Here is a 57,671-nt window from a genome sequence, read left to right as displayed (position 1 = left end):
CGGGCCTACTACGGCGGCCCGTTGGTGGGCCAGCAACTGCGCCAGATCCGCGCGCACATGCCCAACGTCGATACCCGCGTGGCGGCGATCTTCCGTCGCGACCGGCCGATCACGCCCCAGGGCGACACGGTGATCGAGGCCGACGACGAGGTGTTCTTCATCGCCGCGAAGAAGGACATCCGCGCGGTGATGGGCGAGCTGCGGCGCATCGACGAGACCAACAAGCGCGTGGTCATCGCCGGCGGCGGGCAGATCGGCGAACGTCTGGCCGAGGCCATCGAGAGCCGCTACCAGGTGAAGATCATCGAAATGAACCCGGCCCGTTGCCGCCAGCTCTCCGACACCCTGGAAAGCACCGTGGTACTGCAGGGCAGCGCCTCGGACAAGGACCTGATGCTCGAGGAGAACATCGCTGACGCCGATATCTTCCTGGCCCTGACCAACGACGACGAGGCCAACATCATGTCGTCGCTGCTGGCCAAGCGCCTGGGCGCGCGCAAGGTGATGACCATCATCAACAACCCGGCCTACGTCGACCTGGTGCAAGGCGGTGATATCGATATCGCCATTAGCCCGCAGCTGGCCACCATCGGCACCCTGCTGGCCCACGTGCGTCGGGGCGATATCGTCAGCGTGCACTCGCTGCGCCGCGGCGCCGCCGAGGCCATCGAGGCGGTGGCCCATGGCGATTCGAAGTCGAGCAAGGTAGTGGGCAAGGCCATCGAGGACATTTCGTTGCCGCCGGGCACCACCATCGGCGCGATCATTCGCGACGAAGAGGTGCTGATCGCCCACGACGACACGGTGATCGAGTCGGGCGACCATGTGATCCTGTTCGTTGTGGATAAAAAGCATATTCGGGACGTGGAGAAGCTGTTCCACGTGGGCCTGAGTTTCTTCTAGAAGAGAAAGCCAACCCTGTGGGAGCGGGTTCACCCGCGAATACGATTGTCGATTCACCGACGCATTCGCGGGTGAACCCGCTCCCACAGGCGCCCGCAACATCATGGATTCGGGAGAGAAACCTATGCGCGAATCGCTGGAGAAGATGCTGGCCAAGGGTGTGGATAACCCGCTGCTGAGGTTCGGGCTGGGCAAGGCCTGGCTGGACGAGGGCAACGGGGCTGAAGCGGCGGTGCACCTGGCGGCCTGTGTGAGGCAGGATCCTAAGTACTCGGCGGCGTGGAAGCTGTTGGGGAAGGCGTATCAGTTGAGCGGGGATCTGGACGGAGCGCGCAAGGCCTGGGAAGAGGGGATCGTCGCGGCGCAGGCCCATGGCGACAAGCAGGCCGAGAAAGAGATGACCGTTTTTCTCAAGAAGCTGAACAAGGCTTGAGATCGCCGGGGCTGCTTTGCAGCCCATCGCGACACAAGGCCGCTCCTACAGGGGATTGCGGTCACCTGTAGGAGCGGCCTTGTGTCGCGAAAGGGGCGCAAAGCGCCCCCAGCAATCTCAATACCAGCGCGCTTCGCCCGCCGGACGCTTCTTGAAGCGCTTCATGCTCCACATGTACTGGCTCGGGTACTCGCGCACATAACGCTCGACCACCTTGCTCATGGCCGCCGCCGATTCAGTTACATCGGTGCTGTACATCGCTTCCGGCGCCGCCTCCAGGAACACCTTGAAGCCCGAGCCATCCGGCAGCCGCAGGGCATGCAGGAACACCCCGACCGCCTTGCCGCCGGCCAGCATGTTCGGCACGAACTTGCTGGTCAGCGCCTGGGTCCCGAGGAACGGCACGAACACGCCCGCCGACTCCGCTGGCTCCGGATCGGCCGGAATCCCCACCTGACCACCCCGACGCACTTCCTTGATCACGCTGAGAATGCCTTCCTTGGTCGAAGGCGCCACGCGGTTGCCCATCTGCACGCGCTGCTCGCGCAGCAGGTCATCCACCGCCTTCAGCTTGGGCGGGCGGTAGAAGATGATCGGTTTGCACTGGTTGCAATAGAAGTGGTTGAGCACTTCCCAGTTGCCCAGGTGGCTGGTGATGCCGACCACGCCCTTGCCCGAGGCCAGGGCCTGCTCCAGCACTTCCAGGCCATGCACTTCCTTGACCAGATCGAGCGAGCGCTGCGGCGGCCAGATCCAGGCACAGGCGCTCTCGACGAACGACTTGCCGATGTCCTTCAATGCGCGGCCAACCAGCTGCTCGCGCTCGACCGGGTCCATCTCCGGGAAACACTTGGCCAGGTTGATGCGCACGACATTGCGCGAGCCATTGGGGATTTTCCACATCAGCCAGCCGATACCGGCGCCGACACGCTGCACAGCGCCCCAGGGCAGCTTGGCAAACAGGCGCAGCACCCCGACCATCAGGGCGCCCTTGAACTTTTCCACAGGCCAATTCCTTATTTCAGCAAGGCGCGCATTGTACCCCGTCAGCGCACCAGCGCGGCGTAGCGATCGCAGTCGGTGGTGTGATCCATGACCATGCCGGTGGCCTGCATGAAGGCGTAACAGATGGTCGGCCCGACAAAGGTGAAACCGGCCTTCTGCAGGGCCTTGCTCATGGCCTTGGCCTCGTCGGTGACCGCCGGCACGTCGCCGCGCCCCTGGAAATGGTTGATCTTCGGCTCACCGCCGACGAACGACCACAGCCACTCGGCGGGGTTATCCACAGCCAGCCAGGCCAGGGCATTGCGGCGCACGGCCTTGAGCTTGAGGCGGTTGCGGATGATGCCAGGGTCCAGCATCAGCTCCTCGATGCGCTCGTCGCTCAGGCGTGCCAGTTTCACCGGATCGAAACCGTCCAGCACCTGGCGATAGCGCTCGCGTTTCTTCAATACCGTGATCCACGACAGCCCCGCCTGGAACCCTTCGAGCAAAAGCATCTCGAAGAGCAACGCCGGATCGCGCTGCGGCGTTCCCCACTCATGGTCGTGATAGGCCTGGTACAACGGATCGTCGGAACACCAAAAGCAGCGTGGCATAAGGCTCCAATAACGTAGAGGGCGAGGCGAATCGGGTTATACTCCCGCTCTTTACATCCGCATCCCCAGATACAGGTGAATTTCGTGAGCCAGCCTACGCCAGCCGTGCGTACCTTCCAAGACCTGATCCTCGCCCTGCAGAACTACTGGGCCGAGCAAGGTTGTGTGGTGCTTCAGCCCTACGATATGGAAGTAGGCGCCGGCACTTTCCACACCGCTACCTTCCTGCGCGCCGTCGGCCCGGAGACCTGGAACGCCGCCTACGTGCAGCCCAGCCGTCGCCCTGCCGACGGGCGGTATGGCGAAAACCCCAACCGCCTGCAGCACTACTACCAGTTCCAGGTGGTGCTCAAGCCGAACCCGGCCAACTTCCAGGAGCTGTATCTCGGCTCGCTGAAAGCCATCGGCCTGGACCCGCTGGTTCACGACATCCGCTTCGTCGAAGACAACTGGGAATCGCCGACCCTCGGCGCCTGGGGCCTGGGTTGGGAAATCTGGCTGAACGGCATGGAAGTGACCCAGTTCACCTACTTCCAGCAAGTCGGCGGCATCGAGTGCTACCCGGTCACCGGTGAAATCACCTACGGCCTGGAGCGCCTGGCCATGTACCTGCAGGGCGTGGACTCGGTCTACGACCTGGTGTGGGCCGACGGTCCGTTCGGCAAGGTCACCTACGGCGACGTGTTCCACCAGAACGAAGTGGAGCAGTCGACCTACAACTTCGAGCACGCCAACGTCGAGAAGCTGTTCGAGCTGTTCGACTTCTACGAAAGCGAAGCGAACCGCCTGATCAAGCTGGACCTGCCGCTGCCGACCTACGAAATGGTCCTGAAGGCCTCGCACACCTTCAACCTGCTGGACGCCCGCCGCGCCATCTCGGTGACCGAGCGCCAGCGCTACATCCTGCGTGTGCGTACCCTGGCCCGGGACGTGGCGCAAAGCTATCTGCAAGCCCGCGCACGCCTGGGCTTCCCGATGGCCTCTCCTGAACTGCGTGATGAAGTGTTGGCTAAGCTGGAGGCTGCACAATGAGTGCTCAAGATTTCCTGGTTGAACTGGGCACCGAAGAGCTGCCACCGAAGGCCCTCGCCACCCTGGGCGACGCCTTCCTCGCTGGCATCGAGAAAGGCCTGCAGGCCGCCGGCCTGAACTACACCGGCAAGCAGGTCTACGCCGCGCCGCGCCGCCTGGCCGTGCTGATCCGCCAGCTGGACGTGCAGCAGCCGGACCGCAGCATCAACATCGACGGCCCGCCCGTGCAGGCCGCGTTCAACGCCGAAGGCCAGCCGACCCAGGCCGCCCTGGGCTTCGCCAAGAAGTGCGGCGTGGAGCTGTCGGACATCGACCAGAGCGGCCCCAAGCTGCGCTTCTCCCAGCACATTCCGGGCAAGGCCACCGCCAGCCTGCTGCCGACCATCGTCGAGGATTCGCTCAACGACCTGCCGATCCCCAAGCGCATGCACTGGGGCGCCAGCCGTGAAGAGTTCGTGCGCCCGACCCAGTGGCTGGTGATGCTGCTGGGCGACCAGGTGGTCGACTGCACCATCCTGGCCCAGAAGGCCGGCCGTGAATCCCGTGGCCACCGCTTCCACCACCCGGAAAACGTGCTCATCACCACCCCGGCCAACTACGTCGAGGACCTGCGCAAGGCCCACGTGCTGGCCGACTTCGCCGAGCGTCGCGAGCTGATCAGCAAGCGCACCGCGGAGCTGGCCATGCAGCAGGAAGGCACGGCCATCGTGCCGCCGGCGCTGCTGGACGAAGTGACCGCCCTGGTCGAGTGGCCGGTGCCGCTGGTGTGCTCGTTCGAGGAGCGTTTCCTCGAGGTGCCGCAGGAAGCCCTGATCACCACCATGCAGGACAACCAGAAGTACTTCTGCCTGCTGGACAGCGAAGGCAAGCTGCTGCCGCGCTTCATCACCGTGGCCAACGTCGAGAGCCGCGATCCGAAGCAGATCGTCGAAGGCAACGAGAAGGTCGTGCGCCCGCGCCTGACCGACGCCGAGTTCTTCTTCAAGCAGGACAAGAAGCAGCCGCTGGAAAGCTTCAACGAGCGCCTGAAGAACGTGGTGTTCCAGGCTCAGCTGGGCACCGTGTTCGACAAGGCCGAGCGCGTTTCCAAGCTCGCCGCCTTCATTGCTCCGTACATCGGCGGCAGCGCCGCCAACGCCGGCCGTGCCGGCCTGCTGTCCAAGTGCGACCTGGCCTCGGAAATGGTCGGCGAATTCCCTGAAATGCAGGGCATCGCCGGCTACTACTACGCGCTCAACGACGGCGAGCCGGAAGACGTCGCCCTGGCGCTGAACGAGCAGTACATGCCGCGCGGCGCTGGCGCCGAGCTGCCGCAGACCCTCACCGGTGCCGCCGTGGCCATCGCCGACAAGCTCGACACCCTGGTCGGCATCTTCGGCATCGGCATGCTGCCCACCGGCAGCAAGGACCCGTACGCCCTGCGTCGTGCCGCCCTGGGCGTGCTGCGCATCCTGATCGAGAAGCAGCTGGACCTGGACCTGGCCGTCGCGGTCGAGTTCGCGGTCAAGCAGTTCGGTGCCAAGGTCAAGGCCGCCGGCCTGTCCGAGCAGGTGTTGGAGTTCGTCTTCGACCGTCTGCGCGCACGCTACGAGGACGAAGGCATCGACGTCTCCACCTACCTGTCGGTGCGTGCCCTGAAGCCGGGCTCGGCGCTGGACTTCGACCAGCGCGTTCAGGCCGTGCAGGCCTTCCGCAAGCTGCCCGAAGCCGAAGCCCTGGCCGCGGCGAACAAGCGCGTGTCGAACCTGCTGGGCAAGGCCGAAGGCGCCATCGCCGAGCAGGTCGAGCCGAAGTACTTCGACAACGCCAACGAGTTCTCCCTGTACTCGGCCATCCAGCAGGCCGACCAGGCCGTGCAACCGATGGCCGCCGCGCGTCAGTACAGCGAGGCCCTGGCTCGCCTGGCCGCCCTGCGTGACCCGGTCGACGCCTTCTTCGAGGCGGTGATGGTCAACGCCGAGGACGCCAAGGTGCGCGCCAACCGTTATGCCCTGCTCAGCCGCCTGCGCGGACTGTTCCTGGGCGTGGCCGATATCTCGCTGCTGGGGTGAGTCGTTGAAACTGCTGATTCTTGATCGAGACGGAGTGATCAACCACGACTCCGACGCCTACATCAAGTCGCTGGAGGAGTGGGTCCCCATTCCCGGCTCGATCGAGGCCATCGCGCAGTTGAGCAAGGCGGGCTGGACGGTGGCGGTTGCCACCAACCAGTCCGGCATTGCCCGCGGCTACTACCCGCTGGAGACCCTCGAGGCCATGCATGCGCGCCTGCGTGCGCTGGTGGCCGAGCAGGGCGGCGAAGTCGGCCTGATCGTGCATTGCCCGCACGGCCCGGATGAAGGCTGCGACTGCCGCAAGCCCAAACCCGGCATGCTGCGGACCATTGCCGAGCATTACCAGGTGCCACTGACCGGTGTATGGTTCGTCGGCGACAGCAAAGGTGACCTGGAGGCGGCCCTGGCCGTCGATGCACAACCCGTGTTGGTAAAAACCGGCAAGGGCGAGAGGACCCTGGAAAAGGGTGTCCCGGAAAAAACGCTGATTTTCGACGATCTGGCAGCCATCGCCAGAGAAATTATTTAAATGAGTGCGCCAGGACTGGCGCACTTTTCATTAGGCGGGCACGCCCGCAACGGTACATGCCACTATGTCGATCCTGCAGGCGATCAGAATCTTTCTTTTTTACCTGCTGTTGGGCACCAGTTCGCTGCTGTGGTGCTCGCTGAGCTTTTTCGTCGCGCCTTTCCTGCCGTTTCCCAAGCGCTACAGGTTCATCAACGTGTACTGGTGCCGCTGCGCACTGTTCCTGGTGCGGACGATCCTGCGGATCGACTACAAGGTCACCGGCGCCGAGAACGTGCCTGACGTACCTTGCGTGATCCTGTCCAACCACCAGAGCACCTGGGAGACGTTCTTCCTGTCGGCGTACTTCTCGCCGCTGAGCCAGGTGCTCAAGCGCGAGCTGCTGTACGTGCCGTTCTTCGGCTGGGCCATGGCCATGCTGCGGCCTATCGCCATCGACCGGAAAAACCCGAAGGAGGCCCTGCGCCAGGTTGCCAGCCAGGGCGACGAGCTGCTCAAGCAGGGCACCTGGGTGTTGATCTTCCCCGAAGGCACTCGCGTGCCGCATGGGCAGATGGGCAAGTTCTCCCGCGGCGGTACCGCGCTGGCGGTGAACGCCGGCTTGCCGGTACTGCCGATCGCCCACAACGCCGGCAAGTTCTGGCCGCGCGAAGGTTGGGGCAAACGCCCGGGCACCATCGAGGTGGTGATTGGCGAGCCGATGTATCCGGAGGGGACTGGCCCGCGTGCCATCGCCGAGCTCAACGACCGTGCCCAGGCATGGAACGAGGCAGCCCAACGTGCCATGGGTTCGCTGCCGCCAGCGGCGGAAAAACCCGAGCAACAGTCTGCCTGACGATCTGTGGATAACTTGTTAGCAATTTTTGGATTAAGCGACTTAAAACATAGCTAAGTGATTGAATTAGCTATTTATTTCCATGTATGACGTTTTTTCGAAAATCGTGCATAAGTTTTTTCCCGCGATAAAAAAACCGGCTTTTACGCCGGTTTTTTTGTGGGCTGAAATCGCTGCAGGCTTCTTCGCGGGTAAATCGCATCGGCGCACCGCCGCTCCCACAGGGTATTGCGCGAGCCCGCGAAGGCCCCAGCGAAAATCTCAGACCTTGTCGATATCCACATCCCGGGTCTCTTTCAGGCAGAAGATCCCCACCACCAGGCTCACCCCGGTGATCAGTACCGGGTACCACAGCCCATAGAAGATATCCCCGGTGTACACCACCAACGCGAACGACACCGTCGGCAGGAAGCCGCCGAACCAGCCGTTGCCGATATGGTAGGGCAGGGACATCGAGGTATAGCGGATGCGAGTCGGGAACAGCTCGACCATCACCGCCGCCAGCGGCCCGTAGGTCATGGTGGCGATCAGGATCATGGCAACGATCAGCACCACCACCATCACCTGGTTCACATGCGCCGGGTCCGCCTTGGCTGGATAGCCGGCAGCCTCGATGGCGCTGCGCATGGCCACTTCGTCGAAGCCGTTGATGACCTTGTCGCCAATGCTCACGCTGACATCGCTGCCGCTGGCGCTCACCGAGCTGTACGGCAGGCCTTGCTTGACCAGGAAGGTCTTGACCTTGTCGCAGGGGCTGTCGAAGCGCGCCTTGCCCACCGGGTCGAACTGGAAGGTGCAGCCCTTGGGGTCGGCGCTGACGACGATCGGAGCCTGACGGCTGGCGGCGTCGATCTGCGGGTTGGCGTAGTGGCTCAGGGCCTTGAACATCGGGAAGTAGCACACGGTGGCCAGCAACAGCCCGATCATCAGGATCGGCTTGCGCCCGACCCGGTCCGACAGCCAGCCGAAGAAGACGAAGAACGGCGCACCGATCACCACGCTGATGATCAGCAGGGTGTTGGCTTGGGCCGGATCCATCTTGAGCATCTGGGTCATGAAGAACAGCACGTAGAACTGCGCGGTGTAGAAAGTCACCGCTTGGCCTGCGTTGATGCTGAACAGCGCCGTGAGCACCACCTTGAGGTTGGGCCAGGAGGTGAACGACTCGCGAATCGGCGATTTGCTGATCTTGCCCTGAGCCTTCATTTTCACGAAGGCCGGCGACTCGTGCATGCTCATGCGGATCCAGGTGGAGATCGCCAGCAGCACGATCGACAGCAGGAACGGCAGGCGCCAGCCCCAGGTCTCGAACTGGTCGCCGCTGATGTAGCGGCTGGCCAGGACCACGATCAGCGACAACAGCAGGCCAAGGGTCGCGGTGGACTGGATGAAGCCGGTATGGAAACCACGCTTGCCGGGCGGCGCGTGTTCGGCGACATAGGTCGCCGCGCCACCGTATTCACCGCCCAGCGCCAGGCCCTGGAGCATGCGCAGCACCACCAGGATGATCGGCGCGGCGATGCCGATGCTGGCGTAGGTCGGCAGCAGGCCCACGGCGAAAGTCGACAGGCCCATCAGCACGATGGTCACCAGGAAGGTGTACTTGCGCCCGATCATGTCGCCCAGCCGACCGAACACCAGCGCGCCGAACGGGCGCACCAGGAAGCCGGCGGCGAAGGCCATCAAGGCGAAGATGAAGGCGGTGGTGTCGTTGACACCAGCGAAGAACTGCTTGCTGATGACCGCGGCCAGCGCGCCATAGAGAAAAAAGTCATACCACTCGAACACCGTCCCGAGGGATGACGCGAAAATGATCTTGCGCTCTTCACGACGGCTTGGGCTGCTCGTCGCCGCCCCCTGTTCCTGGATGTAATCCGACATCGTTGCTGTCCTCGGCCCTCGGGCCACAGTGATTATTCTTGTTGTTCCACTGCCGGCGACTTGCGAACACAAGCCACCGCTGTTGCAAACACCCGGGTCAGGGCGTCGGTATCGCGCTGGCGTCGCTGAGGTTGGTCTGGGTATTGGCCCCCTTGAGGATCAGTTGTGCCGCCTTTTCGGCAATCATCAACGTGGGTGAACAGGTATTGCCGGAGACGATCTGCGGCATGATCGAGGCGTCGGCCACGCGCAGGCCAGGAATGCCATGCACGCGCAGCTGGTTATCCACGACGTCCAGCGCGCCGCTGCCCATGCGGCAGGTGCCCACCGGGTGGAAGATGGTGGTGCCGATCTGGCCGGCGGCCTGGTGCAGGTCGTCCTCGCTCTGCAGCGCGGGGCCTGGCAAATACTCACGAGGATCGAAGGCCGCCAGGGCAGGGGCCTGGACGATGCGCCGGGTAAGACGGATGGCATCGGCGGCAACGCGCAGGTCCTCGGGGTCGCTCAGGTAGTTGGGGTCGATCACCGGCGCGGCATTCATGTCCGCCGAGCGGATATCGATGCGTCCACGGCTCGCCGGGCGCAGGTTGCACACCGAGGCGGTGAAGGCCGGAAAGCGATGCAGCGGTTCGCCGAAGCGGTCCAGCGACAACGGCTGCACGTGGTATTGCAGGTTGGCCGTTGCCTGCTCGGGGCTTGAACGGGCGAAGGCGCCCAACTGACTAGGCGCCATGGCCAACGGGCCGCTGCGGTCATAGGCATAGCGCAAGCCCATGCCCAGCTTGCCCCACAGGCTGTTGGCCATCTGGTTGAGGGTGCGGGTGTTGCGGACCTGATAGATCAGGCGCAGTTGCAGGTGGTCCTGCAGGTTGCCGCCGACCCCCGGCATCTCATGGCGAACCCCGATACCCAAGCCTTCGAGCAGCTTGCGCGGGCCGATGCCGGAGCGTTGCAGAATGCCGGGCGAGCCCACGGAGCCCGCGCACAGGATGATCTCGCGGCGAGCGGCGAACTCGTGCCAGGCGCCTTGCCACAAGGCCTTCACCGCCCGGGCGCGGGTGTTGTCGAGCAGCACCTGGTCGACCTGCACGCCCGTCAACACTGTCAGGTTGGGGCGCTTGAGAATGGGCCTGAGAAACGCCTTGGCCGAGTTCCAGCGCACACCACTGCGCTGGTTAACCTGAAAGTATCCACAGCCGGCGTTGTCGCCCGCGTTGAAGTCGTCGACCTTGGCTATACCGCTCTGCTCGGCGGCGTCACGGAAGGCATCGAGGATCGGCCAGCTGTAGCGCTGCTGCTCGACCCGCCATTCCCCCTCGGCGCCGTGGCTGTCGCTGGCGCCGGCGAAGTGGTTCTCGCTGGCCTTGAACAAGGGCAGCACATCCTTCCACGCCCAGCCGTCGTTGCCTTGCTCGGCCCAGCGGTCATAGTCGGCGGCCTGGCCACGCATGTAGATCATGCCGTTGATCGACGAGCAGCCCCCCAGCACCTTGCCCCGTGGATAACCCAGGCTGCGACCGTTCAGGCCGGGCTGGGCCTCGGTCTTGAGGCACCAGTCGGTGCGCGGATTGCCGATGCAGTAGAGGTAACCGACGGGGATGTGAATCCAGGGATAGTTGTCGCGGCCACCCGCCTCGAGCAGCAATACACGGCACGAAGGGTCGGCGGACAAGCGGTTGGCCAGCAGGCAACCGGCGGGACCGGCGCCCACGACCACGTAGTCGTAGACAGAATCGGCTGATGGCATGTGCAACCTCGCGCCTGATTATTATTCTTGTCCCGGTCCATCTTATTGATTAATTTCGCTGAGGAAACACGAGATTTCGCGCAGCCGTTGTGCGTTTTAGCACAGCGTCATACCTGAGCAGGCCCATTCGCGGGTAAACCCGCTCCCACAGGTTCACTGCCGATCCTGAGTTTGGCATTGACCCTGTGGGAGCGGGTTTACCCGCGAATGGGCCAACGCGAACAGCCAAAAGGATCAGCATGTTCGACTGGAACGATCTGCGGTTTTTCCTCGAGTTGCAGCGCAGCGGCCGCCTGCTTACCGCCGCCAAGCGCCTCAACACCACCCACAGCACCGTGGCCCGGCACATCGAGAGCATCGAAAAGCACCTGGGCACCGCGCTGTTCGTCCAGCACGCCCAGGGCTACGAACTCACGCCTTCCGGCCAGGCCCTGCTCAAGCACGCCGAAGCCATGGAGAACGTCGCCCTGCTGGCGCAGGAAGAAATCACCCAGGCCATCACGCCATTGGGCAAGATCCGCCTGGGGGTGACCGAAGGCATCGGCATCATGTTCTTCACCCCGCGCATGAAAGCGCTGTTCCAGCGCTACCCGGGGCTCGAAGTGGAACTGGTGGCGGTGCCGCGGTTCGTCAGCATCCTCAACCGTGAAGCCGAGATCAGCATCCACCTGGAACGCCCCAACGCCGACCTGCTGATCACCCGCAAGCTCACCGACTACCGCCTGGCCCTGTACGCCAGCCAGGAGTACCTGGACCGCGCACCGCCGCTGCACAGCCGCGAGGACCTGGCCCGGCACAGCTGGATCGGCTATGTCGACGACCTGCTGTTCAGCCAGGAGCTGCTGTTCCTCAACAGCTTCTGCCGGGCACCCAACGTGGTATTCCGCAGCACCAGCGTGATCGCCCAGCAGCATGCCGCGCAAGCCGGGCTGGGCATCGCCGTGCTGCCCAACTACATGGCCCGCCACGATCCGAAGCTGGTGCGCGTGCTGCCCAGCGAGACCATCCAGCGCAGCTACTGGATCTGCACCCGCCGCGAGCTGCATAAGTCGGTACGCCTGCGGGTGGTGTGGGACTATCTGCTGGCGCTGTGCGCCGCCGAGCAGGACGAGTTGCTAGCCGAGTAGCGCCTTGCCGGCCAGCAGCAGTGCGGCGCCACAACCCACCACGGCGAACAGCTGCTGCAGGCGCGGGCCGGCCAGCTTGCTCGCCAATGGCCGCGCCAGCAGCAGGCCCAGCACCGCCCCCACGGCGAACGGCGCCCCGACCCACCAGTGCATTACACCCGCCACGCTGGCGCTGACCACGCTGCCGGTGGACACCAGGGCGATCACCGCCAGCGAGGTGGCGACGATGCTTTTCATGTTCAGGTTGGTATAGCGGTTCAGCGCCGGGATGATCACGAATCCACCACCGACGCCCAACAGGCCTGACAGCAATCCCGACAGCATCCCGGTGAACGCCAGTGCCCGGGCGCAGGGCAGGGTCCAGCGCAAACGCCCCTGCAGCGGGTTGAGCACGCAGGGCATGATCTCCCGCTCGCCACAGGGCGACTCGCCACGCAGTTCACGCGCCGCCTTGCGCCAGATCCGCAGGCAGGCGTACACCAGCACCCCGGCGAACACCAAGGCCAACGGCGTGTTGGGCAAACGGTGAGCGAGCATCAGGCCGAACGGCGCGCAGGCAATCCCGATCGCCGCGATGAACAAAGCTGCCCGGTAGCGCACCAGGCCCTGGCGCAAGCCAAGCACCGCGCCGACCGCAGCCGCGAGCCCCACGGCCAGCAGGCCGATCGGCGCTGCCTCGACCATGCTCAGCCCCAGGCCGAACACCAGCAACGGCACTGCCAGGATGCCACCGCCGGCGCCGGTCAGGGCCAGCACCGCGCCAATGATCGCGCCGAGCCCGGCGCCCAGCAGTTGCTGTTCGATCACTGCTGAGCCTCGACCACCAGAGGTTGCGGCCGGGCCAGCCATTCGCGGCCCTTGAGCATGGCCTTCCAGTACAGCGGCGGCAGGATCCGCGCCTTGAGCAACCAGGCCAGGCGGGTTGGCTTGGGGCCGTCGAGCAGCCAGCGCGGGAAGCTCGGCGCCACCTTGCCGCCATAGGTGAACTCGGCCAGGACGATCTTGCCGCGCTCGACCGTCAACGGGCAGGAGCCGTAGCCATCGTACTGGGCCAGGGTCGCCAGGCGACCGAGTGCCACCAGCACATTGTTGGCCACCACCGGCGCCTGCTTGCGGGCGGCGGCGGCGGTCTTGGCGTTGCTGGTATTGGCCACGTCACCCAGCGCATGAACATTGCCGAACTGGCGGTGACGCAGTGTGTGGGGATCGACATCCACCCAGCCCGACGCGTCGGCCAGCGGGCTCTGGCGGATGAAGTCAGGCGCCACCTGGGGCGGCACCACATGCAACATGTCGAAGGTCTCGACCCGAGTCTCGGTGCTGCCGTCGGCGAGGGTACGGACGAACGTGGCACGCTTGTTCGGACCATCCACCGCCGTCAGGCGATGCTGGTAGTTCAGGTCCACGCCGTACTTGTCGATGTAGCTCATCAGCGCCGGCACATAGTCCGGCACACCGAACAGCACTGCCCCGGCATTGAAGAAGCTGGCCCTGACATTGCCCAGGTGCCCGTTGCGCAACCAGTGATCACAGGACAGGTACAGCGCCTTCTGCGGCGCCCCGGCGCATTTGATCGGCATCGGCGGCTGGGTGAAGAGGGCACGCCCCTGCTTGAGATTCTGCACCAGTTGCCAGGTGTAGGGCGCCAGGTCGTAGCGGTAGTTGGAGGTGACACCGTTGCGCCCGAGCGTCTCGCTCAAGCCCTCGATAGCGTTCCAATCGAGTTTCAATCCCGGGCAGACCACCAGCTGTTCATAGCTGACCGCGCGCCCGTCCTCGAGCCTCACCAGTTGCCCCTGAGGGTCGAAGCCCTCCACCCGCGCCTTGATCCAGCGCACGCCACGGGGCAGGGTGGCCGCCATGGTCTGGGCGGTGCTCGGCGCCTTGAACACACCGGCACCGACCATGGTCCAGCCGGGCTGGTAGTAGTGCACGTCGGCGGGGTCGATCAGGGCAATGTCCAGCGACGGATCACGGGCAATCAAGCTGGAGGCAGTGGCGATGCCAGCGGCACCGGCGCCGACGATCACCACCTTGTGGTGGTCGGCACGGGAGGAATCGGCAGGGGACAGCAAGGCAGGCATGGCGGTATTCCTTGGAAATCTCGTTATGGGTACGGCGTGGCTTACAGCTTGTTCAGCGGGATCTTCAGGTAGCTCACACCGTTCGCTTCAGGTTCGGGGAATTGTCCGCTGCGCATGTTGATCTGCACCGACGGCAGGATCAGCACGGGCATGTCGAGGGTCTTGTCACGGGCTTCGCGCATCTGCACGAAGCTGTCTTCGCTGACCCCTTCATGGATATGGATGTTGTAGGCACGTTGCTCGGCCACGGTGGTGACATAACGCAGTTCACGGCCACCGGGCAGGTAGTCGTGGCACATGAACAGCCGGGTCTGATCGGGGAAGGCGAGCAGGCGACGGATCGACTGGTACAGGGTTCTCGCGCTGGCGCCCGGGAAGTCGCAACGGGCGGTGCCATAGTCGGGAGTGAACAAGGTGTCGCCGACGAACACAGCGATCTCGCCCGCGTCCTCGATCATGTAGCTCATGCACGCCGGGGTATGCCCAGGGGTGTGCAGGGCACGGGCGTGCAGGTTGCCGATGCGAAATCCCTCTTCATCTTCGAACAGCACGTCGAACTGGCTGCCGTCGCGGGCAAAACCCGGCTCGGCGTTGAACAGGGTGCCGAAGACTTTCTGCACCTGGGTGATCTGCGCACCGATCGCGATGCTGCCGCCAAGCCGCTCCTTGAGATAGGCCGCCGCGGAAAGATGGTCAGCGTGCACATGGGTATCCAGGATCCATTGCACCTTGGCGTCCAGCGCTTCGACACGGGCGATCAACTTGTCCGCCGAATCGCTGCAGGTGCGCCCGGACTTCGGGTCATAGTCCAGCACGCTGTCGATCAGCGCACATTGGCGCGTCTCGCCATCCATGACCAGGTAGCTGATGGTCCAGGTCGCCTTGTCGAAGAATGCTTCGACGTGAAGGTTGTTGCCGATGATCATTGCACTCTCCAGTTATCCACCGAGCCTCCTTGAAGGCATAGGCAGTGAAGGGGGCTTTATCAAGATGCATGCCAGCCTTTCAGATAGCACGCCATCCCTTGCAGGAGCGGCCTCGTGCCGCGATGGACTGCGCAGCAGCCCCATTGCTGCCAAGCAAAGGTGACAGTTCCTGGCAGTCGACTGTCAGCCAATGGCAGTGTTTGGCAGTCCTTGCTACCCTCGCCAGGTCCTTCATCTGGTGCTGTCATGCTAGCCGCTTCCCATCCCGCGATCCTCGCGCTGGTGTCCTACCTCGAACACGATGTGCTGCCCAGCATCGTGCTGGACACCGACTACAACATCCTGGCTGCCAACGCGGCGTACCGTCGCCAGTTCGGCAACGAGGAGCACGCGCCTATCGGCGAAAAGTGCCATCGGGTCTCGCACCACTATGCCGTGCCTTGCGACCAGGCCGGGGAACATTGCCCGCTGCGCAAGTCGCTGGACAGCAAGGTGCCCGAGCGCGTGCTGCACATCCATCACACTCCGCGAGGGCCGGAACATGTGGATGTGGAGCTGCGCCCGATCCTCGATGACGAGGGCAGGGTGGTAGCCTTCGTCGAACGCCTGACCAGCATCACCCTGGCATCGGCACAGCCTCAACAGCAGGGGTTGGTTGGCCGGGCGCCAGCCTTCAAGACTGCGTTGGCCAGTCTGCAGCGAGCGGCCCCCGCACAGATCCCGGTATTGCTCCAGGGTGAATCCGGTACCGGCAAGGAGCTGTTCGCCCGCGCCCTGCACCTGGGCAGCCCCCGAGCCAATGGTCCCCTGGTGGTGGTGGACTGCACCGGGCTGACCGAGTCGCTGTTCGAGAGTGAACTGTTCGGCTATGAGAAAGGTGCCTTCACCGGCGCGACTCAACGCAAGATCGGCCTGGCCGAAGCCGCTCACGGTGGCACCCTGTTCCTCGATGAGATCGGTGAGGTACCGCTGGCCATGCAGGTGAAACTGCTGCGCCTGATCGAGTCCGGTAGCTTCCGCCCGGTCGGCAGCACACGCACGGTCCATTCGGACTTTCGCCTGGTCTCGGCCACGCACAAGCCATTGAAAGAGATGGCCGCCGAAGGGACGTTCCGCGAAGACCTGTATTACCGCATCAGCGGGTTCCCGATTCGCCTGCCGTCACTACGTGAGCGAGTCGAGGATTTACCGTTGCTCTGTGAGAGCCTGCTGCAACGCATGGCCGGCAAGCACGCGCCCAAGGTTACCGCCGAAGCACTCGAGTGCCTCAACCTGCATACCTTCCCAGGCAACATTCGCGAACTCAGGAACATCCTGGAGCGCGCGCGATTGTTTGCTGATGATGGGCTGATCCGTCCCGAGCATCTTCCGGAAGATATCTACCCGACTATAAGGCAGCCAGGTGTTCGGGGACGTAAGAACGAAATGGCCGATCTGGCCCACGCCTTGGAAACCTTCAGCGGTTCCCGAAGTGAATTGGCCGATCACCTCGGGATGAGCGAACGCACGTTGTACCGCCGACTTAAAACATTGGGAATTTCGTAGTTCCACGTGGAACATTCGTGAAGGCAAAAAAAAGCCAATCCCATGGATTGGCTTTTTTGGTACTGCCAGCTAATCAGAAGTCCAGGTTGGACACCGACAACGCGTTGCTTTCGATGAAGTCGCGACGCGGCTCGACCGCATCCCCCATCAGGGTGTTGAACAGCTGGTCGGCAGCAATGGCGTCCTCGATGGTCACCTTGAGCATGCGGCGCACAGTCGGGTCCATGGTGGTTTCCCACAGCTGGTCCGGGTTCATCTCACCCAGCCCTTTGTATCGCTGGATGGTGTGGCGCTTGGTGCTCTCGTTCATCAGCCAGTCCAGGCCTTCCTTGAACTCGATAACCGCCTTGCGACGCTCACCACGCTGAACGTAGGCGCCTTCACCGAGCAGGGTGCCGAGCTTGGCGCCCAGGTTGACCACCGAGCGGTAGTCGTTGCTGCCGAAGAACTCGCGGTTGAAGGTGACATAGCTGGCCAGGCCGTGGGAGGTGACTTCCACTTCCGGCAGCCAGATATTGCGTTCCTTGTCTTCGCGCAGGCTGGCGACGTAGCTCAGGCCCGACTTCTGGCTGTTGTTCAGACGCTCCTGGAACTTGCCCAGCCAGGTCTGCATGGCAGCATGGTTGGCCAGTTGCTCCTGGGTGACTTCCGGCAGGTAGATGAAGTGCTCGGTCAGCTCTTCCGGATACAGGCGCGACAGACGCTTGAGGGTCTTCATCACGGCGCGGAATTCGTTGACCAGCGCTTCGAGCTGCACACCGGAAACGGCAGGCGCGGACTCGTCCAGGTGCAGGCTGGCATCTTCCAGGGCCGACTGGGTCATGTATTCTTCCATGGCCTCGTCGTCCTTGATGTACTGCTCCTGCTTGCCCTTCTTCACCTTGTACAGCGGCGGCTGAGCGATATAGATGTAGCCACGCTCGACCAGCTCCGGCAGCTGACGGAAGAAGAAGGTCAGCAGCAGGGTACGGATGTGCGAACCGTCGACGTCAGCATCGGTCATGATGATGATGTTGTGATAACGCAACTTGTCGATGTTGTACTCTTCGCGACCGATGCCACAGCCCAGTGCGGTGATCAGCGTGCCGACCTCCTGGGAAGAGATCATCTTGTCGAAGCGCGCTTTCTCGACGTTGAGGATCTTGCCCTTGAGCGGCAGGATCGCCTGGGTGCGACGGTTGCGGCCTTGCTTGGCCGAACCACCCGCGGAGTCACCCTCCACCAGGTACAGTTCGGACAGGGCAGGGTCCTTCTCCTGGCAGTCGGCCAGTTTGCCCGGCAAGCCAGCGATGTCCAGCGCACCTTTACGGCGGGTCATCTCACGGGCCTTGCGCGCCGCTTCACGGGCGCGGGCGGCGTCGATCATCTTGCCGACCACGGCCTTGGCTTCGTTGGGGTTCTCCAACAGGAAGTCGGCGAAGTACTTGTTCATCTCCTGTTCCACGGCGGTCTTCACCTCCGAGGAAACCAGCTTGTCCTTGGTCTGCGAGCTGAACTTCGGATCCGGTACCTTGACCGAGATGATCGCGGTCAGGCCTTCGCGGGCGTCATCACCCGTGGTGGCAACCTTGTTCTTCTTCGCCAGGCCTTCCTGCTCGATGTAGCTGTTCAGGCTACGAGTCAGCGAGGAACGGAAGCCGACCAGGTGGGTACCACCGTCACGCTGGGGAATGTTGTTGGTGAAGCACAGCAGGTTTTCGTTGAAGCTGTCGTTCCACTGCAGGGCGATTTCCACACCCACGCCATCGTCACGCTGAACGTTGAAGTGGAAGACCTGGGAGTTGACCGGGGTCTTGTTGGTGTTCAGGTATTCAACGAATGCGCGCAGGCCACCTTCGTACTTGAAGAACTCTTCCTTGCCGCTGCGCTCGTCCTTCAGCAGGATGCCAACGCCGGAGTTCAGGAACGACAGCTCGCGGATACGCTTGGCGAGAATGTCCCAGCTGAAGTGGATGTTCTTGAAGGTTTCAGCGGAAGGCTTGAAGTGGATGTGGGTACCGGTGGTTTCGCTGTCACCGACGACCGCCATCGGCGCCTGCGGCACACCATGGACGTAGGTCTGCTCCCAGATCTTGCCGCTACGACGAACGGTGAGCACCAGCTGCTCGGACAGGGCGTTCACCACCGACACGCCTACACCGTGCAGACCGCCGGATACCTTGTAGGAGTTGTCGTCGAACTTACCGCCAGCGTGCAGCACGGTCATGATGACCTCGGCTGCGGAAACGCCTTCTTCTTTATGCACATCGACCGGAATGCCACGGCCGTTATCACGGACACTGATGGATTCGTCCGGGTGAATGATGACGGTGATGTCATCGCAATGCCCGGCCAGGGCTTCGTCGATCGAGTTGTCGACCACCTCGAACACCATGTGGTGCAGGCCGCTGCCGTCATCGGTGTCGCCAATGTACATGCCGGGACGTTTGCGTACGGCATCCAGCCCTTTCAGCACCTTGATGCTGGAGGAGTCGTACGTTTGATTTTCGCTCATGCCTTCACTCCCGATGGTCGTGGGTCTGGGTGATACGGCCTTGTTCCACGTGGAACAAGGCGACTGGCGTTTCCGTCTGCCAGCCTTCCCTCAGAAATTCGTGGTCTACACAGGTGATGAACACCTGGCAGTTCAATTCTTCAAGCAAGCGGCACAGGGCGCGGCGGTGCTGCTCGTCCAGCTCGGACGGCAAGTCATCCACCAGATAAATACACTGACCGCGACGAACCTGGCTGACCAGATGCCCCTGGGCGATGCGCAGGGCACAGACCACCAGCTTCTGCTGCCCTCGCGAAAGGATGTCGGCCGCATTGTTCGCGCCCAATCGCAGGCGCAGATCAGCACGCTGTGGCCCGGCCTGGGTGTGTCCCATCTGCTGATCGCGAAGGAGGGAGGTTGCGAGGACTTCGTTGAGTTCCCGGTCCTTGTCCCAGCCTCGGTAATAGCTCAGGGTCAGCCCGTCCAGTTCGACCAGTTCGCTCAGGGTTCGCTCGAAGACAGGCTTCAAGGCCTTGATATAGTTGCGACGGTATTCATCTATCTCCGCACTGGCGAGGCATAACTCCCGATCCCAGGCGGCTTGCGAAACGGCGTCCAGTGTACCATGCCGCAGCCATGAGTTCCGCTGCCGCAGGGCCTTCTGCAGGCGCTGCCAGGTCGCCATGAAACGGGGTTCCACGTGGAACACGCCCCAATCGAGGAACTGCCGACGCACCTTGGGCGCCCCCTCGAGCAAGCGGAAGCTGTCCGGGTTGATCAACTGCAGCGGTAGCATCTCGGCCAATTGCGCAGCGCTACGCGCATTCTGTCCGTCGATGCGAATGGTGAAGTCGCCTTGTCGTTCACGTGAAACGCCCAGGTTGCTGGTACCACCTTCGGCCAGTTCAACCTGGCCGAACACGGTGCAGGTTGGCTGCTCGTACTGAATGACTGGATTCAACCGTGTGCTGCGGAACGAACGTGCAAGCCCAAGCAGATGCACGGCTTCGAGCACGCTGGTCTTGCCGCTGCCGTTGGCGCCATAAAGGATGTTGATGCGGGGGGAGGGTGAGAGGGTCACCGGGTGCAGGTTGCGCACCGCGGTGACCGAGAGACGTCGAAGGGACATGTCGCCTGCTATGGGTTACAGGCGCATCGGCATGACAACGTAGGACGAGTCGTCATTGCCGGCTTCCTGCAGCAGGGCGCTGCTGTTGGAGTCCGACAGAATCAGGCGAACCTGTTCAGTGGTCATGACGCCCAGCACGTCCAGCAAGTAGCTGACGTTGAAACCGATCTCCAGCGAGCTGCCGTTGTAGTCGACGCTGATTTCTTCTTCCGCTTCTTCCTGCTCCGGGTTGTTGGCCTGGATCTTCAACTGACCGGCAGCCAGTTGCAGACGGATACCGCGGTACTTCTCGTTGGACAGGATCGCAGTACGGCTAAACGCCTCACGCAGCGCCTGACGATCGCCGATTACCAGCTTGTCGCCGCCCTTGGGCAGTACGCGCTCGTAGTCCGGGAACTTGCCATCGACCAGCTTGGAGGTGAAGGTGAACTCACCAGTGGTAGCACGAATGTGGTGCTGGCCCAGGACGATGCTGACCGTGCCTTCCGGATCGGTCAGCAAGCGCGCCAGCTCGAGGATACCTTTGCGTGGCACGATGACCTGGTGACGATCAGCTTGGTCGATAGGTGCCTGCATGGCACACAGCGCCAAGCGGTGGCCGTCGGTGGCCACGGCACGCAGGGTGCCGGGGGACACTTCCAGCAACATACCGTTGAGGTAGTAGCGCACATCTTGCTGGGCCATGGCGAAGCTGGTGCGCTCGATCAGGCGGCGCAGCTTGCTCTGTTCCAGGTTGCAGGTCAGCGAGCCTGGACCTTCTTCCACGGTCGGGAAGTCATTGGCCGGCAGGGTGGACAGGGTGAAACGGCTGCGGCCGGCCTTGACCAGCAGCTTCTGCTCGTCGACCTTGATGTCGATCAGCACATCGCTGGGCAGGCTCTTGCAGATGTCCATCAGCTTGCGCGCCGGCACGGTGATCTCGCCCGGTTCGGCGGGCTCTTCCAGCTGGACGCGGCCAACCAGTTCGACTTCCAGGTCGGTACCGGTCAACGACAGCTGCTGGCCTTGCACGACCAGCAGGACGTTGGACAGGACCGGCAAGGTCTGGCGGCGCTCGACGACGCCTGCGACCAGTTGCAGGGGTTTCAACAGGGCTTCGCGTTGAATGGTGAAATGCATGGTCTAGTCCCTTGCCTTCAATTAGCTGCGCAGACGGCCATCAGGTCGTCAGCGTGCGCAGCAGGTTCTTGTAGTCCTCGCGGATGTCCGCGTCGGATTCCTTCAATTCGTTGATCTTGCGGCAGGCGTGCAGCACGGTGGTGTGGTCGCGGCCGCCGAACATGTCGCCAATCTCCGGCAGACTGTGGTTGGTCAGCTCTTTCGACAACGCCATGGCCACCTGCCGAGGACGCGCCACGGAGCGCGACCGTCGCTTGGACAGCAGATCGGAGATCTTGATCTTGTAGTACTCGGCCACGGTGCGCTGGATGTTATCCACACTGACCAGCTTGTCCTGCAGCGCCAGCAGATCCTTGAGCGACTCACGGATCAGCTCGATGGTGATGTCGCGGCCCATGAAGTGCGAGTGAGCAATCACCCGCTTCAGAGCACCTTCGAGCTCACGCACGTTGGAGCGGATACGCTGGGCGATGAAGAACGCGGCGTCGTGCGGCAGCTCGACCTTGGCCTGGTCGGCCTTCTTCATCAGGATCGCCACGCGGGTTTCCAGTTCCGGTGGCTCGACGGCCACCGTCAGGCCCCAACCGAAGCGCGACTTCAGACGCTCCTCCAGGCCTTCGATCTCCTTCGGGTAACGGTCACTGGTGAGGATCACCTGCTGACCGCCTTCGAGCAAGGCGTTGAAGGTATGGAAAAACTCTTCCTGGGATCGCTCCTTGCGGGCGAAGAACTGGATGTCGTCGATCAGCAACGCATCGACCGAACGGTAGAAACGTTTGAATTCATTGATGGCGTTAAGCTGGAGCGCCTTGACCATGTCCGCGACGAAGCGCTCGGAATGCAGGTAGACCACCTTGGCATTCGGGTTCTTCTTCAACAGATGGTTACCCACCGCATGCATCAAGTGCGTCTTACCCAGGCCAACACCGCCATAAAGGAAGAGCGGGTTGTAGCCATGCTTGGGGTTGTCGGCGACCTGCCAGGCCGCAGCACGGGCCAGCTGGTTGGACTTACCCTCGACGAACGTCTCGAAGGTGAAGGTGCGGTTGAGGTAGCTGGTGTGCTTGAGCGCGCCTTCGACCTGCACCGTACGTTGCTCGGTGCGCCCAGTAGTCGCAGGCATCGCGGCAGGTTCAGCCATGCTGTCGAAGCTGTCACGGGAAGTCGGTTCTTCGACCTCGGCGTTCGGCGCAGGCTCGATCACCGAGGCACTGACAGGCTCGGCCGGCTGTTCGACTTTTGCCGACTGCTGCAACTGAGCTTGTTGCGCCATGTTGGCTGCGACTGCGGCACTGACGGGGGCATTGGGTGCCGCGCGCGCCGCGGAGCTGCGACGACTGCCTATTAATAAGGAAAGGACGGGCGCGATACCGCTGCCCTGTTCGCCGAGCAATTCGAGCAGGCGGCCAAGATACTTCTCATTGACCCAATCGAGCACAAAGCGGTTGGGCGCATAGACGCGCAACTCGTCGCCTTCGGCTTCGACCTGTAGCGGACGGATCCAGGTGTTGAATTGCTGGGCAGGCAGTTCATCGCGCAGAAGCTCCACGCACTGCTGCCAAAGTTCCACTGACACGGATATCCCCTGAGTTGAAAGCCGGCTGAGGCAAAAACAAACCGCCATTGTACCGGTCGGGCGACCAGTTATCCACACGTGGCGGGCGTCTCGGGCACAGTAAAAGCGCCAAAAATTGACTTTTTTACCACCCCAAGCGGTAGATAAGCCCTGTGGATAACGCTAGCTGAGGTCTATGCACAACCCTGGGTTTTGATCTGTGGATAATCGTCCTGTGGATAAACTCATCTTCGGTACACAGCTTTTACGCAAGCCCGCCACAGAGAGAACACCTGTTACCGACAAGGTTGTGAATTGCTGTACAGCAGGTGATTTCTGGGCTCAAAGCAGTTATCCACAGAAGGTTATCCACTTAAGCTCTATAAGTTCTTCAGAAAAGCTTTCTATATGCCTCTTTGTTTTTTTATCTCACGCGGCTGTCTCGGGAATCGACGGACAACCCGGCTAACCGCTGATCACCCACTTCACCGGCTGAAGGAAAGGCTGGTTGGAAATTGACCTATCCGCTTGCTTTCTCTAGAATCGCCGATCTCTTAAAAAGGGGGCCCTTCCGGCCCGTTGTCGACCAACCCAGGTAACACGCCATGAAACGTACTTTCCAACCAAGCACCATCAAGCGCGCCCGCACCCACGGTTTCCGTGCCCGTATGGCCACCAAGAACGGCCGTGCTGTTCTGTCGCGTCGTCGCGCCAAAGGCCGTAAGCGTCTGGCCATTTGATTTTCCGGCACAGGTGGTGAGTCAGGACTTCAGTCGGGAAAAGCGACTGCTTACACCCCGACACTTCAAAGCGGTCTTCGACTCCCCAACCGGCAAGGTTCCAGGGAAAAACCTGCTTATCCTTGCCCGCGAGAACGGTCTCGATCACCCACGCCTCGGCCTGGTGATCGGCAAGAAGAGCGTCAAGCTCGCCGTTCAACGCAATCGCCTGAAACGCCTGATGCGCGACTCGTTTCGCCTGAACCAGCAGCTGTTGGCTGGTCTGGATATCGTGATCGTTGCGCGCAAGGGGTTGGGCGAAGTGGAAAACCCAGAATTGCACCAACACTTTGGCAAGCTCTGGAAGCGACTGGTTCGCAGTCGACCCTCTCCAGCGGTCAATGCCGATCCCGCAGGGGTAGACAGTAACAATGCGTAAACTGGCCCTCGTTCCGATCCAGTTCTACCGTTACGCCATCAGTCCACTGATGGCCAGTCACTGTCGTTTCTATCCCAGCTGTTCCTGTTACGCATACGAAGCCATCGAAAACCATGGCCTGTTGCGTGGTGGGTGGCTGGCCGTTCGTCGCCTGGGGCGCTGTCATCCGTGGAACGACGGCGGTTTCGATCCCGTTCCACCTGCTCCTTCCTCCCGAACTTCTTCGATAGCCGAGTAATCATGGATATTAAACGCACGATCCTGATCGTCGCCCTGGCAATCGTGTCCTACGTACTGGTCCTCAAGTGGAACCAGGACTACGGCCAGGCTGCCTTGCCGACTCAGCATGCTGCTGCCAGCAACGCTGCTCCGTCCCTGCCGGATACCGTGCCGGCCGGCAACTCCGGTGCCAGCGCCGATGTGCCGAGCGCCAATGCTGAATCCAGCCCTGCGGAGCTGGCGCCGGTCGCGGTCAGCAAGGACCTGATCCGGATCAAGACCGATGTCCTGGACCTGGCTATCGACCCGGTCGGTGGCGACATCGTCCAACTGAACCTGCCGAAATACCCACGTCGTCAGGACCATCCGGACATTCCGTTCCAGCTGTTCGATAACGGTGGCGAACGTGTGTACCTTGCCCAGAGCGGCCTGACCGGTACCAACGGCCCGGATGCGCGCGCCACCGGTCGCCCGCTTTACGCTGCGGACCAGAAGAGCTTCCAGCTGGCCGACGGCCAGGACCAATTGGTCGTGGACCTGAAGTTCAGCGAAAACGGCGTCAATTACATCAAGCGCTTCAGCGTCAAGCGTGGCGAGTACGACCTGACCGTCAGCTACCTGATCGACAACCAGAGTGGCCAGGCCTGGACCGGCAACATGTTTGCCCAGCTCAAGCGTGACGCCAGCTCCGATCCGTCGTCGAGCACCGCCACCGGCACCGCCACCTACCTGGGTGCGGCCCTGTGGACAGCTTCGGAGCCGTACAAGAAAGTGTCGATGAAAGACATCGACAAAGGCAGTTTGAAAGAAAATGTAACCGGCGGCTGGGTCGCCTGGTTGCAGCACTACTTCGTGACCGCCTGGATTCCAAGCCACTCGGACAACAATGCGGTCCAGACCCGCAAGGACAGCCAGGGCAACTACATCATCGGCTACACCGGTCCGGCCCTGAACGTGCCTGCCGGCGGCAAGGTCGAGACCAGCGCCATGCTGTACGCCGGTCCCAAGATCCAGTCCAAGCTCAAGGAGTTGTCCCCAGGCCTGGAACTCACCGTCGACTACGGCTTCCTGTGGTTCATCGCCCAGCCGATCTTCTGGCTGCTGCAACATATCCACAGCCTGCTCGGCAACTGGGGCTGGTCGATCATCGTCCTGACCATGCTGATCAAGGGCCTGTTCTTCCCGCTCTCGGCCGCCAGCTACCGCTCGATGGCGCGCATGCGTGCCGTGGCGCCGAAACTGGCCCAGCTCAAGGAACGCTTCGGTGACGATCGCCAGAAGATGTCCCAGGCGATGATGGAGCTGTACAAGAAAGAGAAGATCAACCCGCTGGGCGGCTGCCTGCCGATCCTGGTGCAGATGCCGGTGTTCCTGGCCCTGTACTGGGTACTGCTGGAAAGCGTCGAGATGCGCCAGGCCCCGTGGATGCTGTGGATCACCGACTTGTCGATCAAGGATCCGTTCTTCATCCTGCCGATCATCATGGGCGCCACCATGTTCATCCAGCAGCGCCTGAACCCGACGCCACCGGATCCGATGCAAGCGAAGGTCATGAAAATGATGCCGATCATCTTCACCTTCTTCTTCCTGTGGTTCCCGGCCGGTCTGGTGCTGTACTGGGTTGTGAACAACTGCCTGTCGATCGCACAGCAGTGGTACATCACTCGCGGCATCGAGGCAGCGGCCAAGAAAGCTGCTGCTTGACGGGCACTTCTGTTTGCCTGTGAATAAAAACGCCCCCTAGTGGGGCGTTTTTGCTATCCGTCGAATTCGTTGTAGAGGCTTTCGAGCATGAACACTGTGCGTGAAACCATCGCCGCCATCGCTACCGCCCAGGGCCGTGGCGGTGTTGGCATCGTCCGCTTGTCCGGGCCGCTGGCCAGCCAGGCCGGGCAGGCCATCACCGGCCGCACGCTGACCCCGCGCCATGCCCACTACGGCCCGTTCCGCGATGCCGAAGGCCTGGTCCTGGACGAAGGCATAGCGCTGTTCTTCCCCGGACCGAACTCGTTCACCGGCGAAGACGTGCTGGAGCTGCAGGGCCACGGTGGGCCGGTGGTCATGGACATGCTGCTGCAGCGTTGCCTGCAGTTGGGTTGCCGGTTGGCGCGCCCGGGCGAGTTCAGCGAGCGAGCGTTCCTCAACGACAAGCTCGACCTGGCCCAGGCCGAAGCCATCGCTGACCTGATCGAAGCCAGCTCCACCCAAGCTGCCCGTAATGCCCTGCGTTCTCTGCAGGGGGCGTTCTCCAAGCGTGTGCACGGGCTGACCGAGGCGCTGATTGCCTTGCGCATCTACGTCGAGGCGGCAATCGACTTCCCCGAGGAAGAAATCGACTTTCTCGCCGACGGCCATGTGTTGCGCATGCTCGATGACGTGCGCAGCGAGTTGTCCACAGTGCAGCGTGAAGCCGGGCAGGGCGCCTTGTTGCGCGATGGCATGACCGTGGTCATCGCCGGCCGGCCGAACGCCGGCAAATCGAGCCTGCTCAACCAGTTGGCCGGACGCGAGGCGGCGATCGTCACCGATATTGCCGGCACCACCCGGGACATCCTGCGCGAACATATCCACATCGATGGCATGCCGTTGCATGTGGTCGATACCGCCGGCCTGCGCGATACCGATGACCATGTGGAAAAGATCGGCGTGGAAAGGGCGCTCAAGGCCATCGGCGAAGCCGATCGGGTGCTGCTGGTCGTCGACTCGACCGCACCGGAAGCCAGTGATCCCTTCGCCTTGTGGCCAGAATTTCTCGATCAGCGTCCGGACGTGGCCAAGGTCACCCTCATCCGCAACAAGGCCGACCTCAGTGGTGAAGCCGTTGGCATGGAACAAAGCGACGACGGCCATGTGACCATCACCCTGAGTGCCCGTGAGAGCGATATGGGCCTGGACCTGCTGCGTAACCACCTCAAGGCCTGCATGGGTTATGAACAGACCGCGGAAAGCAGCTTCAGCGCCCGTCGTCGGCACCTGGAGGCGCTACGCCAGGCTAGCGAGCACCTGGAACATGGTCGGGCGCAGTTGACCCTGGCTGGCGCCGGAGAGCTGTTGGCGGAGGATCTGCGCCAGGCACAGCAGGCGTTGGGGGAAATCACCGGGGCGTTCAGTTCGGATGACCTGCTCGGCAGGATCTTCTCGAGCTTCTGCATCGGTAAGTAGTCCACAACCCTGCGATATCGAAGCCGCTCCTACCTGGAGCGGCTTTTTTTTGCCTGTGATTCAGGATTGTGGGAGCGGACTTGACCCGCGAACACCGGTGCAGCCGGTGCCATATCTGCAAGCCTGCTTCGCGAGACAAGCTCGCTCCCACGACTTCATCCACAGATTAAGGCCCTGACTCAGGAGCTCTGTGGAAAACTCGCCTTCAGCTCCGTTGATAACCAGGCTTTTTTTCTGAGGAAAAACCCGCCTGTGGGTAACAGGCACATTCATCCACAGGTTAAACAGCAGTATCCAGAGCCCCCAGGCCCATTTCGACACAGGGTTATGATTCTCTGTACACACCGTAATATATGGCCTAGAAGTACTTATGCACAGGCATAGCAGTGCCTAAACATAAACATAAAAACAAAGCTTTTTTAAATTTTTCCTCTTTGTTTTCTTTTGCCTGCCACTCATCCACAGCCTGCTCATTTTTTGCTCAGAAGGTTTCTTTGAAGGGCGGGAAGTCCCTATACTTGTCCGCTTACCTTCTCTATTCGCAAAAACAGGCACGAGGTGCGTGGTGGATTTCCCTTCCCGTTTTGAAGTGATCGTCATCGGCGGCGGCCATGCCGGTACCGAGGCTGCGCTTGCGTCCGCACGCATGGGTGTGAAGACCCTGCTGTTGACTCATAACGTGGAAACCCTCGGTCACATGAGCTGCAACCCGGCCATCGGTGGCATCGGCAAGAGCCACCTGGTCAAGGAAATCGATGCGCTCGGCGGCGCCATGGCGTTGGCCACCGACAAGAGCGGCATCCAGTTCCGCATCCTGAACAACCGCAAGGGCCCGGCCGTGCGCGCCACCCGTGCGCAGGCCGACCGCGCCATCTACAAGGCGGTGGTGCGCGAGATCCTGGAAAACCAGCCGAACCTGTGGATATTCCAGCAGTCTTGCGATGACCTGATCGTCGAGCAGGACCAGGTCAAGGGCGTGGTCACGCAAATGGGCCTGCGCTTCTTCGCCGATTCCGTGGTCCTGACCAGCGGCACCTTCCTCGGCGGACTTATCCACATTGGTTTGCAGAACTACTCCGGTGGCCGCGCCGGCGATCCGCCCGCCAATGCCCTGGCCAACCGCATGCGCGAACTGCCGCTGCGCGTCGGTCGGTTGAAGACCGGCACCCCGCCGCGCATCGACGGCCGTTCCGTGGACTTCTCGGTGATGACCGAGCAACCGGGCGACACGCCGATCCCGGTGATGTCGTTCATGGGCAATGCCCAGATGCATCCGCGCCAGGTGAGCTGCTGGATCACCCACACCAACGCCCGCACCCACGAGATCATCGCTTCGAACCTCGACCGTTCGCCGATGTACTCCGGCGTGATCGAAGGCATCGGCCCGCGCTACTGCCCGTCGATCGAAGACAAGATTCACCGTTTCGCCGACAAGGAAAGCCACCAGGTGTTCATCGAGCCGGAAGGCCTGACCACCCATGAGCTGTACCCCAACGGCATCTCCACTTCGCTGCCGTTCGATGTGCAGCTGGAGATCGTGCGCTCGATCCGCGGCATGGAAAACGCCCATATCGTGCGTCCGGGCTATGCCATCGAGTACGACTACTTCGACCCGCGCGACCTGAAGTACAGCCTCGAGACCAAGGTCATCGGCGGCCTGTTCTTCGCCGGCCAGATCAACGGCACTACCGGTTACGAAGAAGCCGGTGCCCAGGGCCTGCTGGCCGGGACCAACGCCGCGCTGCGCGCCCAGGGCCGTGAAAGCTGGTGCCCACGTCGCGACGAAGCCTACATTGGCGTTCTGGTCGATGACCTGATCACCCTCGGCACCCAGGAGCCGTACCGCATGTTCACTTCGCGTGCCGAGTACCGGCTGATCCTGCGCGAAGACAACGCCGACCTGCGCCTGACCGAAAAAGGTCGCGAACTGGGTCTGATCGACGACGTCCGTTGGGCCGCATTCTGCGCCAAGCGCGAAGGCATCGAGCGCGAGGAACAGCGGCTGAAGAGCACCTGGGTTCGCCCGGGCACGCCGCAGGGCCAGGCCATTGTGGATAAGTTCGGCACGCCGTTGGCCCACGAATACAGCCTGCTCAACCTGCTGGCGCGTCCGGAAGTCGACTACGCTGGGCTGATCGAGGCCACCGGCGGTGAAGTGATCGATCCACAGGTCGCCGAACAGGTCGAGATCAAGACCAAGTACGCCGGCTACATCGACCGCCAGCAGGAAGAGATCGCCCGGCTGCGCGCCAGCGAAGATACGCGCCTGCCTGTGGATATCGACTACACCACGATTTCCGGCCTGTCCAAGGAAATCCAGGGCAAGCTCGAGCAGACCCGGCCCGAAACCCTTGGCCAGGCATCGCGCATCCCGGGTGTGACCCCGGCGGCGATTTCCCTGTTGCTGATTCACTTGAAGAAACGCGGCGCAGGCCGCGAATTGGAGCAAAGCGCTTGAGTTCCCCGGTCACCCCGCAACATGCCGAAGAGTTGTCCACAGGTGCGCGCCAGCTCGGTGTCGAGCTGAGCGCGCAGCAGCACGAGCTGCTGTTGGGCTACCTGGCCCTGCTGATCAAATGGAACAAGGCCTACAACCTCACCGCCGTGCGCGACCCGGACGAGATGGTTTCGCGGCATCTGCTCGACAGCCTGAGTGTCATGCCGTTTATCCACAATGACGCCCAGCGCTGGCTGGATGTCGGTAGCGGCGGCGGCATGCCCGGCATCCCGCTGGCCATCCTGCACCCGCACAAGCAAGTGACGGTGCTGGACAGCAACGGCAAGAAGACCCGCTTCCTGACCCAGGTGAAGATGGAACTGAAACTGGACAACCTTACGGTTATCCACAGCCGGGTCGAAGAGGTGCAGCCCGAGCAGCCGTTCTGCGGGATCATCTCCCGCGCGTTCAGCAGCATGGAGAATTTCACCAACTGGACCCGCCACCTGGGTGACGCTCGCACGCAATGGCTTGCAATGAAGGGGCTGCATCCTGCCGACGAACTGGTAGCATTGCCCGCAGACTTCACAGTGGAAAGCGAGCAGGCCCTGACCGTTCCGGGTTGCCAGGGCCAGCGCCATCTGCTGATACTGCGCCGCAAGGCATGACTGGGAACACACGCAACAATGGCTAAGGTATTCGCAATCGCGAACCAGAAGGGTGGTGTGGGCAAGACCACCACCTGCATCAATCTCGCCGCATCGCTGGCCGCGACCAAGCGTCGCGTGCTGCTGATCGACCTCGATCCACAGGGCAACGCCACCATGGGCAGCGGTGTGGATAAGCACGAGCTCGAGCACTCGGTGTACGACCTGCTCATCGGGGAATGCGACCTGGCCCAGGCCATGCACTACTCCGAGCACGGTAATTTCCAGCTGCTGCCGGCCAACCGCGACCTGACCGCCGCCGAGGTGGTGCTGCTCGAGATGCAGATGAAGGAGAGCCGCCTGCGCAACGCGCTGGCGCCGATCCGCGAGAACTACGACTACATCCTCATCGACTGCCCGCCGTCGCTGTCGATGCTGACACTCAATGCCCTGGTCGCCTCCGATGGCGTGATCATCCCCATGCAGTGCGAGTACTACGCGCTGGAGGGGCTCAGCGACCTTGTGGATAACATCAAGCGCATCGCCGCGCGGTTGAACCCTGAGCTGAAGATCGAAGGCCTGCTGCGGACCATGTACGACCCGCGCCTGAGCCTGAACAACGATGTTTCGGCACAGCTCAAGGAACACTTCGGCGACCAGCTGTACGACACGGTGATTCCGCGCAACATCCGCCTGGCCGAGGCGCCGAGCTTCGGCATGCCGGCCCTGGCCTACGACAAGCAATCCCGAGGCGCGCTCGCCTATCTGGCGCTGGCCGGGGAACTGGTTCGCCGTCAGCGCCGTCCATCACGCACTGCACAAACAACTTAAGGAATCCGCATGGCCATCAAGAAACGCGGTCTCGGACGTGGGTTGGATGCACTGCTCAGTGGTCCTTCCGTCAGCGCGCTCGAAGAGCAGGCTGTCAAGGTCGACCGGAAGGAACTGCAACAACTGCCGGTCGAGCTGATCCAGCGCGGCAAGTACCAGCCGCGTCGCGACATGGACCCCGAGGCGCTGGAAGAGCTGGCGCACTCCATCCGCACCCACGGCGTCATGCAGCCGATCGTGGTGCGCCCGATCGGCGACAACCGCTACGAGATCATCGCCGGCGAGCGCCGCTGGCGCGCCACCCAGCAGGCCGGCCTGGACACCGTTCCGGCCATGGTCCGCGAGGTGCCCGACGAAGCCGCCATCGCGATGGCGCTGATCGAGAACATCCAGCGTGAGGACCTGAACCCGCTGGAAGAGGCATTGGCCTTGCAGCGTCTGCAGCAGGAGTTCGAGCTGACCCAGCAGCAGGTGGCCGATGCCGTCGGCAAGTCGCGGGTCACTGTCGCCAACCTGCTGCGCCTGATCTCGCTGCCCGAGGCGATCAAGACCATGCTCGCCCATGGCGATCTGGAGATGGGCCACGCCCGTGCCTTGCTCGGCCTCGAGGAAGAGCGTCAGGAAGAGGGGGCGCGTCATGTTGTCGCACGTGGCCTGACCGTGCGCCAGACCGAGGCACTGGTGCGCCAGTGGCTCAATGGCAAACCTGAGCCGGTCGAATCGAGCAAACCTGATCCGGATATCGCTCGCCTCGAGCAGCGTCTGGCAGAGCGCCTGGGCTCGGCGGTGCAAATTCGCCATGGCAACAAGGGCAAGGGCCAGTTGGTTATTCGCTACAACTCGCTTGACGAGTTGCAAGGCGTGCTTGCTCACATCCGCTGAAACAATTCCCGTTGTAGCGCGCAGTCGGAAATCACTACCGAAGAGTTGAATAGGGGTTAATCCACCCCTATACTCTGCGCGCATTTTGTCGGCACAAATTATGCCAAGTCATAGCTGACTAGGCGGTCGACTTCCGAGGAGCAGTTGAGATGGAAATCCGCACGCCAAACCGCCTGCCTTTCCATCGCTGGGCAGTTTTCCCGGTTCTGTTGGCTCAATTTGCCGTACTGCTGCTGGCAACCCTGGTGTTGTGGCAGTGGAAAGGGGCGGTCAGTGGATATTCAGGTCTCTGCGGAGGCTTGATTGCCTGGCTGCCCAATGTGTATTTCGCCTGGAAGGCATTCCGCTTCAGTGGAGCCCGGGCGGCGCAGGCCATCGTCAAGTCGTTCTACGCGGGCGAGGCAGGCAAGATGATTTTGACGGCAGTGCTGTTCGCACTGACCTTCGCAGGAGTGAAGCCATTGGCGCCGTTGGCAGTATTCGGCGTCTTCGTGCTGACCCTTTTGGTCAGCTGGTTCGCGCCCCTGCTGATGAATAAAAGACTTTCGAGACCTTAGGGCGTTTGAGGCAACCATGGCAGCAGAAACCGCTTCGGGCTATATCCAGCACCACTTGCAGAACCTGACCTACGGTCAACTACCAGACGGCAGCTGGGGCTTCGCCCATTCGGCTGCAGAAGCCAAGGCAATGGGCTTCTGGGCGTTCCACGTGGACACCCTCGGCTGGTCCGTTGCGCTGGGTCTGATCTTCCTGTTCATCTTCCGCATGGCAGCCAAGAAGGCGACTTCCGGCCAACCGAGCGGCCTGCAGAACTTCGTGGAAGTGCTGGTGGACTTCGTCAACGGCAGCGTGAAGGATTCCTTCCACGGCCGTAGCCCGGTGATCGCCCCGCTGGCGCTGACCATCTTCGTCTGGGTCTTCCTGATGAACGCCATCGACCTGGTACCGGTCGACTGGATTCCTCAGCTGGCCATCCTGATCTCCGGTGATCCGCACATTCCGTTCCGCGCCGTGTCGACCACCGACCCGAACGCGACCCTGGCCATGGCCTTCTGCGTGTTCGCCCTGATCATCTTCTACAGCATCAAGGTCAAGGGCCTGGGCGGCTTCCTCGGCGAGCTGACCCTGCACCCGTTCGGCAGCAAGAACATCTTCGTGCAGATCCTGCTGATTCCGGTGAACTTCCTGCTCGAATTCGTCACCCTGATCGCCAAGCCGATCTCGCTGGCCCTGCGTCTGTTCGGCAACATGTACGCCGGCGAGCTGGTGTTCATCCTGATCGCGGTGATGTTCGGCGCCGGCATCCTCTGGCTCAGCGGCCTGGGTATCGTGCTGCAATGGGCGTGGGCTGTGTTCCACATCCTGATCATCACCCTGCAAGCCTTCATCTTCATGATGCTTACCATCGTCTACCTGTCGATGGCTCACGAAGATAACCATTAAGACCGCCTGGCGTGTCTGATAGCCTTCCCCGCCCGTTCGGGGGGAGGGCTTAAAAAGTCCGCAAGGGCATGCTGTAACAAACGATTTGTTTTACCGCTTCAAACTAAAAACCTAACCAATACGACGTAAAAGTCGGGAGGAAAGATGGAAACTGTAGTTGGTCTGACCGCTATCGCTGTTGCTCTGCTGATCGGCCTGGGTGCTCTGGGTACCGCCATTGGTTTCGGCCTGCTGGGCGGCAAGTTCCTGGAAGGCGCTGCTCGCCAGCCAGAAATGGTTCCGATGCTGCAGGTCAAAATGTTCATCGTTGCCGGTCTGCTCGACGCCGTAACCATGATCGGTGTTGGTATCGCTCTGTTCTTCACCTTCGCGAACCCCTTCGTTGGTCAGATCGCCGGCTAATCACTCGTTTCTTACGAGTTGATTGGTGTGATGGACAAAGACCGAGCGAGGTGTTGGCGTGAACATTAATGCAACCCTGATTGGCCAATCCGTTGCTTTTCTGATTTTTGTACTCTTCTGCATGAAGTACGTATGGCCTCCGGTCATCACTGCCCTGCAAGAGCGCCAAAAGAAGATTGCAGACGGCTTGGACGCTGCCAACCGCGCAGCTCGCGACCTGGAGCTGGCCCAAGAGAAAGCGGGTCAGCAACTGCGTGAAGCGAAGGCACAGGCAGCCGAAATCATTGAGCAAAGCAAGAAGCGCGCTGCTCAGCTTGTCGAGGAAGCCCGTGAACAGGCTCGCGTCGAAGCTGACCGTGTGAAGGCTCAGGCTCAAGCCGAGATCGAACAGGAAATTAACAGCGTCAAAGACGCCCTGCGTGCCCAAGTGGGTGCCCTGGCCGTTGGCGGTGCTGAAAAGATCCTTGGCGCCACAATCGATCAAAACGCGCATGCGGAGCTGGTTAACAAACTGGCCGCTGAAATTTAAGCGAGGGCGATCATGGCAGAACTGACCACGTTGGCCCGACCTTACGCTAAGGCTGCCTTCGAGCATGCCCAGGCCCATCAGCAACTGGCCAATTGGTCAGCCATGCTCGGCCTGGCTGCTGCGGTGTCGCAAGACGACACCATGCAGCGCCTGCTCAAGGCCCCGCAACTGACTAGCGCAGAAAAGGCCGCCGCATTCGTTGAAGTGTGCGGTGACAAGTTTGACGCCCAGGCACAGAATTTCATTCATGTTGCCGCGGAAAACGAACGTCTCCTGCTTCTGCCGGAGATTTCGACTCTGTTCGATCTGTACAAGGCCGAGCAAGAGAAATCCGTGGACGTGGAAGTCACCAGTGCTTTTGCGTTGAACCAAGAACAGCAAGACAAACTCGCCAAGGTTCTCAGTGCACGGTTAGGCCAGGAAGTGCGCCTGCACGCGTCGGAGGATGCCAGCCTGATCGGCGGCGTCGTCATCCGCGCCGGCGACCTGGTAATCGACGGTTCGGTTCGCGGCAAGATCGCGAAACTGGCCGAAGCCTTGAAATCTTGAGTTTGAAGGGGCAGCAGAGCAATGCAGCAACTCAATCCTTCCGAAATTAGTGAAATCATCAAGGGCCGCATCGAGAAACTCGATGTCAGCTCCCAAGCCCGTAACGAAGGTACTGTCGTAAGCGTTTCCGACGGTATCGTACGGATCCACGGTCTGGCCGACGTCATGTACGGCGAAATGATCGAGTTCCCGGGCAGCGTCTTCGGTATGGCACTGAACCTGGAGCAAGACTCCGTAGGTGCAGTTGTCCTGGGCGACTACACCTCGCTCGCCGAAGGCATGTCGGCCAAGTGCACCGGCCGCATCCTGGAAGTTCCGGTTGGTAAGGAACTGCTGGGTCGCGTCGTCGACGCACTGGGCAACCCGATCGACGGCAAAGGTCCGCTGAACAATACCGAGACCGACGCGGTCGAGAAAGTTGCTCCAGGCGTGATCTGGCGTAAGTCGGTAGACCAGCCTGTACAGACTGGCTACAAGTCGGTCGATGCCATGATCCCGGTTGGCCGTGGCCAGCGTGAGCTGATCATTGGTGACCGTCAGATCGGCAAGACCGCCATGGCGGTCGACGCGATCATCAACCAGAAAAACAGCGGCATCTTCTGCGTCTACGTGGCCGTCGGCCAGAAGCAGTCGACCATCGCCAACGTTGTTCGCAAGCTGGAAGAAGCCGGCGCCCTGGCCAACACCATCGTTGTTGCCGCCAGCGCCTCGGAATCCGCCGCGCTGCAGTTCCTGGCACCGTACGCCGGCTGCACCATGGGCGAGTTCTTCCGCGACCGTGGTGAAGACGCCCTGATCGTTTACGATGACCTGTCCAAGCAGGCCGTTGCCTACCGTCAGATCTCCCTGCTGCTGCGCCGTCCACCAGGACGTGAAGCGTACCCAGGCGACGTGTTCTATCTCCACTCCCGTCTGCTGGAGCGTGCATCGCGCGTTTCCGAAGAGTACGTCGAGAAGTTCACCAACGGTGCCGTAACTGGCAAGACTGGCTCGCTGACCGCCCTGCCGATCATCGAAACCCAGGCTGGCGACGTTTCCGCGTTCGTTCCGACCAACGTGATCTCGATCACCGACGGTCAGATCTTCCTGGAATCGGCCATGTTCAACGCAGGCATCCGTCCTGCCGTTAACGCCGGTGTGTCGGTATCCCGTGTTGGTGGTGCCGCCCAGACCAAGATCATCAAGAAGCTGTCCGGTGGTATCCGTACCGCTCTGGCTCAGTACCGTGAGCTGGCGGCATTCGCCCAGTTCGCTTCTGACCTGGACGAGGCTACCCGCAAGCAGCTGGAGCATGGTCAGCGCGTTACCGAGCTGATGAAGCAGAAGCAGTACGCGCCAATGTCGATCGCCGACATGGCCCTGTCGCTGTACGCCGCTGAGCGTGGTTTCCTGACCGACGTAGAAGTCGCCAAGGTCGGTAGCTTCGAGCAAGCGCTGATCGCCTACTTCAACCGTGATCACGCCGAACTGATGGCGAAGATCAACGTGAAGGGTGACTTCAACGACGAAATCGACGCTGGCATGAAAGCCGGTATCGAGAAGTTCAAGGCCACCCAGACCTGGTAAGCCGCAGCGGGGGCTCCGGCCCCCGCTTGCTAACCTGATAGGTGATACATGGCAGGCGCAAAAGAGATTCGCAGTAAGATTGCGAGCATCAAAAGCACGCAAAAAATTACCAGCGCCATGGAGAAAGTGGCGGTCAGCAAAATGCGCAAGGCACAAATGCGCATGGCTGCTAGCCGTCCTTACGCGGAGCGTATCCGCCAGGTGATCGGTCATCTGGCCAACGCCAACCCGGAATACCGCCACCCGTTCATGATCGAGCGCCCTGTAAAGCGCGCCGGTTATATCGTGGTGAGCAGTGACCGTGGTCTGTGCGGTGGCTTGAACACCAACCTGTTCAAGGCCCTGGTCAAGGACATGAACGAAAACCGCGAACAGGGCGTGGAAATCGACCTGTGCGTGATCGGCAGCAAGGGTGCGACTTTCTTCCGCATCTTTGGCGGCAACGTCGTAGCCGCGATCAGCCATCTGGGCGAAGAGCCATCGATCAACGATCTGATCGGCTCCGTCAAGGTGATGCTGGACGCCTACCTGGACGGCCGCATCGATCGCCTCTCGGTGGTTTCGAACAAGTTCATCAACACCATGACCCAAAAACCGACGGTAGAGCAGTTGGTACCGTTGGTGGCAACCCCGGATCAGGAACTCAAGCACCACTGGGACTACCTGTACGAACCCGACGCAAAAGAGCTGCTGGACGGCTTGATGGTGCGTTACGTGGAGTCGCAGGTGTACCAGGCGGTGGTCGAGAACAACGCTGCTGAACAAGCGGCCCGGATGATCGCCATGAAGAACGCCACAGACAACGCCGGTGATTTGATCAGCGAACTCCAGCTGATCTACAACAAGGCGCGTCAGGCTGCGATCACCCAGGAGATCTCGGAAATCGTCGGCGGCGCTGCCGCGGTTTAACGGTTCAAATATTCAGAGGATCCAGCTATGAGTAGCGGACGTATCGTTCAAATCATCGGCGCCGTCATCGACGTGGAATTCCCACGTGATGCCGTGCCGAGTGTTTACAACGCGCTGAAAGTACAAGGCGCGGAAACCACCCTGGAAGTTCAGCAGCAGCTGGGCGACGGCGTGGTTCGTACCATTGCGATGGGCTCGACCGAAGGTCTGAAGCGCGGTCTGGACGTCGTCGATACCGGCGCGGCCATCTCCGTTCCTGTTGGTAAGGCCACTCTGGGCCGTATCATGGACGTTCTGGGCAACCCAATCGACGAAGCCGGCCCGATCGGCGAAGAAGAGCGTCGTGGCATCCACCAGAAGGCACCTTCGTTCGCTGACCAGGCAGGCGGCAACGACCTGCTGGAAACCGGCATCAAGGTTATCGACCTGGTTTGCCCGTTCGCCAAGGGTGGTAAGGTTGGTCTGTTCGGTGGTGCCGGCGTCGGCAAGACCGTGAACATGATGGAACTGATCCGTAACATCGCCATCGAGCACAGCGGTTACTCCGTGTTCGCCGGTGTGGGTGAGCGTACTCGTGAGGGTAACGACTTCTACCACGAGATGAAGGACTCCAACGTTCTCGACAAGGTAGCGCTGGTCTACGGCCAGATGAACGAGCCACCAGGAAACCGTCTGCGCGTAGCGCTGACCGGCCTGACCATGGCTGAGAAGTTCCGTGACGAAGGTAACGACGTTCTGCTGTTCGTCGATAACATCTACCGTTACACCCTGGCCGGTACCGAAGTATCCGCACTGCTGGGCCGTATGCCTTCGGCAGTAGGTTACCAGCCGACCCTGGCTGAAGAGATGGGCGTTCTGCAAGAGCGCATCACTTCGACCAAGGAAGGTTCGATCACCTCGATCCAGGCCGTATACGTACCTGCGGACGACCTGACCGACCCGTCGCCAGCCACCACCTTCGCCCACCTCGACGCCACCGTCGTACTGTCCCGTGACATCGCCTCCCTGGGTATCTACCCAGCGGTCGACCCACTGGACTCGACTTCGCGTCAGCTGGACCCGAACGTGATCGGTACCGAGCACTACGAAACTGCCCGTCAGGTCCAGTATGTTCTGCAGCGCTACAAAGAGCTGAAGGACATCATCGCGATCCTGGGCATGGACGAACTGTCCGAAGCCGACAAGCAACTGGTTGCCCGTGCTCGTAAGATCCAGCGCTTCCTGTCGCAGCCGTTCTTCGTGGCCGAAGTCTTCACCGGCTCGCCAGGCAAGTACGTTTCGCTCAAGGACACCATCGCTGGCTTCAGCGGCATCCTCAAAGGTGACTACGACCACCTGCCAGAACAAGCGTTCTACATGGTCGGCAGCATCGACGAAGCGATCGAGAAAGCCAAGAAACTGTAATCCCGGCGCCCCGCAAGGGGCGCTAATCAGGTTGAGGCAAGCAGATGGCTATGACAGTCCATTGCGATATCGTCAGCGCGGAAGGAGAGATCTTCTCCGGCCTGGTCGAGATGGTAGTAGCGCACGGCAACCTGGGCGATCTGGGTATCGCTCCAGGCCACGCGCCGCTGATCACCAATCTCAAGCCTGGTCCGATCACGCTGACCAAGCAAGGTGGCGATCGTGAGGTGTTCTACATCTCCGGTGGTTTCCTCGAAGTGCAGCCGAACATGGTCAAGGTTCTTGCCGACACCGTGCAGCGCGCTGCCGACCTGGACGAAGCTCAGGCTCAGGAAGCCCTCAAGGCTGCTGAGAACGCACTGAACGCGAAAAGCTCGGACTTCGACTACGGCGCCGCCGCCGCACGTCTGGCCGAGGCTGCAGCTCAGCTGCGTACTGTCCAGCAATTGCGCAAAGGCAAGTAACCTGGCTTTGGCCGGTCACTGCCGTTGCAATTGAGTTAAAGGGTAGCCTCGGCTACCCTTTTTCTTTTTCTGAAATTCCCCTTTGGTCACGTCCCTGACCGCCCAGGATTGGTAGCCAGTCAATGTCCCTCGATATCGTCATTCTCGCCGCAGGCCAAGGCACCCGCATGCGCTCCGCGCTGCCGAAGGTACTGCACCCGGTCGCCGGCAATTCCATGCTCGGCCACGTTATCCACAGCGCGCGTCAGTTGCAGCCCACCGGTATTCACGTGGTTATCGGCCATGGTGCGGAGCTGGTACGTGAGCGCCTGGCCGCCGACGATCTCAATTTCGTCATGCAGGACAAGCAACTGGGCACAGGCCATGCCGTGGCACAGGCGCTGCCTGCCATCACCGCCGACACCGTACTGGTGTTGTACGGCGATGTGCCGTTGATCGAGGTGGAAACCCTGCAGCGTCTGCTGGCCAAGGTCAGCGAGCAGCAGCTGGGTCTGCTCACCGTGACCTTGCAGGACCCGACCGGCTACGGCCGCATCGTGCGTGACGCGGCGGGCAACGTGACCGCGATCGTCGAGCACAAGGATGCCAGCGAAGCGCAGAAGGCAATCAAGGAAGGCAACACCGGCATCCTCGCCATGCCTGCCGCACGCCTGGCCGACTGGATGGGCCGGTTGTCCAACAACAATGCCCAGGGCGAGTACTACCTCACCGACGTAATCGCCATGGCCGTGGCCGATGGCCTGGTGGTCGCCACCGAGCAGCCCCACGACCCGATGGAAGTGCAGGGCGCCAACGACCGCCGCCAGCTGGCGGAGCTCGAGCGTCACTATCAGCTGCGCGAAGGTCGCCGCCTGATGGCCCAGGGCGTCACGTTGCGTGATCCGGCGCGCTTCGATGTGCGTGGCGAGGTAACGGTAGGCCGCGATGTGCTGATCGACATCAACGTCATTCTCGAAGGCAAGGTGGTGATCGAGGACGACGTGCAGATCGGCCCCAACTGCGTGATCAAGGACAGCACCCTGCGCAAGGGCGTGGTGGTCAAGGCCAACAGCCATATCGAAGGCGCGGTGATGGGCGAGGGCAGCGATGCCGGCCCGTTCGCCCGTCTGCGTCCAGGCAGCATCCTGGAAGCCCGCGCCCATGTGGGTAACTTCGTCGAGCTGAAGAACGCACACCTGGGCGAAGGTGCCAAGGCCGGTCACCTGACCTACCTGGGCGATGCCGAGGTCGGTGCCCGCACCAATATCGGTGCCGGCACCATCACCTGCAACTACGACGGTGCCAACAAGTTCCGCACGGTGATGGGCGAGGACGTGTTCATCGGCTCCAACAACTCGCTGGTCGCGCCTGTGGAAATCCAGGCCGGGGCCACTACCGCGGCGGGCTCGACCATCACTCAGACGGTTGAAGCTGGGCAGTTGGGCGTGGCGCGAGCGCGCCAGCGCAACATCGAAGGCTGGAAGCGGCCGGAGAAGATCAAGAAGAGCTGAGTTATCCACAGCACTTTCGATCGAAAGCCGGCTTATGTGAATAAGCCGGCTTTTTATTGGGTGCCGTATCGCGGTCCCTGTAGGAGCGGCCTTGTGTCGCGATGGGCCGCAAAGCGGCCCTAGCTATTTCTGCCTTGGCGCTGAGATCCTGGGGCTGCTATGCAGCCCATCGCGACACAAGGCCGCTCCTACAGGGACCGCGTCAGGGCAGAGAAAAACTATCCACAGCGCAGCGGCAACTTGACGAATCCTCCATCTTAGGTTTTGATTGCACCACTTATCTTTCGAATCGAAACTTAAAACCGACATGTCGAAACGAAACACCCCCCAGCGCCGCCACAATATCCTGGCCTTGCTCAACGAGCAGGGCGAGGTGAGCGTCGACGCCCTGGCCAAGCGTTTCGAGACTTCCGAAGTGACCATCCGCAAGGACCTCGCCGCCCTGGAGGCCAATGGCCTGCTGCTGCGTCGCTACGGCGGCGCGGTGACCATGCCCCAGGAACTGCTGGGCGACGCGGTCCAACCGGTTTCGCTCTACAAGCAGGCGATCGCCCGCGCGGCGGTGGAGCGCATCCGCGAGCACGCGCGCATCATCATCGACAGCGGCAGCACCACGGCGGCGATGATCCCGCAGCTTGGGCGCCAGCCAGGCCTGGTGGTGATGACCAACTCGCTCAATGTGGCCCGCGCCATCAGCGAGCAGGAGCACGAGCCCGTCCTGCTGATGACCGGCGGTACCTGGGACCCGCATTCAGAGTCGTTCCAGGGCCAGGTGGCCGAGCAGGTACTACGCTCTTACGACTTCGACCAGCTGTTCATCGGTGCCGACGGCATCGACCTGGAGCGTGGCACCACCACCTTCAACGAGCTGCTGGGGTTGAGCCGGGTCATGGCCGAGGTGGCGCGCGAGGTGATCGTCATGGTCGAGTCGGACAAGGTCGGTCGCAAGATCCCCAACCTCGAGCTGCCCTGGGGCAGCGTCAACACCCTGATTACTGATGATCGCCTGTCCGCCGAGGCACGCGACCGGATTCAAGCCCGCGGCGTCACCCTGATCTGCGCCGCTATCAGCTAGGAGCAACATATATGTGTGGAATCGTTGGTGCCGTTGCCGAGCGCAATATCACAGCCATCCTCATCGAAGGTCTCAAGCGCCTGGAATACCGTGGTTACGACAGCGCCGGCCTTGCGGTCTTCACCCAGCAGGGCGAGCTGCAGCGCCGCCGTCGCATCGGCAAGGTCAGCGAGCTGGAGGCAGCGGTTGCCGCCGATCCTCTGGCTGGCCAGCTGGGCATCGCCCACACTCGCTGGGCAACCCACGGTGCGCCAACCGAGCACAACGCTCACCCGCATTTTTCCGGCCATGAAGTGGCGGTGGTGCATAACGGCATCATCGAGAACCACGAAGCCCTGCGCGAAGAGCTGAAGGACCTGGGTTACGTGTTCGTGTCGCAGACCGATACCGAGGTGATCGTTCACCTGCTCCATCACCTGCTCAAGAGCATTCCCGACCTGACCGACGCCCTCAAGGCCGCGGTTAAGCGCCTGCACGGCGCCTATGGCCTGGCGGTGATCAGCGCCAGCCAGCCGGATCGTCTGGTGGCGGCCCGCAGCGGCAGCCCATTGGTGATTGGCCTGGGCCACGGCGAGAACTTCCTGGCGTCGGACCAACTGGCCCTGCGTCAGGTCACCGACCGTTTCATGTACCTCGAAGAAGGCGACATCGCCGAGATCCGCCGCGACCAGGTGCAGATCTGGGACCAGGCCGGCCATTCGGTCCAGCGTGAAACGGTGCAGTACCACGAAGGCGCCGAAGCCGCCGAGAAGGGTAACTATCGCCACTTCATGCTCAAGGAAATCCACGAGCAACCCAGCGTCGTGCAGCGTACCCTCGAAGGGCGCCTGGGCAAGGACCATGTGATGGTGCAGGCCTTCGGTCCACAGGCCGCCGAGCTGTTCGCCAAGGTGCGCAACGTGCAGATCGTCGCCTGTGGCACCAGCTACCATGCCGGCATGGTCGCCCGCTACTGGCTGGAAAGCCTGGCCGGTATCCCCTGCCAGGTGGAAGTGGCCAGCGAGTTCCGCTACCGCAAGGTGGTGGTGCAGCCGGACACGCTGTTCGTCTCGATTTCGCAGTCCGGCGAGACCGCCGACACCCTGGCGGCACTGCGCAACGCCAAGGAGCTGGGCTTCCTTGGCAGCCTGGCCATCTGCAACAAGGGCATCAGCTCGCTGGTGCGCGAATCCGACCTCACCTTGCTGACCCTGGCCGGTCCGGAAATCGGCGTTGCCTCGACCAAGGCGTTCACCACCCAGCTGGTGTCGCTGATGCTGCTGACCCTGGCCCTGGGCCAGGTGCGTGGCACGCTGGAAGCAGGCGTCGAAGCCGAGCTGGTCGACGAGCTGCGTCGCCTGCCGGCGCGCCTGAGCGAAGCGCTGGCAATGGATGGCGTGGTCGAGAAGATCGCCGAACTGTTCGCCGACAAGCACCACACCCTGTTCCTCGGCCGTGGTGCCCAGTACCCGGTGGCAATGGAAGGCGCGCTCAAGCTCAAGGAGATCTCCTACATCCACGCCGAAGCCTACCCGGCCGGCGAGCTCAAGCACGGCCCGCTGGCGCTGGTGGACAGCGACATGCCGGTGGTCACCGTGGCGCCGAACAACGAGCTGCTGGAAAAGCTCAAGTCGAACCTGCAGGAAGTCCGCGCCCGTGGCGGCGAGCTGGTGGTGTTCGCCGACGAGCAGGCCGGCATGAGCAACGGCGAGGGCACCCATGTGATCAACGTGCCACACATCAACGATGCACTGGCGCCGATCCTCTACACCATTCCGCTGCAACTGCTGTCGTACTACGTCGCCGTGCTCAAGGGCACCGACGTCGACCAGCCGCGCAACCTGGCCAAGTCGGTGACGGTGGAGTAATCAGCGCCAGCGTTGGCTTCGAGTTGATCTCCAAGATTTAAAACTGTCGCAGAGGGGGAGCCGCGCCTGGCTCCCTCTCTCAAGATGGCTTTCCAATCTCCCGCTTCATGCGTGCGGCGTAACTTGCACCTCAACTGGCACATGGGTCTGACATGGGATCACCTGAGACTTGTGAGCGATTCCCTGCGTTTCAATGCGCAGTGAGCGTCCAAGGCATGGCGCCCGGTCTGACGGTCGGGAAGGGGCGCAGGCCCGCCTTACGAAGCAGCCTGAAGGCCGAAGGACTCTGCAATACGACCGATAATGGTCGGAAGGTCGCCCGGGATCTTCAGTGATTTGAGGTCGATGTTCTCAGCTGCCAAAAGCCCAAGGAACTGCGCCATGTCTGCGGTAAGGCTTTCGGACAACTCAATCACTTCACCGGTCAGTAGGCCGGAAAGGCGCAGGACGTCGTTACGGTGCTTTCTGATGTCCCCGCTGTCGACCCCACTCTCGCCGTTTGCTTTGCGCTGAGACAGGTCGAGCCAGGCTTTGACCTTGAAGGGGATGAGCCGATCAGCGCTGATGTAGGTCAGCTCCTCGCTCTGCTGGCGACCCGCTAGAAGGAACTGGTAGTAGTCCTCATTCAGGAGGATGGCACTCAAACTCGAAACCGATTCACCTGTGGGGATCGGGGTCAGCGTTGCGTTTTCCTTATGCTCCAGTCCTTCAGGTACACGCGAAAAGAGTTCAATCATGGCCGGGTACGCTTCGTCTTTCGGGCCTTGGAACCGATAGAAGATGGGATCAGGACGCTCGCCGCCTCTCTGCCTGATCTCATACCCACCCGCGTTGATAAAGTCCCAGAAATGCGCGACGAACCCAGCATCCAAGGCTTCGATCACCAAGACGATGTCCAGGTCCTTGGTGGTCCTGAAACGTTCACCCGCTTCGTCCATTGCCAGTGCGCAGGCAACGCCACCGATCAGGACGTAGCGATCGCGGAAATCCCGGAAATGCTGGCCGAATACGTCCAGACCTTTCACGCTAACCATTTCACCTGTTCCTTGAGTTCATTCAATGCAATCTGAATGCGTTCGTCGGGGGCGTCGTCCAAGCTCAGAAACAGCGACGCTGCGTCTGCTATGCATGTGCTTTCGGTGAGCGACGGATACGCCCAGATCTCCACCCATTCCTCGATCGCATCCACCGACTCAACGACCTCGAACGCTCGGTGCGCCAGCATGTCGTTGAACACTTTCTTGGTCATTCCCCACACTGCTTGCTCAGGCTCCGCCAGCATCGTGTATTTGGCCAGAGCAGTTTCCCCAGCGAGATATACACCAGGTGCCATAGGGATGGTGTTGCGCGTAATGCCAACCGTTTTTCTGACGGGTGACCGTAGGTATTGCCTGGCTTTTCGGAACACCTCAGCGGGTGATCCTTCGAATGCGTAGGTCTTCCAGGGAAGATCGCTTTTGGCTGGGGTAATCACCTCCAGCGATGTCAGTTGTTCCACGGCCTTCGAGAGCGTTACACGGCTGTAATTGAGATCGCCCAGCAGAGCGTTCGTGGTGAAATAGGCTTCGTCGGTTTTGCCGGCATACAGGCATGAGAGAAGCATGGCCTGCGCTGCGGGGAGGAGGGCGGCAATCTCACCTTGCTCACGCCGCTGGCGGAAGCTTTCGCGCAGGTCCAGCGCGATCTCCGGTATGAACATCTGGAAGCCGGGCTGGATAAAGTTGACCTGATGCGTGATCAGGCTTCGGCGGTCCGGAATCGACATGGATCTGCAGACGTAAGCGATCACTTGGTTGGTGGCTTTACGTACCAACTCGATGTGCTTCTGCAGCTTCACGATGCCTGGGTAATCGACCTCATCCCGGGCGACCAGCAGCATGATCTTGAGCGCGGAGTTCTTCCCCGTCGGGATGCTCAATTCATAAGTCTTGTAGCTGTCCTGGACAGTGTAGGGGACCCTGATTTGCATCGGCTCCAGGTGCGCGGTTACCCCAAGAACAGACTCGATGTAGGTCTTGGCTTCGTCTTGTAAATTTGACATGTCCGAGCTTCGTGTAAACCAATTTTTTAAACTGTAAACCACAGTAGTTTACAGGTCAAAAAAGTGGTTTACAGTCCAGTCTTTACAAGCTCGAACAGGATAAATGCCATCCAGAGTGCATACGGGGTGGTTAAAGCGGACCGTGCTAGCCTGCTGGGGGCAGGTTTTGCACGAATATTTGACGTGGTAGCAATATTTGCAACCGAAGGCTACCGTCTCGGCCTGAGGCCGAAGTAACCTGCCCAGGGCCGAGCGCCCCTCCGGCTCGATCGGGCCGCGAGCTTGTGGCCAAGCGATGCAGCGACACATTGGTCGTCCAGGAACGGACGATCCGACAACAAGAACAAGGAAGTCATCGACATGGATGTGAGATGTGATCAGCTCAAGGCGCTGATGGGCACCCTGTGCCTGGCGTTCGCCACCGGACTGCCGCTGTCGGCCGCGGCGGCCTATCAAGAGACTGGCCGCCCGGGCGACCCCGCCAGCTGGCGGTCGGCCGAATACCAGCAGGACTGGGGCCTGGAGCGCATGCAGGCGAGCCAGGCCTATGCCGCCGGGATCACCGGCGCCGGGGTGCGCATCGGCGCCCTGGACTCAGGGTTCGATGCCGCCCATCCTGAGGCCAGTCCCGAACGTTTTCACGCGGTTACCGCCACCGGCCAGTACCTGGACGGCACCCCGTTCAGCGTGTCCGGGGTGCTCAACGGCGCCAACGACAGCCATGGCACCCATGTCACCGGCACCATGGGCGCTGCCCGTGATGGCATCGGCATGCATGGCGTGGCATTCAATGCCCAGGTCTACGTGGGCAACACCAACAAGAACGACAAATTCCTGTTCGGCACCGACCCCGATCCGCGGTATTTCAAGGCGGTCTACGGTGCCCTGGTGGATGCCGGGGCACGGGCCATCAACAACAGCTGGGGCAGCCAGCCCAAGGATGTCAGCTATCAGACCCTGGGCGACCTGCGCGCGGCCTACGCCCAGCACTTCCAGCAGGGCACCTGGCTCGACGCCGCCGGCGACGTGGCGCGTCGTGGCGTGATCAACGTGTTCAGCGCCGGCAACAGCGGTTATGCCAATGCCAGCGTGCGTTCGGCGCTGCCGTACTTCCAGCCGGAGCTGGAAGGCCACTGGCTGGCGGTGTCGGGCCTGGACAAGAACAACCAGCAGAAATACAACCAGTGCGGCATCGCCAAGTACTGGTGCCTGGCGACCCCGGGTGCGGCGATCACCAGTACCGTGCCCGGTGGCGGCTACGCCACCTACAACGGCACCTCGATGGCCGCGCCCCATGCTACCGGGGCCTTGGCCCTGGTCATGGAGCGTTACCCCTATCTGAACAACCAGCAGGCCCTGCAAGTGCTGCTGACCACCTCGCGCCAGCTGGACGGCTGGCCAACCCAAGGGCCCAGCGACCGGGTGGGCTGGGGCGTCCCGGACCTGGGCCGGGCGTTGCACGGCCCAGGGCAGTTGCTGGGTGAGTTCGACGTCAACCTGGGGCGCGGGCAGGGCGATACCTGGAGCAACGGTATCTCCGATCAGGCACTGGTGCAGCGGCAGGCCGAGGACGCAGCTGAACGCCAGGCCTGGCAGCAGACCCTCAAGGATCGCGGCTGGGAGCATGGCCTGGCAGAGGGCGCCAGCCAGCAGGATCGCAGCGACTATGCCCTGGGCATGGCCCGCGACGCGGCCGCCGCGCAGCGGGTCTACCAGGGCAGCCTGGTCAAGTCCGGGGCTGGCTGGCTGGCGCTCACCGGTGACAGCAGCTACCGCGGCCCGACCCGGATCGATGGCGGGTTGCTGGTGGTCAACGGTAGCTTGCAATCAGCGGTGACGGTCAACGCAGGCGGTAGCCTGGGCGGCAATGGCCGAATCGGCGCCCTGACTGCCGGCGCCGGTGGGGTGGTGGCTCCGGGTAACTCCATCGGCACCTTGAGTGTCGCCGGCAACCTGGACTTGCAGCCGGGCTCGACCTACCAGGTGGAGCTGTCGCCCACGGCCAGCGACCGGCTCGTCGTCGGCGGCCAGGCCAGTGTCGCTGGCGCCAATCTCAGCCTGGAGCCCCAGGCGCGACCGAACCTGTTGGCCGGTGGCCCGGTAGCCAGCCTGGTAGGGCGCCAGTTCGACATCCTGCAGGCCGCGGGTGGCGTCGACGGGCGCTTCGCCCAGGTCCAACCCGCCTACCTGTTCCTGGGGACCATGCTCGATTATTCGGCCAACGGCGTGCAACTGGACGTGACGCGCAGCGCCACGACGTTCGCCAGTGTCGGCGCCACACCCAACCAGCGTGCCAGCGGCGGTGCTGTGGAGCAGCTGGGGCCGGGCAATCCCGTGTATGAAAGCCTGCTGCTTTCGACCTCGGTGGACCAGGCCCGGGACGGCCTGCGGCAGCTGTCCGGGGAGATCTACCCGGCGCTGGACTCGATGCTGCTCAGCCAGGGCTCGGTCTTGCGCGATGCCTTCGGTGAGCGCGTGCAAGGTGGCGACGGGCCTGCAACGACTGCCCGCGAGCCAGGTTCGACCCAGCTCTGGCTCAAGGGCCTGGGTAGTTGGGGACGTATCGAGGGCGTGCAGGGCAGCGAGTCCTATACCACCTCCCTGGGCGGCATGCTGCTGGGCCTGGACCGTGACTTTGACGAGCAGACCCGGGCCGGCCTGGCCGCAGGCTACAGCGACAGTTCCCTGGGCATGGGGGGCAGTCACTCCCGGGCCACGGTCGACAGCTATCACCTGGGCGCCTATGCCCGCCACGACCTGGACCAGCTGCGCTTGAGCCTGGGCGCCAGCTACAGCTGGCACCGTGCCGAGGTCCGGCGCGACCTGGCCTATGGCGAGGTGTCCGGTCGCCAGCGCGCACGGATCGATGCCCGCAGCCAGCAGCTGTTCGCCGAGGCGGCCTATCGCCTGACGTTGCCGGCGGTGCAGTTGGAGCCCTTCTTCAACCTGACCTATCAGCACCTGGATCGTGACGGCTTCCACGAGAAAGGCGATGCCGCGGCGTTGCATGCCGGTGATGAGCAGCGTGACGCCTGGCTCAGCACCCTGGGCCTGCGTGGGCGCCAGCAATGGCAACTGGGCCCGCGGCAGGACCTGCAGCTGGCGGCAAGCCTGGGCTGGCAGCATCGCCTGAGCGGGACCCAGGATCGCGAACACCTGGCCTTCGCCGGCAGCGACCTGCCGTTCCGGGTGGAGACTGCACCGGCCTTGCGCGATGCCGCGCTGGTTGGACTGCAGGCACGGATTGGGTTGACCCGCGACCTGGACCTGAGCCTGGACTACCAGGGGCGCCTGGCCAGTCGCGAGCAACAGCATGGCGCGGGGCTCAACCTGCAATGGCGGTTCTGAAGCGCCCTGGTGCGGGTTGGGCCAGGCGTTGCAACACGGAGTGTGACCAACGCGGTATTCAATCAAAACAAAACTAAGGAAGGTCGTAGTGAAGCAAGTCAGAAAGGATGACAGCGCACTCGCGCAGGGCTGGGCCCTGGCTCCGTTGGGGCGGGCATTGGTGGGTTGGGTGGCGCTGATGGGCACGGCCCAGGCCGCGCCCTACGTGGAAAGCGGCCGGTTGGGCGATGCCAGCAGCTGGCGCAGCAGCGAATTCAAGGCCGACTGGGGGCTGGGGGCGATCCACGCCGACAGCGCCTATGCCGCTGGCTACAGCGGCAAGGGGGTGAAGCTTGGGATCTTCGACCAGCCGGTCTACGCCCCGCACCCCGAGTTCGCCGGCAAGGACAAGATCGTGACCCTGGTCACCAGTGGCATTCGCCAGTACACCGATCCCTACATCCCGGTGAAGGCCGGCGATGCGTTCCGCTATGACGGCAGCCCTTCGTTGGGCTCGGATGGCAAGCTCGGCTCCCACGGCACCCATGTCGGCGGGATCGCCGCCGGCAACCGTGACGGCGAGTCGATGCATGGCGTGGCCTTCGATGCGCAGATCATCAGCGCCGACAACGGCGACCCCGGCCCCGAGGACGGCATCGTCCTGGGCAACGATGGCGCGGTGTACAAGGCCGGCTGGGACGACCTGGTGGCCAGCGGCGCGCGGATCATCAACAACAGCTGGGGCATCGGCATCACCGATCGCTTCGCCAAGGGCGGGCGCAATCCGGATTTCCCGCATTTCACCGTGGACGATGCCCGGGCACAGTTCGCGCAGATCCAGCCGCTGCTGGGCACCTTGCCCGGTGGAGCCTATGACGGCGCCCTCGCCGCCGCCCGCAGCGGGGTCATGACGATCTTCGCCGCCGGCAATGACTACAACCTGAACAACCCCGATGCGATCGCGGGCCTTGCCTATTTCGTCCCGGACATCGCCCCCAACTGGCTGACCGTGGCGGCGTTGCAGCAGAACCCCGATACCAGCAGTGCCAATCCCTATCTGATCAGCACGTTCTCGTCCCGTTGCGGCTATACCGCGAGCCTCTGCGTATCGGCCCCCGGTACCCGGATCTACAGCGCGGTGATCGGCGGCACCAGCCTTCAAGACCTGACTCTGGGCTACGCCAACAAGAACGGTACGTCCATGGCCGCGCCCCATGCCGCCGGTGCGGCAGCGGTGCTGATGGAGCGTTTCCCCTACATGAGCGGCGCACAAATCGCCAGCGTGCTGCGCACCACCGCCACCGACATGGGCGCGCCCGGCATCGATGCCTTGTACGGTTGGGGCATGATCAACCTGGACAAGGGGATCCGCGGCCCGGGCATGTTGGTCACCGAACAGGACATTCCCGAGGAGTTCCGCATCGCCGGTGGCTACGGCCCGAGCCAGTTCGTGGTCGATCTGCCGGGTATCGGCGCCCTGGTGGATGCCGGCAGGCCGACCCAGAGGCGCTGTAACGACCTGAGTTGCGTGCTGGACCTGTGGAGCAACGATATCTCTGGCCATGGCGGCCTGACCAAGCAGGGCATCGGCACCTTGGTGCTCACCGGTAACAACACCTACTCCGGGCCAACCCTGGTCAACCAGGGACGGCTGGCGATCAATGGCTCGCTGCAATCGACGGTGACGGTCAATGACGGCGGTGTGCTGGGCGGCAATGGCCGGATCGGCGCGCTGGTGGTCAACACTGGCGGCGTGGTGGCCCCAGGCAACTCCGTCGGCACCTTGCGCGTGGATTCCGACGTGACCTTCCAGCCGGGCTCGACCTATGCCGTGGAGGTGGATGCCAGCGGCAGCGATCGCCTGGTCAGCGATGGCACGGTTTCCCTGGGCGGTGCGAACCTGGCGCTGGACCTGCAGAACCCCGGGGTTTCGCTACAGTCCCAGCAGGCAACGAGCCTGGAGGGGCGTCAATTCGACATCCTGGATGCCGCGGGCGGCGTACAGGGTGGTTTCGCCACGGTGCAGTCCAACTTGCTGTTCCTCGGCGGCGGCGTGTCCTATGGCGGTAACGGGGTGCGGCTGGTAGTGCAGCGTAATGCCAGTTTCGCCAGTGTCGGCTTGACCGCCAACCAGCGTTCGGTGGCCGCGGCCGCCGATCGACTCGGCGCGGGCAACCCGGTCTACGAGAGCCTACTGCTGTCGACCGATGCACGCAGCGCCCAGCAGGCTTTCGATCAGCTGTCCGGGGAAATCCACCCGGCGGTGGGCAACCTGCTGCTCAACGACAGCCGCCAGTTGCGCGACGCCGTGGGCGAGCGTACCCGCCAGCAGGGCATCGCCGCCGCTCCGGCCGTGGACGGCCAGGGCAATGGCCTGTGGGTCAAGGCTCTGGGTGCCTGGGGCAAGGCCGACGGTGATTCCGGACATGCGCGCTATAGCAGTTCGATTGGCGGCATGCTGCTGGGTGTCGACGGGCAGATGAGCGAGGACACCCGCCTTGGCGTCTTCACCGGCTACAGCGACAGCTCGCTGAGCATGGGCGATGGTCGTCATTCCTCGGCCAGCGTCGATAGCTACCACCTGGGTGCCTATGCCGGCAAGGAGCTGGAGCAGATACGCCTGAGCCTGGGCGCCAGCCACAGCTGGCACCGCATCGAGACCAAGCGCGAGCTGCAGTACAACGAGGTCAGCGATCGCCAGAAGAGCAAGCGCGATGCCCAGAGCACCCAGGTGTTCGGCGAGGCCGCCTGGAAGGTCGCCCTGCCGAGCATGGCGCTGGAACCGTTCGCCAACCTGGCCTATGTGCATATCGCCAGCGACAGCTTCAAGGAACATGGCGGCGCTGCCGCGCTCAAGGGTGGGCGGGACAACCGCGACGCCTGGCTCTCGACCCTGGGCATGCGCGCCGGCAAGCAACTGCAATTGTCCGGCGGCCAGGCGGTGGAGCTTGCCGCCACCTTGGGCTGGCAGCACAACCTGAGTTCCACCGGGGCCGACCAGCACTTGGCCTTCGCTGGCCAGGGCGACAGCTACAAGGTCCAGGCGCTGTCCCTGGATCGTGATGCGGCGGTGGTCGGCGCACGGGTGGGGATTGCCCTGGGGCGTCAGGCCAGGGTCAACCTCGACTACAACGGATTGCTGGGTAGTCGCGACAAGAGCCACGGGGTCGGCCTGACCCTGGACTGGGCGTTCTGAGGCCATTTCGTACCAGCCCCGCGGACTTGGCAACGGGTTCGCGGGCGCACGAGATAGCCCGCTCAAAAGCCCGACATGGCTCACATAGCTTGTAAAACAATGCAACCCACGCCAGAGGTTGCAGTGGTTAACATTGAGTTCCCTCAGCCGCCATCATTTCTACATGGCAACTTCATCGGAGCCGCCCAGTTGGGCCTTCCTTGACGAGAAAGGCTCACACTGCACATCACCCTTCCCGGCAGAGCGCTCTACACGGCCTCTGACCAGTCGATTCATCACGCCAGCTTTCCTGTCGCCATCCCACTTCGTTGAGATGCTACGCCTACCTGCACGCGAGCATGCCCAAGCCGGTATGTCACGCATGACGGTGGATGTGGGTTCCTCGTCGCGTTTCGACTATTCGGGTTCGCCGTGGTCTGGGCTGCCCCGCGAGGGCGGCCACCGACGGCAGGGGCATGCACGGGGCTTGCGCCGATGGCGCATGCAGGAGAACCGCAATGGAGTTTTTACTACTGGCTTTTTTGATCGTCCTCAATGGTCTGTTCGCCATGTCGGAGATCGCCCTGGTTGCCGCCAGGAAGGCGCGGTTGATGAAGCTGGTGGCCGAAGGAGACTCGTCAGCCGCGGTGGCCCTGAAGCTTGGCGAGGATCCGACCAGGTTTCTCTCCACTGTGCAGATCGGTATCACCTCCATAGGTATCCTCAACGGGATCGTTGGTGAAGCGGTGCTGGCCGAGCCTTTGGCTCAATGGCTGAAAGCCCTGGGCGTATCGGGTTCGATGGCCGGCATCGGGGCGACGGCAGTCGTGGTGATCGTGATCACCTATGTATCCATCGTGATCGGTGAGCTGGTGCCCAAGCGCATTGGGCAGATCAATCCCGAGGGCGTCGCATGCCTGGTCGCACGGCCGATGGTGAGCCTGGCCTTCCTGACCAGGCCGTTCGTGGCCGTGCTGTCATGGTCGACCCAGACCATCCTGCGCATCATGGGCGTGCGTGCGGTCGACAACTCGGGCGTCACCGAGGAAGAAATTCAGGCAATGCTCGAAGAGGGTTCCGAAGCGGGTGTGATCGAACAGAATCGGCATCAGATGGTACGCAACGTGTTCCGCCTGGATGCCCGCCGACTCGGTTCGTTGATGATCCCACGCTCAGAGCTGATCTATGTCGACATTCGCAGGGCGACACAAGAGAACGTCCAGCTGATGCTCGAGTCCGAGCACAGCCGCTTTCCGGTCTGCGACGGTGGCCTGGACAACCTGCTCGGCCTGATTCATGTCAAGCAGGCCTTTGCCTGCCTGGCCAAGGGAGAACAGCCCAACTTCACCGAACACCTCCCTCCCTGTGTGTTCGTTCCTGAAACCCTTACCGGGATGGAGTTGCTGGAGCAGTTTCGTGTCAATGGCATGCACATGGCGTTCGTGATCGACGAGTACGGCGAACTGGAAGGCATAGTCACTCTGCAGGACTTGCTGGAAGCGGTAACCGGCGAATTCACCCCCGACAATGAAGACGATGCCTGGGCCGTCCAGAGGCACGATGGCTCCTGGCTGCTCGACGGTGCAATTCCGATTCCGGAGATGAAAGACCGCCTGGCATTCAGGGCAATGCCCGAGGAAAACAAGGGCCGCTATCACACCCTGTCCGGCATGGTGATGCTTCTGTTGGGGCATGTGCCGGCCACGGGGGATCGAGTGGAGTGGGACGGTTGGATGCTCGAGGTGGTCGACATGGACGGCAAGCGCATCGACAAGGTGCTCGCGACTCCAATCGAGGCTCACGAGGGCTCGCTGCAATGGAATGACATGAGCGGCCGCGATGAAGGGAATGAGCGCTGATACTGCTCACGCTCGCTACGAAAACCGTGGAAGCCGCTGTCGCCGCGCCTGAGCGGCGAGGCTCGGAAGGGGTTGTGCCACTTGTCTGGTTAAGAAAATTCCTGCGCATTTTTAGGACATGGGTCAATAGAGCGGCATTGCGCTTGTCTTACTTTTCCGAGTCCCTGTATCACCAAGGACGAGAATGCCATGCAGACAATGGAACGTAGCCACGACATACAACCCTTGCAGCACCCTGATATCTCCCTCCAACTCAACGGTCAGCCAGTGCTCGCAGCCGCAGGCGAAACCGTGCTCAGCGTCCTCAACGCGGTGGGCCTGCGCCTGGTGGCGCGCAATGATCACGGCCAGGTCAGTGGTGCGTTCTGTGGCATGGGCGTATGCCACTGCTGCCTGGTACAGATCGATGGCCGCCCCAAGCGCAAGGCCTGTCAAACCGTGGTCAGGCCCGGTATGCGCATCGAGACCGAAGTGAACCGCGTGCAAGAGGAGACCCAGCCATGAGCCTTCGTCCCGTGATCGTCGGTGGCGGTTCGGCCGGCATGGGCGCGGCCATCGAGCTGGCCGAGCATGGCGTGGACTGCCTGCTGTTCGACGAGGCCTCGCGTCCCGGTGGCGTGGTCTACCGTGGCCCGCTGCGCGCCGGTGTCGACCTGGGCTACCTGGGGCCGCGCTACAGCAAGGCCCTGAACAAGCTGCACGAAGACTTCAGTGCCAGTGCCAGGCATATCGACCTGCGCCTCGGGCATCGTGTGGTGGGCGGTGACGAGCAGCGTCTGATGGTGCTCGATGGCGATGAGAAATTGCACGAGATCGACTATTCCCACCTGTTGCTGGCCGCTGGCTGCCACGAGCGCAATGTGCCGTTTCCCGGCTGGACCCTGCCGGGCGTGATCCTGCTCGGTGGCTTGCAGTTGCAGATCAAGAGCGGCGTGGTCAAGCCACTGGGCAGCACCTTGATTGCCGGTACCGGTCCGTTGCTGCCGCTGGTCGCCTGCCAGCTGCACGCGGCCGGTGCCAAGGTGGCTGGCGTGTACGAGGCCTGTTCGTTCAACCGCATCGCCAAGCAAAGCCTGGCGTTGATGAACAAGCCGCAGCTGTTCCTCGATGGCCTGAGCATGCTCGCGTACATGAAGCTCAACGGCATCCCCATGCATTACGGCTGGGGCGTGGTAGGCGCCACGGGGGAGGGCGAACTGCAGGAGGTCCAGGTCGCCCCCTACACCCAGGACTGGAAGCCGGACATGACCCGCATCCAGCGCGAGCAGGTCCAGACCTTGGCGGTGGGCTATGGCTTCATTCCGCGTACCCAGCTCAGCCAGCAGCTGGGCTTGGATCATGGCGTCAGCGAGGATGGCTATCTGCGTGCCGAGTGCAACGTGTGGCAGCAGAGCAGCCAGCCGAACATTCATCTGGCCGGCGACATGGCGGGCATCCGCGGTGGCGAGGCGGCGATGCTCACCGGACGCATTGCCGCGGTTTCCATGCTGCAACAGATGGGCAAGCTCGATGCCGAGCAAGCTATCGAGCGCCGTGAGCAGTACCTGGGCAAGCTGGCGGCGATCAAGCGCTTCCGCTCCGGGGTGGAGCGCTACACCGCGCGCGGGGCGGCGCAGATCGAGCTGCCCCAGGCCAACACGGTGATCTGCCGCTGCGAGCACGTCACCCGCGAGCAGATCGACCTGGCCCTGGAGCAGGGCGTGGAGGACATGGCCAGCCTGAAGATGCGCACCCGGGTGAGCATGGGCGACTGCCAGGGGCGCATGTGCGTTGGCTACTGCAGCGACCGCCTGCGCGATGCCACCGGGCGCAAGGACGTGGGCTGGTTGCGTCCGCGTTTCCCGGTCGACCCGATCCCATTTTCCGCATTCGAGCAACTCGGCACGGAGGCCTGAACATGAACAAGCATTACGACATCATCATCGCCGGCGGCGGCGTCATCGGCGCGTCCTGTGCCTACCAACTGTCCAAGCGCGGTAACTTGAAGATCGCCCTGATCGATTGCAAGCGTCCGGGCAACGCCACCCGCGCCTCGGCCGGCGGCCTGTGGGCCATCGGCGAGTCGGTCGGGCTGGGCTGTGGGGTGATCTTCTTTCGCATGATGTCCTCGCGCGGCAAGCGCGAGGCCAATGGCGCGGCGGTGGTGGTCGATTCGAGCACGCCGCATATCCTGCCGGAGTGCTTCTTCGACTTCGCCCTGCAGTCCAACGCGATTTATCCACAGCTGCACCAGGAACTGATCGAACGTCACGGCATGGACTTCAAGTTCGAACGCACCGGACTCAAGTACATCATCCAGGATGAAGAAGACCAGCTGTACGCCGAGCATATCGTCAGGCAGATCCCGCACCTGGCCGATCAGGTACGCTGGCTCGATCGCGACGCGTTGCGCGCTTCGGAGCCCGCGGTGACGCTCAAGGCCAATGGCGCGCTGGAGTTTCTCTGCGACCACCAGGTCAGCCCGTTCCGCCTCGGCGATGCCTACATGGAGGCGGCGCGGCAGAACGGCGTCGACCTGTACCCGAACGTGAACATCACCGGTGTGCTGCATGAAGGTTCGCGCATCAAGGGTGTGCGCACCGCCGAGGCTGGCGAGTTTCACTGCGGCACTTTGATCAATGCCGCGGGCGCCTGGGCCGCCGAGCTGAGCGAATGGGCGACCGGGGAGAGCATTCCGGTCAAGCCGGTGAAAGGCCAGATCGTGTTGACTGAGCGCCTGCCCAAGCTGCTCGATGGCTGCATCACCACCAGCGACTGCTACATGGCGCAGAAGGACAACGGCGAGATCCTGATCGGCAGCACCACGGAAGAGAAAGGCTTCGATGTCAGCAATACCTTCCCAGAAATCAATGGCCTGGTGCAGGGCGCGATTCGTTGTGTGCCGCAGCTGGCGCAGGTGAACCTCAAGCGCACCTGGGCCGGCCTGCGCCCGGGGTCACCAGACGAGCTGCCGATTCTCGGGCCTGTGGATAATGTGCAGGGTTATTTCAATGCCTGTGGACATTTCCGCACCGGGATCCTGACGTCGGCGATTACCGGTGTGTTGCTGGACAAGGTTGTCCACAACGAGGCGTTGCCGTTGGATATCACACCATTCCTGGCGTCGCGCTTCCGTGGGGGTGTGGATAAACAACTGGCCCACGGCTAGGTCGAGCACTTGTGGGAGCTGCCGGCAGGCCTGCCGATGCCATCGCGGGACAAGTTCGCTTTCATGGCACTGCATATGACTTATTGATTTAGCAGGGGCTTGTGGTAGCAACTGCCTTGCTGAGATTTTTCAACTGG

The 57,671-nt window shown here is 62.3% G+C and carries 48 protein-coding genes (1 of these 48 running past the window's edge); 35 read left to right on the top strand and 13 right to left on the bottom strand.

Annotated elements, in window-relative coordinates:
• Both trkA and N5D48_RS06770 read left to right on the top strand, forming a co-directional pair.
• Nucleotides 1-903 carry the 3' portion of a Trk system potassium transporter TrkA gene (trkA, locus tag N5D48_RS06775; RefSeq protein ID WP_279882473.1) on the top strand. The gene continues 471 nt to the left of window position 1, outside the view, so 903 of the gene's 1,374 nt are visible here — the last part of the coding sequence; its start codon lies off the left edge, out of view; it ends in the stop codon at nucleotides 901-903.
• A gap of 124 nt (nucleotides 904-1,027) precedes the next feature.
• Nucleotides 1,028-1,336 (top strand): tetratricopeptide repeat protein, encoded by a 309-nt coding sequence (locus N5D48_RS06770; protein WP_096049045.1) that lies wholly within the window; start codon nucleotides 1,028-1,030, stop codon nucleotides 1,334-1,336.
• Between the two features lie 117 nt (nucleotides 1,337-1,453).
• On the opposite strand, the gene N5D48_RS06765 is transcribed toward N5D48_RS06770, so the two are convergent.
• On the bottom strand, nucleotides 1,454-2,341 hold the full coding sequence (locus N5D48_RS06765; protein ID WP_279882470.1) for a lysophospholipid acyltransferase: 888 nt from the start codon (nucleotides 2,339-2,341) through the stop codon (nucleotides 1,454-1,456).
• 41 nt (nucleotides 2,342-2,382) lie between these two features.
• Nucleotides 2,383-2,934 (bottom strand): DNA-3-methyladenine glycosylase I, encoded by a 552-nt coding sequence (locus tag N5D48_RS06760; protein ID WP_279882468.1) that lies wholly within the window; start codon nucleotides 2,932-2,934, stop codon nucleotides 2,383-2,385.
• 84 nt (nucleotides 2,935-3,018) lie between these two features.
• On the opposite strand from N5D48_RS06760, the gene glyQ reads away from it, so the two are divergent.
• The 4 genes from glyQ to N5D48_RS06740 all read left to right on the top strand — a co-directional run bounded on the left by glyQ (nucleotide 3,019) and on the right by N5D48_RS06740 (nucleotide 7,384).
• Complete coding sequence (glyQ, locus tag N5D48_RS06755) at nucleotides 3,019-3,966, top strand: glycine--tRNA ligase subunit alpha (protein WP_011531473.1); 948 nt, start codon at nucleotides 3,019-3,021, stop codon at nucleotides 3,964-3,966.
• Nucleotides 3,963-6,017, top strand: a complete 2,055-nt coding sequence (glyS, locus tag N5D48_RS06750) for a glycine--tRNA ligase subunit beta (RefSeq protein WP_279882466.1) — start codon at nucleotides 3,963-3,965, stop codon at nucleotides 6,015-6,017. The genes glyQ and glyS overlap by 4 nt, the downstream gene beginning before the upstream one ends.
• Nucleotides 6,018-6,021: 4 nt before the next feature.
• A complete protein-coding gene (gmhB, locus tag N5D48_RS06745; protein WP_279882464.1) occupies nucleotides 6,022-6,549 on the top strand; it encodes a D-glycero-beta-D-manno-heptose 1,7-bisphosphate 7-phosphatase in 528 nt (175 codons plus the stop codon).
• Nucleotides 6,550-6,613: 64 nt separating this feature from the next.
• A complete protein-coding gene (locus N5D48_RS06740) occupies nucleotides 6,614-7,384 on the top strand; it encodes a lysophospholipid acyltransferase family protein (RefSeq protein ID WP_279882462.1) in 771 nt (256 codons plus the stop codon).
• Between the two features lie 261 nt (nucleotides 7,385-7,645).
• On the opposite strand, the gene N5D48_RS06735 is transcribed toward N5D48_RS06740, so the two are convergent.
• Together N5D48_RS06735 and N5D48_RS06730 are read right to left on the bottom strand one after the other, a co-directional pair.
• Nucleotides 7,646-9,265: an MFS transporter gene (locus tag N5D48_RS06735; protein ID WP_279882460.1), complete on the bottom strand. Its 1,620-nt coding sequence runs from the start codon at nucleotides 9,263-9,265 to the stop codon at nucleotides 7,646-7,648.
• Between the two features lie 97 nt (nucleotides 9,266-9,362).
• Nucleotides 9,363-11,012 carry a GMC family oxidoreductase N-terminal domain-containing protein gene (locus tag N5D48_RS06730; protein WP_279882458.1) on the bottom strand — a complete coding sequence of 550 codons (1,650 nt, stop codon included), beginning with the start codon at nucleotides 11,010-11,012 and terminating at the stop codon, nucleotides 9,363-9,365.
• Between the two features lie 239 nt (nucleotides 11,013-11,251).
• Here N5D48_RS06730 and N5D48_RS06725 point away from each other — a divergent pair, with 239 nt between their 5' ends.
• On the top strand, nucleotides 11,252-12,139 hold the full coding sequence (locus N5D48_RS06725; protein WP_279882456.1) for a LysR family transcriptional regulator: 888 nt from the start codon (nucleotides 11,252-11,254) through the stop codon (nucleotides 12,137-12,139).
• Here N5D48_RS06725 and N5D48_RS06720 read toward each other — a convergent pair.
• From N5D48_RS06720 to N5D48_RS06710, 3 genes are read right to left on the bottom strand one after another with little or no spacing between them, the layout of a single operon-like run.
• Nucleotides 12,128-12,946 (bottom strand): sulfite exporter TauE/SafE family protein, encoded by an 819-nt coding sequence (locus tag N5D48_RS06720; protein WP_279882454.1) that lies wholly within the window; start codon nucleotides 12,944-12,946, stop codon nucleotides 12,128-12,130. The two genes, N5D48_RS06725 and N5D48_RS06720, sit on opposite strands and share 12 nt — an antisense overlap.
• A complete protein-coding gene (locus N5D48_RS06715) occupies nucleotides 12,943-14,223 on the bottom strand; it encodes an FAD/NAD(P)-binding oxidoreductase (protein WP_279882452.1) in 1,281 nt (426 codons plus the stop codon). The genes N5D48_RS06720 and N5D48_RS06715 overlap by 4 nt, the downstream gene beginning before the upstream one ends.
• Nucleotides 14,224-14,264: 41 nt before the next feature.
• A complete protein-coding gene (locus N5D48_RS06710) occupies nucleotides 14,265-15,149 on the bottom strand; it encodes an MBL fold metallo-hydrolase (RefSeq protein WP_279882450.1) in 885 nt (294 codons plus the stop codon).
• Nucleotides 15,150-15,395: 246 nt separating this feature from the next.
• On the opposite strand from N5D48_RS06710, the gene N5D48_RS06705 reads away from it, so the two are divergent.
• Complete coding sequence (locus tag N5D48_RS06705; RefSeq protein ID WP_279882448.1) at nucleotides 15,396-16,694, top strand: sigma 54-interacting transcriptional regulator; 1,299 nt, start codon at nucleotides 15,396-15,398, stop codon at nucleotides 16,692-16,694.
• A gap of 73 nt (nucleotides 16,695-16,767) precedes the next feature.
• Here the strand turns inward: N5D48_RS06705 and gyrB are convergent, their stop codons facing one another.
• The 4 genes from gyrB to dnaA are packed head-to-tail and all read right to left on the bottom strand — an operon-like array spanning nucleotide 16,768 to nucleotide 22,991.
• A complete protein-coding gene (gene gyrB / locus N5D48_RS06700) occupies nucleotides 16,768-19,188 on the bottom strand; it encodes a DNA topoisomerase (ATP-hydrolyzing) subunit B (protein WP_279882446.1) in 2,421 nt (806 codons plus the stop codon).
• A 4-nt stretch (nucleotides 19,189-19,192) separates the two neighbouring features.
• Nucleotides 19,193-20,296: a DNA replication/repair protein RecF gene (recF, locus tag N5D48_RS06695; protein ID WP_028690032.1), complete on the bottom strand. Its 1,104-nt coding sequence runs from the start codon at nucleotides 20,294-20,296 to the stop codon at nucleotides 19,193-19,195.
• A gap of 15 nt (nucleotides 20,297-20,311) precedes the next feature.
• Nucleotides 20,312-21,415 carry a DNA polymerase III subunit beta gene (dnaN, locus tag N5D48_RS06690; RefSeq protein WP_279882443.1) on the bottom strand — a complete coding sequence of 368 codons (1,104 nt, stop codon included), beginning with the start codon at nucleotides 21,413-21,415 and terminating at the stop codon, nucleotides 20,312-20,314.
• Nucleotides 21,416-21,455: 40 nt separating this feature from the next.
• A complete protein-coding gene (dnaA, locus tag N5D48_RS06685; protein ID WP_279882441.1) occupies nucleotides 21,456-22,991 on the bottom strand; it encodes a chromosomal replication initiator protein DnaA in 1,536 nt (511 codons plus the stop codon).
• A gap of 584 nt (nucleotides 22,992-23,575) precedes the next feature.
• On the opposite strand from dnaA, the gene rpmH reads away from it, so the two are divergent.
• The 21 genes from rpmH to glmS all read left to right on the top strand — a co-directional run bounded on the left by rpmH (nucleotide 23,576) and on the right by glmS (nucleotide 43,984).
• Entirely contained in the window at nucleotides 23,576-23,710 is a 135-nt protein-coding gene (rpmH, locus tag N5D48_RS06680) for a 50S ribosomal protein L34 (RefSeq protein WP_003253163.1), read from the top strand.
• A gap of 13 nt (nucleotides 23,711-23,723) precedes the next feature.
• Nucleotides 23,724-24,128 carry a ribonuclease P protein component gene (gene rnpA / locus N5D48_RS06675; RefSeq protein ID WP_279882502.1) on the top strand — a complete coding sequence of 135 codons (405 nt, stop codon included), beginning with the start codon at nucleotides 23,724-23,726 and terminating at the stop codon, nucleotides 24,126-24,128.
• The gene (gene yidD, locus N5D48_RS06670; RefSeq protein WP_011536514.1) at nucleotides 24,121-24,366 is read left to right on the top strand and encodes a membrane protein insertion efficiency factor YidD; all 246 of its coding nucleotides are present in this window, start codon (nucleotides 24,121-24,123) and stop codon (nucleotides 24,364-24,366) included. The genes rnpA and yidD overlap by 8 nt, the downstream gene beginning before the upstream one ends.
• 2 nt (nucleotides 24,367-24,368) lie before the next feature.
• Nucleotides 24,369-26,051 carry a membrane protein insertase YidC gene (gene yidC, locus N5D48_RS06665; protein ID WP_279882439.1) on the top strand — a complete coding sequence of 561 codons (1,683 nt, stop codon included), beginning with the start codon at nucleotides 24,369-24,371 and terminating at the stop codon, nucleotides 26,049-26,051.
• Nucleotides 26,052-26,138: 87 nt separating this feature from the next.
• Complete coding sequence (mnmE, locus tag N5D48_RS06660; RefSeq protein WP_279882437.1) at nucleotides 26,139-27,509, top strand: tRNA uridine-5-carboxymethylaminomethyl(34) synthesis GTPase MnmE; 1,371 nt, start codon at nucleotides 26,139-26,141, stop codon at nucleotides 27,507-27,509.
• A 565-nt stretch (nucleotides 27,510-28,074) separates the two neighbouring features.
• Entirely contained in the window at nucleotides 28,075-29,967 is a 1,893-nt protein-coding gene (gene mnmG, locus N5D48_RS06655; RefSeq protein WP_279882435.1) for a tRNA uridine-5-carboxymethylaminomethyl(34) synthesis enzyme MnmG, read from the top strand.
• Nucleotides 29,964-30,614, top strand: a complete 651-nt coding sequence (rsmG, locus tag N5D48_RS06650; protein ID WP_279882433.1) for a 16S rRNA (guanine(527)-N(7))-methyltransferase RsmG — start codon at nucleotides 29,964-29,966, stop codon at nucleotides 30,612-30,614. The genes mnmG and rsmG overlap by 4 nt, the downstream gene beginning before the upstream one ends.
• Nucleotides 30,615-30,632: 18 nt before the next feature.
• Nucleotides 30,633-31,424, top strand: coding sequence for a ParA family protein (locus N5D48_RS06645; RefSeq protein ID WP_028690024.1), 792 nt, complete (start codon nucleotides 30,633-30,635; stop codon nucleotides 31,422-31,424).
• A 9-nt stretch (nucleotides 31,425-31,433) separates the two neighbouring features.
• Entirely contained in the window at nucleotides 31,434-32,306 is an 873-nt protein-coding gene (locus tag N5D48_RS06640; protein ID WP_279882431.1) for a ParB/RepB/Spo0J family partition protein, read from the top strand.
• Nucleotides 32,307-32,455: 149 nt separating this feature from the next.
• Nucleotides 32,456-32,863 carry a F0F1 ATP synthase subunit I gene (locus N5D48_RS06635; protein WP_279882429.1) on the top strand — a complete coding sequence of 136 codons (408 nt, stop codon included), beginning with the start codon at nucleotides 32,456-32,458 and terminating at the stop codon, nucleotides 32,861-32,863.
• Nucleotides 32,864-32,879: 16 nt separating this feature from the next.
• On the top strand, nucleotides 32,880-33,749 hold the full coding sequence (gene atpB / locus N5D48_RS06630) for a F0F1 ATP synthase subunit A (RefSeq protein WP_279882427.1): 870 nt from the start codon (nucleotides 32,880-32,882) through the stop codon (nucleotides 33,747-33,749).
• A gap of 144 nt (nucleotides 33,750-33,893) precedes the next feature.
• Nucleotides 33,894-34,151 (top strand): F0F1 ATP synthase subunit C, encoded by a 258-nt coding sequence (gene atpE, locus N5D48_RS06625; protein ID WP_003097235.1) that lies wholly within the window; start codon nucleotides 33,894-33,896, stop codon nucleotides 34,149-34,151.
• A gap of 58 nt (nucleotides 34,152-34,209) precedes the next feature.
• On the top strand, nucleotides 34,210-34,680 hold the full coding sequence (locus N5D48_RS06620; RefSeq protein ID WP_279882425.1) for a F0F1 ATP synthase subunit B: 471 nt from the start codon (nucleotides 34,210-34,212) through the stop codon (nucleotides 34,678-34,680).
• A 12-nt stretch (nucleotides 34,681-34,692) separates the two neighbouring features.
• Nucleotides 34,693-35,229 carry a F0F1 ATP synthase subunit delta gene (locus N5D48_RS06615; protein WP_279882423.1) on the top strand — a complete coding sequence of 179 codons (537 nt, stop codon included), beginning with the start codon at nucleotides 34,693-34,695 and terminating at the stop codon, nucleotides 35,227-35,229.
• A 21-nt stretch (nucleotides 35,230-35,250) separates the two neighbouring features.
• Nucleotides 35,251-36,795 (top strand): F0F1 ATP synthase subunit alpha, encoded by a 1,545-nt coding sequence (gene atpA, locus N5D48_RS06610; protein WP_011536503.1) that lies wholly within the window; start codon nucleotides 35,251-35,253, stop codon nucleotides 36,793-36,795.
• Between the two features lie 48 nt (nucleotides 36,796-36,843).
• The gene (atpG, locus tag N5D48_RS06605) at nucleotides 36,844-37,704 is read left to right on the top strand and encodes a F0F1 ATP synthase subunit gamma (RefSeq protein ID WP_248918073.1); all 861 of its coding nucleotides are present in this window, start codon (nucleotides 36,844-36,846) and stop codon (nucleotides 37,702-37,704) included.
• Nucleotides 37,705-37,731: 27 nt separating this feature from the next.
• Complete coding sequence (gene atpD / locus N5D48_RS06600; RefSeq protein WP_279882418.1) at nucleotides 37,732-39,108, top strand: F0F1 ATP synthase subunit beta; 1,377 nt, start codon at nucleotides 37,732-37,734, stop codon at nucleotides 39,106-39,108.
• A 44-nt stretch (nucleotides 39,109-39,152) separates the two neighbouring features.
• A complete protein-coding gene (locus N5D48_RS06595) occupies nucleotides 39,153-39,572 on the top strand; it encodes a F0F1 ATP synthase subunit epsilon (protein WP_011536500.1) in 420 nt (139 codons plus the stop codon).
• 122 nt (nucleotides 39,573-39,694) lie between these two features.
• The gene (glmU, locus tag N5D48_RS06590) at nucleotides 39,695-41,062 is read left to right on the top strand and encodes a bifunctional UDP-N-acetylglucosamine diphosphorylase/glucosamine-1-phosphate N-acetyltransferase GlmU (RefSeq protein ID WP_279882415.1); all 1,368 of its coding nucleotides are present in this window, start codon (nucleotides 39,695-39,697) and stop codon (nucleotides 41,060-41,062) included.
• Between the two features lie 307 nt (nucleotides 41,063-41,369).
• A complete protein-coding gene (locus N5D48_RS06585; protein ID WP_279882413.1) occupies nucleotides 41,370-42,137 on the top strand; it encodes a DeoR family transcriptional regulator in 768 nt (255 codons plus the stop codon).
• Between the two features lie 11 nt (nucleotides 42,138-42,148).
• The gene (glmS, locus tag N5D48_RS06580) at nucleotides 42,149-43,984 is read left to right on the top strand and encodes a glutamine--fructose-6-phosphate transaminase (isomerizing) (RefSeq protein WP_279882411.1); all 1,836 of its coding nucleotides are present in this window, start codon (nucleotides 42,149-42,151) and stop codon (nucleotides 43,982-43,984) included.
• Between the two features lie 257 nt (nucleotides 43,985-44,241).
• On the opposite strand, the gene N5D48_RS06575 is transcribed toward glmS, so the two are convergent.
• On the bottom strand, nucleotides 44,242-45,018 hold the full coding sequence (locus N5D48_RS06575; RefSeq protein ID WP_279882409.1) for a hypothetical protein: 777 nt from the start codon (nucleotides 45,016-45,018) through the stop codon (nucleotides 44,242-44,244).
• Entirely contained in the window at nucleotides 45,006-46,025 is a 1,020-nt protein-coding gene (locus N5D48_RS06570) for a hypothetical protein (RefSeq protein WP_279882407.1), read from the bottom strand. The genes N5D48_RS06575 and N5D48_RS06570 overlap by 13 nt, the downstream gene beginning before the upstream one ends.
• 360 nt (nucleotides 46,026-46,385) lie before the next feature.
• Here N5D48_RS06570 and N5D48_RS06565 point away from each other — a divergent pair, with 360 nt between their 5' ends.
• The 6 genes from N5D48_RS06565 (at nucleotide 46,386) to hcnC (ending at nucleotide 57,534) form a co-directional block, all read left to right on the top strand.
• A complete protein-coding gene (locus tag N5D48_RS06565; protein WP_279882405.1) occupies nucleotides 46,386-49,373 on the top strand; it encodes an autotransporter serine protease in 2,988 nt (995 codons plus the stop codon).
• 178 nt (nucleotides 49,374-49,551) lie between these two features.
• On the top strand, nucleotides 49,552-52,548 hold the full coding sequence (locus tag N5D48_RS06560; protein WP_279882500.1) for an autotransporter serine protease: 2,997 nt from the start codon (nucleotides 49,552-49,554) through the stop codon (nucleotides 52,546-52,548).
• 497 nt (nucleotides 52,549-53,045) lie between these two features.
• Nucleotides 53,046-54,386, top strand: coding sequence for a hemolysin family protein (locus N5D48_RS06555; protein ID WP_279882404.1), 1,341 nt, complete (start codon nucleotides 53,046-53,048; stop codon nucleotides 54,384-54,386).
• A 189-nt stretch (nucleotides 54,387-54,575) separates the two neighbouring features.
• On the top strand, nucleotides 54,576-54,890 hold the full coding sequence (gene hcnA / locus N5D48_RS06550) for a cyanide-forming glycine dehydrogenase subunit HcnA (RefSeq protein WP_279882402.1): 315 nt from the start codon (nucleotides 54,576-54,578) through the stop codon (nucleotides 54,888-54,890).
• On the top strand, nucleotides 54,887-56,281 hold the full coding sequence (gene hcnB, locus N5D48_RS06545) for a cyanide-forming glycine dehydrogenase subunit HcnB (RefSeq protein ID WP_279882400.1): 1,395 nt from the start codon (nucleotides 54,887-54,889) through the stop codon (nucleotides 56,279-56,281). The genes hcnA and hcnB overlap by 4 nt, the downstream gene beginning before the upstream one ends.
• A gap of 2 nt (nucleotides 56,282-56,283) precedes the next feature.
• Complete coding sequence (gene hcnC, locus N5D48_RS06540) at nucleotides 56,284-57,534, top strand: cyanide-forming glycine dehydrogenase subunit HcnC (protein ID WP_279882398.1); 1,251 nt, start codon at nucleotides 56,284-56,286, stop codon at nucleotides 57,532-57,534.
• Nucleotides 57,535-57,671: the final 137 nt, after the last annotated feature.

The organism is Pseudomonas sp. GD03858 (genome assembly GCF_029840925.1).
Lineage (GTDB): Bacteria > Pseudomonadota > Gammaproteobacteria > Pseudomonadales > Pseudomonadaceae > Aquipseudomonas.
This window is presented reverse-complemented; position numbering and strand designations above follow the sequence as displayed.

Bases quoted from the DNA above. Each gene is read 5' to 3' on its own strand.
- glmS (WP_279882411.1), top strand. From the start codon at position 42,149: ATGTGTGGAATCGTTGGTGCCGTTGCCGAGCGCAATATCACAGCCATC.
- yidD (WP_011536514.1), top strand. From the start codon at position 24,121: ATGCGTAAACTGGCCCTCGTTCCGATCCAGTTCTACCGTTACGCCATC.
- N5D48_RS06635 (WP_279882429.1), top strand. From the start codon at position 32,456: ATGGAAATCCGCACGCCAAACCGCCTGCCTTTCCATCGCTGGGCAGTT.
- hcnB (WP_279882400.1), top strand. From the start codon at position 54,887: ATGAGCCTTCGTCCCGTGATCGTCGGTGGCGGTTCGGCCGGCATGGGC.
- atpA (WP_011536503.1), top strand. From the start codon at position 35,251: ATGCAGCAACTCAATCCTTCCGAAATTAGTGAAATCATCAAGGGCCGC.
- N5D48_RS06735 (WP_279882460.1), bottom strand. From the start codon at position 9,265: ATGTCGGATTACATCCAGGAACAGGGGGCGGCGACGAGCAGCCCAAGC.
- atpD (WP_279882418.1), top strand. From the start codon at position 37,732: ATGAGTAGCGGACGTATCGTTCAAATCATCGGCGCCGTCATCGACGTG.
- rpmH (WP_003253163.1), top strand. From the start codon at position 23,576: ATGAAACGTACTTTCCAACCAAGCACCATCAAGCGCGCCCGCACCCAC.
- N5D48_RS06760 (WP_279882468.1), bottom strand. From the start codon at position 2,934: ATGCCACGCTGCTTTTGGTGTTCCGACGATCCGTTGTACCAGGCCTAT.
- N5D48_RS06615 (WP_279882423.1), top strand. From the start codon at position 34,693: ATGGCAGAACTGACCACGTTGGCCCGACCTTACGCTAAGGCTGCCTTC.
- N5D48_RS06705 (WP_279882448.1), top strand. From the start codon at position 15,396: ATGCTAGCCGCTTCCCATCCCGCGATCCTCGCGCTGGTGTCCTACCTC.
- mnmE (WP_279882437.1), top strand. From the start codon at position 26,139: ATGAACACTGTGCGTGAAACCATCGCCGCCATCGCTACCGCCCAGGGC.
- N5D48_RS06560 (WP_279882500.1), top strand. From the start codon at position 49,552: ATGGGCACGGCCCAGGCCGCGCCCTACGTGGAAAGCGGCCGGTTGGGC.
- N5D48_RS06645 (WP_028690024.1), top strand. From the start codon at position 30,633: ATGGCTAAGGTATTCGCAATCGCGAACCAGAAGGGTGGTGTGGGCAAG.
- atpB (WP_279882427.1), top strand. From the start codon at position 32,880: ATGGCAGCAGAAACCGCTTCGGGCTATATCCAGCACCACTTGCAGAAC.
- N5D48_RS06770 (WP_096049045.1), top strand. From the start codon at position 1,028: ATGCGCGAATCGCTGGAGAAGATGCTGGCCAAGGGTGTGGATAACCCG.
- N5D48_RS06740 (WP_279882462.1), top strand. From the start codon at position 6,614: ATGTCGATCCTGCAGGCGATCAGAATCTTTCTTTTTTACCTGCTGTTG.
- glmU (WP_279882415.1), top strand. From the start codon at position 39,695: ATGTCCCTCGATATCGTCATTCTCGCCGCAGGCCAAGGCACCCGCATG.
- N5D48_RS06555 (WP_279882404.1), top strand. From the start codon at position 53,046: ATGGAGTTTTTACTACTGGCTTTTTTGATCGTCCTCAATGGTCTGTTC.
- N5D48_RS06585 (WP_279882413.1), top strand. From the start codon at position 41,370: ATGTCGAAACGAAACACCCCCCAGCGCCGCCACAATATCCTGGCCTTG.
- gyrB (WP_279882446.1), bottom strand. From the start codon at position 19,188: ATGAGCGAAAATCAAACGTACGACTCCTCCAGCATCAAGGTGCTGAAA.
- N5D48_RS06725 (WP_279882456.1), top strand. From the start codon at position 11,252: ATGTTCGACTGGAACGATCTGCGGTTTTTCCTCGAGTTGCAGCGCAGC.
- atpE (WP_003097235.1), top strand. From the start codon at position 33,894: ATGGAAACTGTAGTTGGTCTGACCGCTATCGCTGTTGCTCTGCTGATC.
- N5D48_RS06595 (WP_011536500.1), top strand. From the start codon at position 39,153: ATGGCTATGACAGTCCATTGCGATATCGTCAGCGCGGAAGGAGAGATC.
- hcnC (WP_279882398.1), top strand. From the start codon at position 56,284: ATGAACAAGCATTACGACATCATCATCGCCGGCGGCGGCGTCATCGGC.
- N5D48_RS06640 (WP_279882431.1), top strand. From the start codon at position 31,434: ATGGCCATCAAGAAACGCGGTCTCGGACGTGGGTTGGATGCACTGCTC.
- N5D48_RS06715 (WP_279882452.1), bottom strand. From the start codon at position 14,223: ATGCCTGCCTTGCTGTCCCCTGCCGATTCCTCCCGTGCCGACCACCAC.
- N5D48_RS06730 (WP_279882458.1), bottom strand. From the start codon at position 11,012: ATGCCATCAGCCGATTCTGTCTACGACTACGTGGTCGTGGGCGCCGGT.
- N5D48_RS06565 (WP_279882405.1), top strand. From the start codon at position 46,386: ATGGATGTGAGATGTGATCAGCTCAAGGCGCTGATGGGCACCCTGTGC.
- atpG (WP_248918073.1), top strand. From the start codon at position 36,844: ATGGCAGGCGCAAAAGAGATTCGCAGTAAGATTGCGAGCATCAAAAGC.
- N5D48_RS06575 (WP_279882409.1), bottom strand. From the start codon at position 45,018: ATGGTTAGCGTGAAAGGTCTGGACGTATTCGGCCAGCATTTCCGGGAT.
- recF (WP_028690032.1), bottom strand. From the start codon at position 20,296: ATGTCCCTTCGACGTCTCTCGGTCACCGCGGTGCGCAACCTGCACCCG.
- glyS (WP_279882466.1), top strand. From the start codon at position 3,963: ATGAGTGCTCAAGATTTCCTGGTTGAACTGGGCACCGAAGAGCTGCCA.
- yidC (WP_279882439.1), top strand. From the start codon at position 24,369: ATGGATATTAAACGCACGATCCTGATCGTCGCCCTGGCAATCGTGTCC.
- hcnA (WP_279882402.1), top strand. From the start codon at position 54,576: ATGCAGACAATGGAACGTAGCCACGACATACAACCCTTGCAGCACCCT.
- dnaN (WP_279882443.1), bottom strand. From the start codon at position 21,415: ATGCATTTCACCATTCAACGCGAAGCCCTGTTGAAACCCCTGCAACTG.
- N5D48_RS06570 (WP_279882407.1), bottom strand. From the start codon at position 46,025: ATGTCAAATTTACAAGACGAAGCCAAGACCTACATCGAGTCTGTTCTT.
- N5D48_RS06710 (WP_279882450.1), bottom strand. From the start codon at position 15,149: ATGATCATCGGCAACAACCTTCACGTCGAAGCATTCTTCGACAAGGCG.